A 54266-nucleotide genomic window follows, 5' to 3' on the forward strand; every position below is an offset into this window, starting at 1 on the left:
CGCCATCAGCGAGGCGGTGTCGGACCTGAACAATTACGTCAGCCGCGTCGACCTCGACCCGAAGCGGCTCGCCGACGTGGAAGCGCGGCTGGGACTGGTATTCGAAACCGCCCGCAAATTCCGCGTCGAACCCGACGCGCTATGCGAATTGCGCGAGTCCCTCCATGCCGAGCTGGCCGCCCTGCAAGCCGCGGGCGACATCGACGCGTTGCGCGCCCAGGCGGCGGCCGCGCAGGCGCAATACGACGCAACGGCTGCCAAGCTGACGGCCGCCCGCCGCAAGATCTCGAAAGACCTGGGCAAGCAGGTCACGCTGGCGATGCAGACGCTGGCCATGCAGGGCGGCAGGTTCGAGCCCACGCTGACGGCGTCCGCGCCGTCCGCGCACGGCAACGAACAGGTGGAATTCCTGGTGGCCGGCCACGCCGGCACCACGCCGCGCCCCCTGGCCAAGGTGGCCTCGGGCGGCGAGCTGTCGCGCATTTCGCTGGCGCTGTCCGTCATCGCCAGCCGGGCGGCGCGCGTACCGGCGCTGATCTTCGACGAGGTCGACAGCGGCGTGGGTGGCGCGGTCGCCGAAGCCGTCGGCAAGCTGCTGCGCGAACTGGGCGAACGCCATCAAGTGTTGTGCGTTACCCACCTGCCTCAGGTCGCCGCATGCGCGAACAACCAGTTCCTGGTCAGCAAGACGGAATCGCGCGGCACGACGCGCTCCAGCATCGAAGAACTGGATGCACCCGCCCGCGTCGAAGAAATCGCCCGGATGCTGGGCGGCATCAAGCTTACCGCCACCACGCGCGAACATGCGCGCGAGATGCTGGAAGGCTTCGGCCGCACCGCCGCATAAGCCGTTCCGGGCATGCGTTGCCGCCCCTGGCGGACACAAAAAACCCCTCCAACAGGAGGGGTTTTTGTTCTTACTGGCCCGCGGCGAGCGCGGCCTCGGACCGACGGTTGCGCGCTACGGCCTTAGCGGCCTTTCATGCAGCTGCCGCAGACGCCATACAGCACCATCGCGTGGCTTTCCAGCGCGAAGGCGTTGTCCTTGGCGATCTTCTGCTGCCGCTTTTCGATTTCCGGGTCCGAGAACTCGACGACCTTGCCGCAGTTGGTGCAGATCAGGTGATCGTGGTGATCGCCGTCATTGAGTTCAAACACGGCCTTGCCGCTGTCGAACTGGCTGCGCGCCAGAATGCCGGCCTGCTCGAACTGCGTCAGGACGCGATAGACGGTGGCCAGGCCGATTTCGACGTTCTCGCCGATCAGGGCGCGGTAGACGTCTTCGGCGCTCAGGTGGCGTTCACCCGATTTGCGGAAAATATCGAGAATCTTCAGGCGAGGAAAAGTCGCCTTCAAACCCATGTTCTTCAATTCGCTTTGGTCGCTCATGGTGTAATCGCTCTCCGTCCGCGTTGGCATGGGCAAGGATAGGGGTCACCGCGAGCCGGCTCACCGAATTCATGCCGCCACGCGGAACTATCCTTATGAAACCTTTATGATAACGGTTTTGTTTGCTTCCAAATAATAGGGGCGCGTAGTGTCCATGATTGCACGTATTCCCTCCCGCTCTCTGAAGACCGGTTTGGTCATTGCCGCCCTGGCCGTCGCCCTGGCGGGCTGCACCTCGAACAAGTGGGGCTTCCCGTACAAGGCGCCCGTCCAGCAAGGGAACTGGATCACGCAGGAACAGGTTGCCCTGCTCCAGCCCGGCATGACCCGCGAGCAGGTGCGCTTTGCCCTGGGCAGCCCCACGCTGACCAGCGTGCTGCACGCCAACCGCTGGGATTATCCGTACTACTTCAAGCCGGGTTACGGCGAAGCGCAGGAACGCAAGTTCACCGTCTGGTTCGAAAATGACCGCCTGACCCGCTGGGAAGGCGACAAGCAGCCCGACCTGCAGCCCTACCAGATCAACACGCCGGATGCCGTCTCCGATGAAAAGGCCGACCAGCGCCTGAACCAGGACGAAGCCCGCCTGAAGGAAGAACAGGGCGAGCAAAAGCGCGACGCCGACGCCCCTGTCAGCCCGCTCAACCAGTACCCGGGCCAGCCCGGCAACGCGCCCCAGCCGCTGCCTTAACACCAAGGATTTCTTATGCGTATTGCGATTGCCGGCGCCAACGGCCGCATGGGCCAGATGCTGATCGAGGCCGTCCTGAAGGCCGATGGCCTGCAACTGGCCGTGGCGCTGGGCAGCAAGGGCTCCAGCGCGCTGGGCCGCGATGCCGGCGCCCCGCTGGGCAAGCAGACCGGCGTGGCCATCACGGATGACCTGGACGCGCTGGCCGGCGCCGACTGCCTGATCGATTTCACCCGCCCCGAGGGCACGCTTGCGCACCTGCAGGCCTGCGTGAAGCATGGTGTGAAGGCCGTCATCGGCACCACCGGCTTCGACGACAATGGCCGCGCCGCGATCGAAGTGGCTGCTCAAAAAACCGCCATCGTATTCGCGCCGAACATGAGCGTGGGCGTCAATGCCACGCTCAAGCTGCTGGACATGGCCGCGCGCATCCTGAACGCCGGCTATGACGTCGAGGTCTTCGAGGCCCACCACCGCAACAAGGTGGATGCGCCGTCTGGCACCGCGCTGAAGATGGGCGAAACCATTGCGTCGGCCTGGGAAGTGGCCCTGCCCGACGTCGCCACCTGGAGCCGCCATGGCGACACGGGCGTGCGCAAGCCCGGCACCATCGGCTTCTCCGTGCTGCGCGGCGGCGATATCGTGGGCGACCATACCGTCTCGTTCTGCGGCATCGGAGAGCGCATCGAAATCTCGCACCGCTCATCCAGCCGCGCCACCTACGCGGAAGGCGCGCTGCGCGCGGCGCGCTTCCTCGAAGGCAAGACCAACGGGCTCTACGACATGCAGTCCGTGCTGGGTTTCTGATTCCCGGCCACATTAAAAAAGGACCCATCGGGGTCCTTTTTTAATGGCTTGCCGCGGCCTTCAGACCACCACGGGTTCCGGCTCCAGGCGCACGCCGTAGCGGTCGGCCACGGCCTGCTGCACCGCCCGCGCCAGGCGCATGATGTCCGCCGCCGTGGCGCCCCCGCGGTTGACCAGCACCAGCGCCTGGCGATCGTGCACAGCGGCCGCGCCCAGCGCCCTGCCCTTCCAGCCGCATTGATCGATCAGCCAACCCGCCGCGAGCTTGTAGCGGCCATCCGGCTGGGCATACGAAATCAGCCCGGGAAAGCGGCCCGCCAGGTCGTCGCGCAGCGCGGCCGGCACGATGGGATTCTTGAAAAAGCTGCCGGCATTGCCGGTGACCGCCGGATCGGGCAGCTTGGTCCGGCGGATGTCGCAGACGGCGTCGAAGACGTCACGCGCGCAAGGCGAACCGGCGGCCAGCCTGGCGTGGCGCTGCAGATCGGGGTAGGCGAGCACGGGCCGCCAGGGGCGGGGCAACAGGAAGCGCACGCTCACGATGACCCAGCGTCCTGGTTCGCCGTGCTTGAACGCGCTGTCGCGGTACGAGAAACGGCAATCCGCCGCCGTCATTTCCACGTAGCGCGCCTGCCGCACATCCCATGCCGTCAGGCTGTGGAACCTTTCTTCAAGCTCGACGCCGTAGGCGCCAATGTTCTGAACCGGCGCGGCGCCGACGGTGCCGGGAATCAGCGCCAGGTTCTCCAGCCCGTCCCAGCCCTGAGCCACGCAGGCCGATACGAAGCCATGCCAGCTTTCGCCACCCGCTGCCTCGACGAGCCACGCGCCGGGCCGGGCTTCGAGCAGGCGCACGCCCTTGAAGGCGACGCGCGCCACCAGCCCCGGCACGCGTTCGGGCAGCACCAGGTTGCTGCCTCCGCCCAGCACGAGCAGGGACGACGCCTGCCCTGCCAACACCGACAAGGCGGGCAATTGCGCGGGAGCGTCCAGCGTGACGAAAGCGTCGGCCTCGGATGCCAACCCCAGCGTATTCAGGGCGGTGAGATCCTGGATGACCGGAGACAAGGAATCGGACGCGAAATCAACGAGCGGATTTGACATGGGTGCTACGGGCTATGCTATAGTTTCTGTCTTCGCTCATTTTACTTGATTGAGTTTTGATTGAGTGTTTGACCCGTTTTTCGACCTTCCCGCGGTTTCCAGCAAATTGGCGGGCAAGCAAAAAATCCAGGCGCAAACAAACTCTTGAAAATCATGCTAGAATGCGCGCCTTCTGATCGATAACCAAGTTGATCCAGAGTGAATAAGAAAACGGGTTCCGGGTGGTTTACGGATCCAATGCGGGAGTAGCTCAGTTGGTAGAGCGCAACCTTGCCAAGGTTGAGGTCGCGAGTTCGAGACTCGTCTCCCGCTCCAAATTTTGAGCGCAGCGTTTTAAAAAATTCTGCGATCGTTGAAACAAGGGCCTCCGGGCCCTTTTTTCATGCCTGCGATTTATGTGGGCAGTCCCAACCGCACAAGCTGCATCGTAAATTTCACGGCAAACCGTGCAAGCCCGCTTCAGCTTGTAGGCAGAAAAAATTAATGTATACTCTCGCCTCGCTGATTGGACAGCCGCCTGGATCTTATCGATACGCGCAAACAAGCTGCCCGAATGGCACGCAGCAAATGGCACGCAGCAAGGCAGTGGAAGTAATGCAGCAGCAATGCGCAAATGCGGGAGTAGCTCAGTTGGTAGAGCGCAACCTTGCCAAGGTTGAGGTCGCGAGTTCGAGACTCGTCTCCCGCTCCAGATTCCGGTCTGCGAGCTTTTTTTAAAAGCCTCGCGCGATTAAAGAAGACGGGCCCGCAGGGGCCTTTTTCTTTGTCGGCCGTGATGAATGGCACGCAGGGCTTTACGGCCAAGCACGAGGCGCGCGCAGGCAACGCGGTCGCTGTGCAAAGCTCTAAAAACCATGTACAATCGCTGTCTTTGGTGAACAGCACCTGTGAACAAAATCACGGATGACTCCATCAAAAGCGAAGTGCAAGTAGTACGAAAGCAGGCAGTACGAAAGCAGGCAGTACGAAAGCAGGCAGTACCCCAAGCGGGAGTAGCTCAGTTGGTAGAGCGCAACCTTGCCAAGGTTGAGGTCGCGAGTTCGAGACTCGTCTCCCGCTCCAAATACAAAGAGGAAGCAACGGCCCACACCGCGCTTCCTTTTTTCTTGCAAGTGCTGGCGCAATGGCAGAGTGGTCATGCAGCGGATTGCAAATCCGTGTACGTCGGTTCGATTCCGGCTTGCGCCTCCAGCATCTTTCCCCTCGCGGTTTTCCTCCGCAGTCTCCCCCAGCATCTCGTTACCCATCCCTACGCCCGGTCAGCCGGATGATTGCTATGGTGACGCCGTTTTCATTGAACGACGACTCCATGCATAACATTTCGGATTCCCTGACTGGCGCAAGCCGCCGTTCCTGTTCTTTGCTGACGCTGTCGGCCGCCGCGCTGATTTCGCTGGCGCCGCTTGCCGCCGAAGCGGGCGACAAGCACCATCACCATCGCCACAAAGGTGGCGAATACAAAGAAAAGTATTGGGATGGCGCCTGCAAGGTCGAGCGCAAATGGAAGCGCAATGGCGACTATAGCGAAAAGCGCAAATGCCGCGACGGGTATGCTTATGGCTACGCGCCGCAACCCGTGGCGGTGCCCATGATGCCGGTGGCGCCCGCCATCGTTATCACCCCCCCTACGATCGTCATCCGCCCCTGAACAATGGATCAATCGGTGAAGGACGCCCTGGCCCGCTGGCCGAATGTGCCGGCGGTGCACGGCTGGCTGTCGCTGGACCCCCGCGGCCGCTGGCGCCTGCACCCGCAAGGCCAGGCGGCCGACGGCGGACCGGGCGAGCCCATCACCAACACGCAGATCCTGGAATTCATTAACCGCAACTACGCGCATGACAAGGCGGGCCGCTGGTTTTTTCAGAACGGCCCGCAACGGGTATTCGTACGCCTGGATGCCGCGCCCTACGTGCTGCGCCTGACGGACGACAGCCGCGCCTTGATCACGCACACGAATGCGGCGGTGGAATCGGTAAGCGGATGGCGGCTGGACGACGAGGGGCAGCTCTATGCCATGACGCCGCTGGGCGTCGGCATCGTGCTGGACCGCGACCTGCCGCCGCTCTTGGAAAAGCTGAAGGCGGAAGGCGGCGCTCCCTTGCTGGATGCGATGGCGGAAGGGACGCCGGGGCAATCCGCGGCGGCCGGGTGGCCCGGCGTCTATGCGGCCGCGCCGCTGCAATCCATCGCCCGGCGGGACGTGCCTCGACACCTGGGATTCGAGCCGAATCCGTCAGCCGATTCCGCCTGAACGCTTTGACGGTATGCGCCGGACAGGCCGCCAGCATCGGCGGGCAGTTCAGCCGCGCCCGCTCTTGACCAGTGCAAACTTGCCGTCGCCCAGCAGGGCCAGGACGGCGGCGGCCACGGTCAGGAAAATCGGATATTCCCAGCCGCCGCCCGCATTGCCGAAGCCCCAGCCGTTGCCGAAGTGCACGGTCGAGGCGACAAAGAGCTGCACCACCGCAATGGCGGCCACCCAGCGGGGCACGATGCCCAGGATCAGCAGCACGCCAGCGCCGACCTCGAAGAACGTGACCGGATAGGCCAGCCAGCCGGCAAACCCGATCTTGGCGAAGAACTGCGCCGTGCCCGGCAGCGTGAAGACGAGCAGCTTGGTCAGGCCGTGGGCCAGGAACATCACACCGAGCGCCACGCGCAGCAACAGCGCGGCATAAGGCGCGGTACGGGTATCAATCATTGCAATCATCCTTGTGCGAAACGCGAATAGCCCAAAACGGGTGGATTCGTCATGGACCGTATTCTTGCGATTCCAAAAACAAAGATAAACATGCAGAATTGCAAATTATTGTTCCCCGATAGGAAACAATCTTGGATACCCACAGCGCCATGCAGACTTACGCCCGGGTCGTGGAACTGGGCTCGTTCGCGGCCGCGGCCGACAAAATGGGGCAGGCCCGTTCCGTGGTCACCCGGCAGATCGCCTATCTGGAGCAGAAATATGGCGTGCGGCTGCTGAACCGCACGACACGCAAGCTCAGCATGACGGACGCCGGCCGCGCCTTCTACGAACGCGTGCGTCCGATCCTGGCCGAGGTCGCGGATCTGGAACTGTCGCTGCAGGCCGAAGGCCAGAAGCCCAGCGGCCGGCTACGCATCAGCGCGCCCGTTTCCTTCGGCATCCTGCACCTGGGGCCGGCCATCGCCGAGTACCTGCAGCGCTATCCGGACGTGGTGATAGACCTGGACCTGAACGATCGCGTGGTGGACCTGGTGGAGGACGGCTACGATGTCGCCGTGCGGATCGGGCCGCAGCTGGATTCCTCGCTGGTGGCCCGGCCGCTGGCGCCCCAGCAACTGCTGGTTTGCGCCGCGCCGTCCTACCTGAAGCGCCACGGCGCGCCGGCCGTGCCCGAAGACCTGAAGCAGCACCGCTGCCTGCACTATGCCTATGCCAGCACGGGCAACGAATGGCATTTCGAAAAAGACGGCGTGACGCACCTGGTGCGCGTGAACGCGGCGCTGCGCGCCAATAATGGCGACGTGCTGCGCACGGCGGCGCTGGCCGGCCACGGCATCATCCTGCAGCCGGAGTTCCTGGTGGGCGACGATATCCGCGCGGGGCGCCTCACGGCGCTGCTTACCGGCTATGCCCATACGCCCATTTCCATGGTTGCCGTCTATCCCCACCGGCGCTTCCTGTCGCCCAAGGTCCGGTCTTTCGTCGAACACCTGGAAGAGCGCTTCGGCAGCCCCTCCCCGGTGGCGCCGGGCCGGCGCGCCACGACCCGCCGCAGCCGTTAGAATCGTACCCATGACCGCCAAATCGCCCATCGAATACTTCCCCGCACCGCGCCGTTCCCATTTCTGCAGCCAATGCGGCTCGCCAGTAAACCGCCGGGTGCCCGAAGGCGACAACCGCGAGCGCGACATCTGCGATCACTGTGGCGCGATCCATTACCAGAATCCGCGGCTGGTGGTCGGCACCGTGCCCGTCTGGGAGAACCGCGTGCTGCTGTGCCGCCGGGCCATCGAGCCGCGCTACAACACCTGGACCCTGCCGGCCGGTTTCATGGAGTTGGGCGAAAGCACGGCACAGGGCGCGGGCCGCGAAACGCTGGAGGAATCCGGCGCCAAGATCCAGCTTGGCGACATCTACACGATCATCGACGTGCCGCAGATCGAACAGGTGCACGTGTTCTACCTGGCCCAGGCGCTGGGCCCCGAGCTGGACCCCGGCCCCGAGAGCCTCGAAGCCCGTTACTACGACGAGTCCGAGATCCCCTGGGACGACCTGGCTTTCCGCACGGTGGCGAGCACGTTGCGCCTGTATTTCGAGGACCGCAAGCGCGGCACGTTCGGCCCTCATCACTACACCCTAGAATCGCACCGTTGAAGCTGCCCTGGCTTGCCGCCGATACCCCATTCCCTCCCGCGGAATTTGCGCTGACGGACCCCGACGGCCTGTTGGCGGCGGGCGCGGACCTGTCTCCCGCGCGGCTCATCCAGGCCTATTCGAACGGCATCTTTCCCTGGTATTCGGAAGGCGAACCCGTCCTGTGGTGGAGCCCCGATCCGCGCATGGTGCTGGCGGTCAAGGACTTCGCGCCGTCGCACTCCCTGCGCAAGCTGCTCAGGCAGATCGCCAGCCACGAACGCGATGCAGCGCCGCGCGTGCTAGTGCGCGTGGACACCGCCTTTGCGCAGGTCATGGCCGCCTGTGCCGCGCCGCGCGACGGCCAGCCCGGGACCTGGATCACGGGCGCCATGCAGGAAGCCTATCGCGCCTGGCATGAGGCCGGTTACGTCCACAGCATCGAAACCTGGATCGACGGCGAACTCGCGGGTGGGCTGTATGGGATCAGCCTGGGGCGCATGTTCTTCGGCGAGTCCATGTTCACGCGCGCGCCCAACGCGTCCAAGATCGCGCTGGCGTATCTGGTGCGCTACCTTGCCGCGCAGGGCGTGGAGTGGATCGATTGCCAGCAGCAGACGCGCCACCTGGCCAGCATGGGCGCCCGCCCCCTGCCCCGGACACGGTTTTTGCAGCACGTGCGCCAGATCACCTTGCTGCCGGGCATTGCGTGGGCGCGCGGCATGCTGGACAGCACCGGCCGCCTGCATCCGGACGCGCCTGCGCGGCCATCGGATCCCGGGTTAAGCGTTAATATGTAGCCACCCCGTCATGGGCTTGCCGCCGTCGTGCGGGATCTCCAATGAGCCAGCTCAAAGAACTCCCCTTCTCCACGCTGCAGTTCTATGCAACCGCCCCTTACCCCTGCAGCTATCTGCCGGGTCGCCAGGCCCGGTCGCAAGTCGCCGCGCCCGGCCATCTGATCAACGCCGGCACGTATTCCCAGCTTGTGGAACAGGGCTTTCGCCGCAGCGGGCTCTTCACCTACCGTCCCCATTGCGACAACTGCCACGCCTGTGTCCCCGTGCGCGTGGATACGGCGGGCTTTGCCCCCAACCGCAGCCAGCGCCGCGCCTGGCGCGATCACCGGCACCTGCAATCCTTCGTGGCGGAACTGGCCTGGTCGCCGGAACACTACCGGCTCTACACCCGTTACCAGCAGGGCCGGCACCCGGGCGGCGGCATGGACGAAGACAGCCGTACCCAATATGCGCAATTCCTGCTCACCAGCCGTGTCAACACCCGGCTGGTGGAATTTCGCGATCCCGAGGGCGTGCTGATGATGGTGTCCATCATCGACGTGCTGGACGACGGGCTGTCTTCGGTCTACACGTTCTATGACCCCGATATCGCCGACGGGCTGGGCACCTACAGCATCGTCTGGCAGATCGAGCAGTGCCGCGCGCTGAACCTGCCCTGGCTGTACCTGGGCTACTGGATCGCCGACAGCCGCAAGATGTCCTATAAGTCGAGCTTCAGGCCGGCCCAGTTCCTGGTCGACGGCGCTTGGGGCGAGCAGCCGGAACCGTCCCCCACCTGATTTTCCCAATGAATGCCCGCCCCACCTCCGGTCCGCCGCGAGGGCGGCGGAATTCGCTCTACAATTCCGCCCCATGTCTATCCTCTTCCACGCCTATCCCCTGGCCCGCCCGGCACTGTTCGCCATGGATGCGGAAACCGCTCACGAAGTGACTTTGTCGAGCCTGCAGCGCGCCTACGAGTGCGGCGCCACGCGCAAGCTCCTGCATGCGCAGCCCAAGGCGCCCTGCACGCTGATGGGGATGCAGCTAGCCAACCCGATCGGGCTGGCGGCGGGGCTGGACAAGAACGGCGCGTACATCGATGCGCTCGGCAACCTGGGTTTCGGCTTCATCGAAGTGGGCACGGTCACGCCGCGCGCGCAGCCCGGCAATCCCAAGCCGCGCATGTTCCGCCTGCCGCGCGCCAATGCGCTGATCAACCGGCTGGGTTTCAACAACCAGGGCCTGGAAGCTTTCCTGGCCAATGTGCAGCGCAGCGAATGGCGCAAGCAGGGCGGCATCCTGGGGCTGAACATCGGCAAGAATGCGGATACGCCGATCGAGCGCGCGGCGGACGACTACCTGATCGGCCTGGAAGGCGTTTATCCCCATGCCGACTACGTGACGGTGAACATCTCGTCGCCCAACACCAAGAACCTGCGGGCGCTGCAAAGCGGCGACGAACTGTCCGCGCTGCTGGGTCAACTGGCGGACAAGCGCCGGGCGCTCGAAGACCAGCACCAGCGCCGGGTGCCGATGGCGGTGAAGATCGCCCCCGACCTGACCGAGGAGCAGATCGACGCCATTGCCGACATCCTGCCGCGCCATGGCATCGACGGCGTCATCGCCACCAACACGACGCTGTCGCGCGAAGCGGTGGCGGGCCAGGCCCACGCGGAAGAAGCCGGCGGACTGTCCGGCGCCCCCGTGCACGAGTTGTCGCTGGCGGTCATCCGCCGCCTGAAACAGAAGCTGGGCGGCAGCCTGGCCATCATCGGCGTGGGCGGTGTGCTGTCGGGCCAGCAGGCCCGCGAAAAGATGGAAGCCGGCGCCGACGCGGTGCAGCTCTATACGGGCCTGATCTATCGCGGCCCCGCCCTGGTGGGCGAGTGCGTGCGAGCCGTGGCGCGCCGCTGAAAGCACCCCGCCACCGGCCAACACGGCCCCGGCGAGCGGGCAAAAAAAAGGGGCCACCCTGTGGGTGGCCCTAATTCCAGCTCTGCTCTGTCACTCAACAGTACTACATTACTGCGACTTGCGCAGCATCGCGCGCCAAAACTTAGGCGGTGCGACGGCTGCGGTTGGCAACCTTGGTGGCTGCGTCGGCGGCATCCGTAGCAGCCTTGAAGGTCGCGTTGGCGGCGGCATTCAGGTTCGATTCGGCGACTTCAGCAGCCTGCTTGGCGGCCTTGGTCATCGAATCGTAAGCGCTGGTCGCGGTGGCCAGCGAAGACTTGATCAGGGCCACGGCGCTTTCGGAGCCGGTCGGGGCGTTCTTCGAGAACTGGTCGACGGCGTCGCTCAGCTGCTGCTGGCTTTCGGCGATCTGTTCTTCGGTCAGCTTGACCAGGCTGCCTTGCACGCCGGCAACGATGTCGTACACATGCTTGGTGTAGGCCATGGCCTTTTCGGCGCCCGGCTGCAGCAGGCCCGAGGCAAATGCCGCGGCTTCCTGCGGGTCTTTAACTTCGGCAGCCAATTGCGACTTCTGGGCGACTTCGTCCAGCGTGGCCTTGACGACCTTCAGATTCAGTTCGACCAGCTTTTCAAAGCCGGCGAAAACGGCCGATTGGGCGGCCACGAAAGTATTGATGCTGGCCTTTTGACGGTCCAGGACTTGTTGCGGAATTGCGCTCATAGAATGCTCCTTCAGGGGTAGCCGGACGCTGTCCGGCAAGTGAGGATGGTTGTCTGCGACGAACTATAGAAACGTGCGCGGAAACTGGTACTACAAGCTACCGCCGGCCCGTTTGATGCACTGCACAATTCACATTCTAGACCGGGCAAAAATCTTGTCAAGCCATTTTTGTGCGGTGCAACAAGTGTTTGCACTTTTCCGGTGCACGCGCCTGCCCGGATTTGATCCTGCTCAATGATTTCCCAGGATCCGGGAAAAACCGGACATGACGCGGTATCAATTCTTTTCTACACTGCTTGCAAGCTGATGACAGACAAATACAAACCAAATATCAGCGTTTGATAACTAAATCGCAGCAAGCAAAACCCTGCAATCGGAGACTTCATGACCCTAATCCCCCGCACGCTTTCGGCCCTGCTCGCGGCCAGCGCCATGCTCGCGGCCGGCGCCGCCCACGCGGAATTTCCGGAACGCCCCATCAACATGGTGGTGCCGTTCGCCGCTGGCGGCCCGACCGACAACGTCGCCCGCTCGCTGGCGGAGGCCATGCGGCCGAGTCTGGGCCAGACGGTCGTGGTTGAAAACAAAGGCGGCGCCGGCGGCACCATCGGGACCACCCAGGTGGCGCGTTCGCAGCCGGATGGCTATTCCATCCTGCTGATGCACGCCGGCTTCTCGACGGCGCCCTCGCTCTACAAGAATCCGGGGTACGACCCCTTCAAGAGCTTCGAGCCCATCGGCCTCGTGGTCGACGTGCCGATGACCATCATCGCGCGCTCCGACTTCCCGCCCAACACCATCCAGGAACTGGCCGAGTACGTCAAAAAGAACAAGGACAAGGTTTCGCTGGCCAACGCCGGCATCGGCGCCGCCAGCCACCTGTGCGGCACGATGCTGGTCGAAGCGCTGGGCGTCCAGCTCCTGACCATCCCCTACAAGGGCACGGCGCCGGCCATGAACGATCTGCTTGGCAAGCAGGTCGACATGATGTGCGACCAGACCACCAACACCACGCAGCAGATCGAGAGCGGCAAGGTGAAGGCCTATGCCGTCACCAGCCTACAGCGCGTCCCCACGCTGCCCAAGCTGCCCACCATGGACGAATCGGGCTACAAGGGCTTCGAAGTGGGCATCTGGCACGGGATGTGGGTGCCGAAGGGCACGCCCAAGCCCGTCGTCGACAAGCTGGTCAAGAGCCTGCAGGCCGGCTTGGCCGACCCCAAGTTCCAGGAACGCATGAAGCTGCTGGGCGCTACCGTGCTGACGTCCGAGGCCAACCCGCAAGCGCTGGAGGCCAAGGTCAAGCAGCAGGTGCCGCAATGGGCCGAGCTCTTCAAGAAAGCCGGCGTGGAACAGCAGTAAGCGCCACCGCCAAGGCCAAGCCCCCGAAAGGGGGCTTTTTTCATGGGCCCGGATCAGGGCCGCAAGGCTTCCGCCGCCATGCCCAGGCCATTGAACCCCGTCGACACCGACGGTTCATAGCCCAGCGCCTCGGAAATGCTGGCCGCGGTGTCAACCAGCGCCTTGATCCAATCGTCCTGCAGGCGTTCCGCCGGCGCCGAAATGGACAGGCCGGCCACCAGCTTGCCCGTGTCGTCGAATATGCCGGCCGCGATGCAGCGCACGCCGAGTTCGAGCTCTTCGTTGTCGCGCGCGTATCCGTGGCGGCGCACCAGCGCCAGCTCGCGTTCCAGGCGGTCCAGGTCGGTCAGGCTGTTGCGCGTATGGCCAGCCAGCCCCGTGCGCAGCGCATAGGCGCGAACCTGGCGCGTATCGCCGGTGGAAAGGAACAGCTTGCCCGTGGAGGTCAGGTGCAGAGGCGCCCGGCCGCCGATGGCCCGCACCACCTGCATGCCCGAACGCTCGCTCCAGGCGCGGTCGATGTAGACGATCTCATCGCCCTGCTGCACCGACAGATTGATGGTCTGCCCCGTGAGCTTGTGCAGCGAACGCATGGCGGGAATGGCCGCCTCGCGCACGTTCAGCCGCCCCTTCACCAGCGACCCCAGTTCCAGCAGCCGCATGCCCAGCTGGTACAGGCCGTTGTCGACGCGTTCGACATAGCGGCCCACGACCAGATCGTTAAGGATGCGGTGCGCGGTGGACGCGTGCAGGCCGGTCGTCGCGGACAATTCCTTCAGCGTCACGGGATCGGGTTGCGCGGCCAGGGCGTCCAGCAGCCGCATGGCGCGCTCGATGACCTGGATGGCGATGGGATGGGCGGGAGCGCCTTCGGTCTCGGCGTCCAGGGGATTGCGGGGGGTCGGAAGACGGGGCATAGGAAAAATAGGCTGGCGCCGCGCCGCAAAAAAGACTCTTGCGGCAATGCAGCAAACGATTCTTTCCCGTATTGTGAAATTTACCGGCGCGTTTGGCAACCGGTATTTGAATGCCGGGTGTCACCCCGCCGCCAGTTCCCGGCGAGAATGAATCAGGCCGCCGGCGGCACCAGCTTGCCGCCCAGCCGTAACACCTCTGCCCGCAAAAACTCCAGGGCCTCGGCCGTTACCTCGGGTTCACCCTTCACGCCCAGTTCGATGTGGGGGGTGCCGCCCGCCTCTCCGACGCTGGGCAGGCTGAAGGCGCGCACGCCGGGCCAGCGCGTTTCCACGCTGATCATCGCCGGGGTGATCCTCGATTCGGGCATGCTGAAAACCAGAAAGGAATGCTCGACGTGGGCGCGCACATGCTGCAACGCACGATAACGGGTGTCGAGGGTCCATTCCAGCATTGGCCACGCCATGACGGGAAAGCCGGGCACGAAGGTGTGGTCCTGGATGAAGAATCCCGGAATCCGGTTGTAGGGATTCGGGACGATCTCGCAGCCTTGCGGAAACATGCCCATCTGCAGGCGCTGCTGGTTCTCGGGCGCGCTCATGTCGGCCGTGCCCTGCCCCTTGGCGGCCATTTCCTGGGTGCGCAGCGCAATCGCCTGCTCGGCCTCGGGGTGCAGCGCCAGCGGCAGGCCCAGGGCGGCGGCCGCGGCTTGCCGGGTGTGGTCGTCCGGCGTCCCGCCAATGCCGCCGCAGGAAAACACGACGTCTCCGGTGGCGAAGCTGCGCTTGTAGGCCGCCACCAGCCTGTCGCGCTCGTCGGGCAGGAATTCGGCCCAGCTCAGGTGCATGCCCCGCGAACCCAGCAGTTCGACGATCTTGGAAAAATGCTTGTCCTGACGGCGGCCCGAGAGGATTTCATCCCCCACGATGATGAGGCCAATGCGGCGGGCGGCGGATTCTGCGGCCATGTCCGATTCCAAAGGGTAAGAAGGGAGGCGACGGTCAGACGTCGATGACGCGGTCCTGGCGCAAGCGTTTGAGCGCTTCCAGGCCGTAATGCGCGTAGACCAGCGCCGAGAACACCGGCAGGATAATCCACGCGGGCGGCAACAGGTTCAGTAGCGAACAGATCAGGCCGATGCTCCAGAAGCCGCCGTTGTTCCGTTCCAGGATGAGTTTGCGTTCCGAAGGGCTGGCGTGTTCCACGATTGCGTCCACCCGCATCATCCGCGAGAACGCGAACGCCCACCAGAATATCGACAGCACAATGGCCATGGGCGGCACCAGCCATAGCGGCAGCGTCAGCACCCAGCCGACGGCGAAGGCGAGGGACACCCACACGGCATTCCACACGCTGACCGCGGTCGAGAACTTGCCGCGGCGGCCCACCGTGGCGTATTCGCGCTGGCCCACATGGCGCAGCACCAGCGGCATGACGAAGACGGCGGCGATCGCCAGCCCAAGAATGCCGGACACCGGCAACAAGATGGCGGCGGCGATAACCGGGATGAAGTAGATCTTGAGCGAGAACAGTCCCACCGCGACCAGCCAGTCATCGACACGGTTCACGAAGTCCCAGTTCGAGGCCTCGGTGCGCAACCAATCGGTCAGCGGGGTCCAGAAGAGCCACAGCAGCAGGAAGGCGCCGATCAGCGCGATCAGAAAAGGCAACAGCACCGCGAACAGCATGGTCGGGTGGCATTGGGACACCAGCGCGCGCTTGAACGCCTGCCCCACGCTGACCGCGCCGGTGGCGGCGCCGGGCAGGCGGCCGTTCTCGGGCGGGGGGGAATCGGTGCGCAAGACGGTCATGGCGGGCAAAATAAGGGGTGGACAACCCGGGTATGATAGTCAAACACGCCCTGATCCGCTCACATGTCCCTACTTGTACCCGGCACCGACCTCGCCGCCCTGCGCGCGCGGCTGGACTCATCGCCCAACACCTGGCTGATCGCCTGTTTTTGCGCCGCATGGTGCGACACCTGCGAAGAATACAAGCCCAAGCTGCAGGTCCTGGCCGACGCGCTGCCGCAGCACGTCTTCGCCTGGATCGACATCGAAGACCACGCTGAATTGCTTGGCGACGTAGACGTCGAGAACTTCCCCACGCTGCTGGTGCAGATCGGCGGCCGCGTGGTGTTTTATGGCCCCATGCTGCCGCATATCGGCCACCTGGAACGCCTGCTCGAGAGCTTGGGCGAGGACAGCGCCGCGGTCGCCACCGCCCTGCCCGACCTGCCTAAAATGCTTGCTGCCTGACGCAGCCCCGGCACGAAGCCCGCATAAAAAAAACCCGCAAAGTCTTCCGGCCTTGCGGGTTTTTTGGTGAGCCGCCGCGGGTTCAGGGCTTGCGGCTGCCGCCCAGCAGGACGGCGACCTGGCGCTTGGGCGCCGAAGCCGAACCGCCGTTGTTCTTGGGCGCCTGGTCTTCGGCCTGCGACGACGAGGCCGAGGGCTCGTAGGGCTTCAGGAAGAAGTCATCCACGGGCTGGCGCGAGCCGCCCGAAGCGTAGCCGGAACGGCGGTCCGAAGAACGGCCGCGGTCGCCACGGCTTTCGCGGCCGCCATCGCGGCCTTCGCGGCCTTCCCGGCCCTCTCGGCTACCGTCGCGGCCCTCGCGCGGCGAGGATCCGCCGTCGCTGCGGCGATGGCTGCGCGCGATCAGATCGGCCGGCACGTCGAGCGTACCGCGCGGCACTTCGCGCTTGATCAGTTTTTCGATGTCGAGCAGAAAGCGCTCTTCGTCGGCGGTGAACAGGGCGATGGCTTCACCCGAGGCGCCCGCGCGGCCCGTCCGGCCGATGCGGTGAACGTAGTCTTCGGCGTTGTACGGCAGGTCGTAGTTGATGACGCAAGGCACGCCGGCCACGTCCAGGCCGCGCGCGGCCACGTCGGTGGCGACCAGGACTTCGAGATCGCCGGCCTTGAAGGCCTCGAGCGCCTTCATGCGGTCGGCCTGCGTCTTGTCGCCGTGGATCGATTCGGCTTTCACGCCGTCGCGTTCCAGTTCGCGCGCAAGGCGCGCCGTGCCGATCTTGGTGTTGGAGAACACGATGACCTGGTTCAGGCCGCGCGACTTCACCAGATGCACGACGGCAGCGCGCTTCGCGTCGCTGGGCATCTTGTAGGCAATCTGGGTGATCGTGGTGGCGGTGGCGTTGCGCGCCGCGACTTCGATTTCGACGGGATTGTTCAGGTACGAACGGCCGAGCTTGCGGATTTCGTTGCTGAAGGTGGCGGAGAACAGCAGACCCTGGCGCTGCGCGGGCAGGAGGCGAATGATGCGCTCCAGATCGGGCAGGAAACCCATGTCGAGCATGCGGTCCGCTTCGTCGAGCACCAGGATGCCGACCTGGCTGAGGTTCACGTTCTTTTGTTCGACGTGATCCAGCAGACGGCCCGGCGTCGCCACCAAGACCTCGCATCCGCGGCGCAGCGCCTCTTTCTGAGGACCGATATCCACGCCCCCGAACACCACGGCTGATCGCAGCGGGGTCTGCTTGCTGTAGCGCTTGACGCTTTCGTAGACCTGATCCGCCAGTTCACGCGTGGGCGTGAGGATCAGCGCGCGCACCGGGTGCCGGGCGGGCGATGCGCTGGTGTTGGCCAGCGGCATGAGGCGGTGCAGGATGGGTAGTGTGAAGGCGGCCGTCTTGCCGGTGCCGGTCTGCGCGGCGCCCATGACGTCGCGCCCATCCACCACGACGGGGATGGCTTGCGCCTGAATGGGCGTCGGAATGGTGTAGCCGGTTTCGGCGATGGACTGCAACAGCAGGGGATGCAGCCCGAAATCGGCGAACGTCGGCGCGGGCGCGTCAGCGGTGGGTGCTACGGATTGAATGGATTCAGTCATCAGGGTTTGGCAGATACCGGGACCAGTGAAAAAGAACAAAACGAGAGTGCTACATGCACTGCACTACATATGCATCGGGCAACCCAAATACGCGTGATCGCATCGCGACCGCACGCGGATCGCCGCGAACCGCCAGCGGCTTCGCGGACACTCCACGCCCTGCCTAGCAGGCCAGTCGGCGCATTCTGGATTAGATACTTATGAGGGCAGTACCGGGCCCGGATTGCTGTGGATAACTTGATTTTAGCGCAGGCGCCTTACCACACGGTCAAATCGCCGTCCGGGAGGCAGCTCAATGGCCCCGAATGGCGGCCCTGCGGGAGCCCCGCGCGCATTTGGGGTGTCCACTCCGTGGACAGACCCTGTTCAAAAATTGTTATATCAGCCTGCCAGCCAGCGCAAGCCCCATAGCACCAGCATGCCCACGACAATGACGAGCACCGCGCTGCGGGTGCGCAAAAACACCAGGATGGCGACCAGGCCGGCGACGAGCTTGTAGTCGAACACGGGGCCCAGCCCGGCCTTCCATGGCAGCAGGTCGGGCACGACGATGGCCGTGAGCGCGGCGGCGGGCGCATAACGCAAGGCCCGGCGCACGCCGTCCGGCAAGGGAATGTAGTCGCCGAACAGCATGAAGCCGGCGCGCGTCAGCACGCTGCACAAGGCCAGCAGCAGGATGGCGGAATAGACGTAGATCTCGGAAGGCCAGAGGGTCATGCGCGCGCCTTGAAAAAGCGTTCGGCCCAGATGCCGGCCACCACGCCCGCGATGACGGCGGCCGCGAGCCCCAGGCGCAAGGGCAATGCCTGCCCGACCCAGGCCACCATGCCCGCCGCCAGCATGGATACCAGCATGGGCCTGGAACTGGCCAGCGGCACCGTGATTGCCAGCAGCGCCAGCACGGCGGCAAAATCCAGCGACCAGTCTGCGGGCACCATGGCGCCCAGATAGATGCCGACAATCGAAGACGACTGCCAGACCAGCCAGCCTGGCACGATCGTGCCCAGGAAGAACCATAGCTGCTCGCGCGTGCCGCGTTCGACCGAATCGCCATAGCGCGGCATGAACAGCACGAACCCCATGTCGGTCGTGAAATAGCCGAGTCCGAGCCGCTTTGGCCAGGGCAGGTGACGGAAATAGGGTTGCAGCGCCGCGCCGAAAATAATGAAGCGCAGGTTCACGACGAAACCCGCCGCGAAGATCAGCCATAGCGGCGCGCCCGCGGCGATCAGCGGCAGCGACGTCAATTGCGCCGAGCCCGCGTACAGCAGCAGCGTCATCGCCAGCGCCATGGACTCCGTCAGGCCGGACTTGACCATCGCCACGCCGGTCACCAATCCCCAGGTCGCGGTGGCGATCAGGGCGGGCACGATGGCATGGACACCGGCGCGGAAGGCGGCGACGCGTTCCTGGCGTGCGATGCCAGGGTCTTCGGATTCAGGAAGCGCGGATTCAGAGGACAACGGCTGGCCCCTGGCGATGCAGACAGGACGACATGGAAACTCTATGGGGAGGAAAGCGCGCGAACAGGCCCGTATTGTAACCTCGCTGCTTGATACAATAGCGGGCTCAAGATTCATGACACCTTGGGGACCTGGCGCACTGCGGCAGGCCTGGTGCGCACTGTGTGGAGAAGACCATGTCGATGGCTGACCGCGACGGTTTCATCTGGTACGACGGCAAGCTGGTCCCGTGGCGGGACGCGACGACGCATGTCCTGACGCATTCGCTGCATTACGGGCTGTCCGTCTTCGAAGGCGTGCGCGCGTACCGTTCCGAGATCGGCACCGCCATCTTTCGCCTCGAAGACCACACCAACCGCCTGTTCAATTCGGCGCACATCTACCAGATCCCCATGCCGTTCGATCGCGATACGATCAACGAGGCCCAACGGACAGTCGTGCGCGAAAACCAGCTTGAGTCCGGCTACCTGCGGCCCCTTGTGTTCTACGGTCCCGAAAAAATGGGCGTTTCCCCCAAGGGCGCCAAGGTGCATGTCGCCATCGCCGCGTGGCCCTGGGGCGCCTACCTGGGCGAAGAAGCGCTGTCCCATGGCATCCGGGTCAAGGTGTCGTCGTTTGCCCGCCAGCATGTGAACGTGACGATGCCGCGCGCCAAGGTCGCCACCACCTACGCCAATTCCATCCTGGCCAATACCGAAGCGCTGCAGGACGGTTACGACGAAGCCCTGCTGCTCGACACCGACGGCTTCGTGGCCGAGGGTTCCGGCGAAAACCTGTTCATCGTCAAGGACGGCGTGCTCTGCGAGCCCGAGATCGCCTCGGCCCTGACCGGCATCACCCGGTCCACCATCCATGCGCTGGCGGCCGACTTCGGCCTGCGCGTGGTGACAAAGCGCCTGACGCGCGACGATGTCTACATCGCGGACGAGGCGTTCTTCACGGGCACCGCGGCCGAAGTGACCCCGATCCGCGAGGTCGACAACCGCCAGATCGGCTCCGGCCGGCGCGGCCCGGTCACCGAGATGTTGCAGAACGCATTTTTTGACATGGTGAATGGCCGCAACCCGAAGTACCATCACTGGCTAAGTAAAGTCTGATTCACGCGGCCTTGCCCGCCAAGGCCGCATCATTGTTTCAACCTGCCGTTTATCGGTTCTTTTTCAGGAATATCCATGACCGCTGCTGCTCCGGCCGCCGTCCCCCACGCTCACGAAGTCATCGAGGTCGGCGGTGAAGACCTGCCCGTGTTCTGTCCCGGCCCCAAGGCGCCGCTCTGGAGCATGCACCCCCGTGTCTTTCTGGATGTGGCCCGCACCGGCTCCGCCAGTTGCGCCTATTGCGGCGCCGAATACCGCCTGAAAGCCGGCACGGTGCTGCACGGCCACGGGCACTGAGTTTCCCGACCTATAACACGCTTATCCGTTCCAGCAGCCATGTTCGCCACGCCCGAAGAAGCAGAACACGCGTTCTACGAAGCCCTTGAGCAGGCGGACAGCATCCGCCTGATGCAAGTCTGGGCTGACGACGAAGAAGTCGTATGCATACACCCGGGAGGCTTGCGCATCGTTGGCCATTCCGCGGTGCACGAGTCCTGGCAACAGGTGCTGTCGAACGGCCCGCTGCATGTCCGCCCGCTGCGCCCGCTGGTCATGCTCAGCATGATGTGCGCGGTGCACGTCCTGGTGGAACAGGTGGCGGTGCGCACGCGGGAAGGCACGCAGTTCGCAAACTGCTACGCCACAAACATCTACCACAAGGGTCCGACCGGTTGGCGCATGGTCATGCACCATGCCTCGTCGGCGCCCACGGAAGCCGGGGTGCTCGACTTGCACGACGTACCCGACATGCTGCATTGAATCGGGTGGATTTTTAGTTGGCCGCTGCTCGTCTTGATACAACGCCCTGCCCTGTTCCCCCCTGGTTGCCAGGAGGCGACAGCCAGACGGTATACGCCGCCTTGTTCGCGCAGTATCACCGCATCGCCTTCGTGCGCGACCGCGTGGACACGCCCGATACCGATTTCGTCGATTTCGACTGGACCGGTCCCGGACTGTTCCCCCACAAGGCCGCCGACGGCGCGCCGGTCAGCGGGCAGCGCCCGGTCGCCAACGGCAAGACCGCCGCCGCAAGGTGGATGTCGGACGCGGACTGGCAATCCCTCCCGCAGACGCCCGATACTCCCGCACTGATCCTGTTCCATGGCCTGGAGGGCGGCAGCAACAGCCGCTATGCGCAATCCGTCGCGCATCATTTCCGCGCGCGTGGATGGATCGTCGTCATCGCGCATTTCCGCGGCTGCTCGGGGGTGCCCAACCGCCTGGCGCGCGCCTACTATTCGGGCGACTCGGCCGAGGTGGGATTTCTGCTCGACACCGTGCGCAAGCGCATTCCTCACGCCCGCTGGCATGCGGTGGGCGTTTCGCTGGGCGGCAACGCCCTGCTGAAATACCTGGGCGAACACCAGGAGGACACCTCCTGGCTGACCGCCTGCGCAGGCGTGTCCGTGCCTCTGGATCTTGTCGCCTGCGGCAAGACGCTGGCGACCGGCGTGTTCAACCGGCGCGTCTACACGGCGCACTTCCTGAAGACGCTCAAGCACAAGGTACTGGAAAAGGCGCATCGCTTTCCCGGTTCCATCGACGTCATGCGGATCGCCCACGCGCACGATCTGCGCGAATTCGACGACACCTACACCGCGCCCATGCATGGGTTCCGGAATGCGCTGGATTACTGGACGCGCGCGTCCAGCAAGCCGTGGCTGCCGAAGATCTCGGTGCCGACCCTGGTGCTCAATGCGCGCAACGACCCCTTCATTCCGGCCGCGTCCCTGCCCAAGCCCGATGAATGCGCGCCCGGCGTGCTGCTGCATCAACCGTCGGACGGCGGCCATGCGGGGTTTCCCACCGGCGGCTTTCCAGGGCATCTGAACTGGCTGCCGCAGCGCCTGGGACGCTTCTTCGAAACCGGCTTGTAGCCTGGCCGCGGCGGCGTTGGCCGCCCGACCGCGCGGAAAGCCTCAGCCGGACTTGAAGCGTTCCAGCAACTGGCGTTCTTCGGCCAGCTTGTCCTTGACTTCCTTGATCTGCACATCGATCTGCGACTGCTCGTAGAAGTCGGTGGACATGCCGCGCGCCTGCTGCAATTGGGATTCCGCGGCCGCGAAAGCGCCGGTCATGACGTAATAGCGCGCCAGGTCCCGGCGCGCCTGCACCGGCTTGCCGTTGCGCTCTTCGCTTTGCGCCAGCATCTGGTACAGGCCCGGTTCGTCGCTGCCCCACTGCTTGATCTTGGCGCGCAGATAATCCTGCGCCTCCGCGTGGCGGCCATTGCCCTGCAACGCCTGGGCGTAGGCGATGCCCAGCGCGCGCTGATCGGGCCAGCGCTTGGTGGCCGCCTGGGCCAGCGTCAACGCGCGCGGGTAGTCTTTGCGGGCCAGCGCGATATCGACGCTCAGCTTGGCCAATTGGGGCGAGGCGCGGCCATCGGCCGACGCGAGATTCCAGTAGCGCTCCGCCTCGGCCAGGTTGTTGCGCTGGTATGCCTGCAGGGCCAGGCCGTAATAGGCGGCGGACTGCCGCACGCCGGACAGCGCCTGGGCTTCGTCCTGCAACTGCTGGCTGGCCGACCGCAGGCTGACCGCATCGCGCCCCTGCACGACCCGCATCTTTGCCCGGACATACCAGAAGTCGTCGCTGTCCACATGGCGCGAGGGCGGCAGGGAGCGCACACGGTTCTGCACATCGGACATGCGCTCGATCGAGAGCGGGTGGGTGCTGGCCCAGGAACCGCCGCCCGCGCCTTCATTCAGGCGAGAGGCATTCATCAGCCGCGAGAACATCTGCGACATGCCGTCCGCGTCGTATCCCGCCTTGGTCAGCATCTGGAGCCCGGCGCGATCGGCCTCGCGTTCCGCGTCGCGGGAGAAGCCGAGTTGGCGATTGATGGCCGCGGCTTGGCCAAAGGCCGCCACCCCCACGGCAAGATTGCCGCCACCGCCCGCCAGCGCCGCCAGCAGCGCGCCCGCCAGGCTGGCAAGCATCATCATGCTGTTCTGGCTTTGCTGTGTCATGCCGCGTGCAATATGGCGCTGCACGACGTGGCCGATTTCGTGCGCCAGCACCGCGGCAAGTTCGGACTCGCTGCCCGAGGACACGATCAGCCCGGTGTTCACGCCGATGAAACCGCCGGGCATGGCAAACGCGTTGATTTCGGGGTCGCGCACGCCGAACATTTCCACCTCGGGCACGCCCCCGGGCGCAAACGCCGCCAGCTTACGGCCCATCGTGGTGAGGTATTGGCCAAGTTCGGGATCGTCCACGTAGGTGGGGTCTCGCCGGCCCTGCGACATGATGGCTTCGCCCAGGCTGCGTTCCAGCATGGGTGACAGATCGGCCGCCGACGCGGCGCCCATGGAGGGCAGGCCGACCGGCTGCGCCCAGGCGGCGACGGGGATCGTGGGGGCGACGAGCGCGGCACACAGGCTGGCTATCGCGCCGTGTTTCGCAATCGCGCAAATGGATGGCATTTTCCTGCGGTTCATAAGCCTATGATAGCGATGAGCTTAAAATGTTTCATCGAACCCCCATCGAGGTCTCAATGCGTCCCGTCCGTAAAGCCGTTTTCCCAGTCGCAGGCATGGGCACGCGCTTCCTGCCCGCCACCAAGGCGATGCCCAAGGAAATGCTGCCCGTGGTCGATAAGCCCCTCATTCAGTACGCCGTGGAAGAAGCCGTGGCGGCCGGAATCACTGACCTTATTTTTGTGACCGGGCGGAACAAGCGCGCCATCGAAGATCACTTCGATTCCGCGCCCGAACTTGAATCCGACCTGGAAAGCAAGGGCAAGCACGAACTTCTGGCGATGGTGCGAGGCATTCTACCTGCGCACGTGAATTGCCTCTATATCCGGCAATCGGCTCCGTTGGGGCTGGGCCACGCGGTGCTGTCGGCCGCTCCCGCGGTGGGCGACGAGCCCTTCGCCGTCCTGCTCGCGGACGATCTGATCGACGCCAGCACGCCCGCCATGAAGCAACTGGTGGACATCGCCGTGGCGCAGAACGCCAGTGTGCTGGGCGTCCAGGACGTGCCCCGCGCCGATACCCGAAAGTATGGCATCGTGGCCACCCGGCAGGGCGAAGCCCAGCTCGACGGGCGTACTGAACGCGTGACGCATATCGTTGAAAAGCCCGAACCCGATGCCGCGCCTTCCACTCTGGCGGTCGTGGGCCGTTACGTGCTGGAAGCCGCCATCTTCGATCACCTGCGCTCGACCAAGATGGGTGCGGGCAACGAAATCCAGCTGACGGACGGCATTGCCTCGCTGATGCGCGAGCGTGCCGTGTTTGCGCACCGCTTCGAGGGCGTGCGCTATGACTGCGGCAACAAGGCCGGAATGTTCCAGGCCACCGTGGCGCTGGGCAAGAAATACCACGGCCTGCTGCCTGAATGAACTGCACCCGGTAAACCGCAACCCAGATGCGCGCGGCGCCAGGCGCGCGCATCTCGGGGCGTATCTAGGCGGATAGCGCCGCCCGGGCCTTGGCGCGGGCGCGCGCGTCGCGGTCGGCCTTGCGCAGGCGTCCCTTGGCGGACAGGCGCATCAAGGTCCCCAGCGCCACCATCAACCCGATCACCTCCACCAGCGCGGCCGGAATCCACATGGTCAGGCCGCCGATCGTCTGATCCGTCTGGGCCGACATCGCGATGGCGCGGCCGCACAGCTCGAAGAGCGGATAGATGTCGCTTTCGGTGAACGCGATGACGGCGCCCGCCACCATCTGCGGGAGCATCGTCGCTACGGGGGAAATCACCCGGCCGCCCGGCGACATGGCCGCGGGGGGAGCGGGACGGCGGTCCAGGATCAGGTTCCAGTACATGAAGCCGCTGATCACCACGGACCAGTTCATCAGCCGGTACAGGCGCCAGTCGAGCATGGAATAGAACTGCACTGACGGTATCAGCCAGATCAGCACCAGGAACACGAACAGCGCCGGCACGAAGATCTTGTTGGTCAGCACCGCCACGGTCGCGCGGCCCGAGCCGGTGCGCAGGAAATCGCGCAGGCGGATGCGCCAGGCCATCGGCAGCCCCGCGCGCATGACCTGGCCCGGAAACGCCGCCATGACCAGCAGCGGCCCCAGATGATGCAGCACGAGGTGCTGGATGCGGTGGATGAAGAACATGCGCTCGGCGTAGTAGTCCAGCCGGGTGTGCAGCGACAGGTAAAGCAGCACCATCCCCGTCCAGAACAGGACCTGGCGCGCGCCCGTCACATGGTGGACCCGCCGGCCGCGCACGAACAGCACGATGGCGACCAGGAAGGAAGCCACCAGCGTGGGAGAAAACTCCCAGGGTACGAGCCATTCGAGACTATCCATGCGGGCCATCCGAAAAACGACGGGGAAAGACAAGGATCGGCGCGCAGCGCCGCTCCACGCCGATTGTAGTAGACCCCCGGATCCCGTGCTCCTGGGCGCCCGGCGCCGAGACAGCCCCCCCCTGGCTCAGAAGTGGTGCGAAACGCCCGTCCCGATACGGCTGGTGTGGGAGTTCGCGGGGTCGAACTGCCTGTCCAGCGTGTAATTCGACGCGTAGCCGGCAAAGGCATAAAGCGTCGTGCGCGGGGACAAGTCATAGGTATAGCCCAAGGTCACGACTTGCGCGTTGCGCGCCGTCATGCCGTTGGCCCAATGCCAGTCCGGCCTGGCCAGCGACCATTGCACCAGCACGGCGCCCGGCCCCACTGGCACGCTGGCGCCTGCCAGCCAGGCATTGACCGTGCCGCCCCGCACGAAAGCGGCCGGCCCCAGGCCCAGGTCCAGGCCGTCGGGGTCGCCCCCGTCCAGCCCCACGTAGCCATCGCGCTGCCGCGACCACGCCAGCGACAGCTTGAGCACCTCGAAATCATAGGAAGCGCCCAGCTGTACGGCCTGCGGATGCCCGCCGCGGCCGCCGGGCGGCTCGGCCAGGCGCAACTTGTCCCATGTGGCCACCGCGAGCAAGGGGCCGTCCTCGTATTTCAGGCCCAGACTCAACGCGCGGTTGTTCTGGCGGGTGCGAAACCGGTCCTGGGCGTCCGCGTCGAAGGAATATCCAGCCCCCGCCTGGAACCCGCGCCATTCGGGCGAATAGTAATTGACCAGGTTGCTGAACTGATAATTGTCCGAGGCCTTGAACGTGGCCCCCATGCCCATGTCCTTCCACGAGGCGATCTCCAGCGCGCTGCCGTAGGTCTTGCCGATGGTGTCCTGGCGGCCCAGCCGCAGTTCGCCGTAGCGTTCGTGGCCCAGCCCGACCCAGGCGCCATAGTTGAACAGGCTGTCGCCGTCCCCCGCCTTGCCGGTGGCCGGATCGAAGCCGCTTTCCATCTGAAAGCGGGCGCGCCAGCCCCCGCCCAGGTCTTCCGCGCCCTGCAGCCCCCACAGGGAGTCCGTCAGGCCGCCGGCGAGAAACCCGCTGCGGCTGCCCTGCCCCGACACGTTCGTTACCGCCAGGCCGGCATCCACCACCCCGTACCACTGCAGGCCGGGGACGGCGCTGGCGGCCGAGGCGCCCGGCGGCTGGATCAAGCCGGCCGCCATCAGAACGGCGCAAATTGCGATTCTCATGTTGCTCCCCTGCGAATGCGGCGGGCGGTGCCCGCCGCAAGGGATATCGGCCTACTGCCAGCCGTATCGGCGCACCCAGATGCTCTTGAGCAACTGAGTCAGGACGCAATAGCCGAGCAGGAGGCCCACCAGCCACGGGAAGTAGCTCCAGGGCAGCGCCTGAAGCTGAAAATACCCGGCCAGCGGCGTGAACGGCAGCAGCAGGCCCAGCGTCACCACCATCAGCGTCATCCCCATCAGCGGCCAGGAAGCGCGGCTTTGCAGGAAGGGGATACGGCGGGTGCGGATCATATGCACGATCAACGTCTGCGACAACAGGCCTTCGACAAACCAGCCCGACTGAAACAGCGTCTGGTGTTCCGGGGCGTTTGCCTGGAACACGTACCACATCAGGGCATAGGTGGCGATGTCGAAAACAGAACTGATCGGACCGAAGAAGAGCATGAAGCGTCCCAGACCGTCAGGATCCCATTGCTGGGGCTGTTTCAGCAATTCTTCATCGACATTGTCGAACGGGATTGCCGTCTGGGAAATGTCGTACATCAAGTTCTGCAACAGCAGATGAATGGGCAGCATGGGGAGGAACGGCAGGAAGGCGCTGGCCACCAGAACCGAAAACACATTGCCGAAATTGGAGCTGGCCGTCATTTTCAGGTACTTGAGCATGTTGCAGAAGGTCTTGCGGCCTTCGATCACGCCGTCCTCCAGCACCATCAGGCTCTTTTCCAGCAGAATGATGTCCGCGGCCTCCTTCGAGATATCGACCGCCGAGTCCACCGATATGCCCACATCCGCGGCGCGCAGGGCTGGCGCATCGTTGATGCCGTCTCCCATGAATCCCACGGTGTCGCCCTGGGCCCGCAGGCTGCGCACGATGCGCTCCTTGTGAGCGGGGGTCAGGCGCGCGAACACGTTGGCCACGCGCACGGCGGCGGCCAGTTGCGCGTCGTCCATCGCGTCGATATCGGCGCCCAGGAAGACCTTGCGGACCTCGAACCCCACTTCACGGCAGACCTTCTGGGCCACGAGTTCCACATCGCCCGTCAGCACCTTGACCTCGATGCCAGAGGCCTTCAGCGCCGCCAATGCGGGGCCGGTGGACGCCTTGGGCGGATCCAGGAACGCGATGTACCCGACCATGACCAGGCCGCATTCATCCGCGACGCCGTACGCCTGCTGCGTGGGCGGCATTTCCCTGACGCCCACCGCGATGACGCGCAGCCCGTCGCGGTTCAGGCCCGCCGTCACGCGGCGGATATCCGCGCGACGCGCGTCGGTCAGCGGATGCACCTCGCTGCCCACGCGCAGGTGCGTGCAGGCCGACAGCATTTCCTCCAGCGCGCCCTTGCAGATCAGTTCATGATGGTCGCGGCCGTTCTCGGTTTCGTTCACCACGACCGACATGCGCCGCCGCGAGAAGTCGAAGGGGATCTCGTCGACCTTGCGGTAGCGGGCGGCCAGATCCAGCCGGCGCTCGACCTCGGCGTGCCGCAGGACCGCCACGTCCAACAGGTTCTTGAGTCCGGTCTGGTAGTAGCTGTTCAGATAGGCATAGGCCAGCACGTCGTCGCTGCTGGCGCCATAGACATCGGTATGGCGTTCCAGCACGATCCGGTCCTGCGTGAGCGTGCCGGTCTTGTCCGTGCACAGCACGTTCATCGCCCCCAGGTTCTGGATGGCGTCGAGGCGCTTGACGACGACCTTGCGCCGCGACATGCGCAAGGCGCCCTTGGCCAGCGTGGCCGTGACGATCATGGGCAGCATCTCGGGCGTCAGCCCCACCGCGATGGCCAGCGCGAACAGCAGCGCTTCCATCCAGTCGCCCTTGGTGTAGCCGTTGATCAGCATGACCACCGGCGCCATGACCAGCATGAAGCGGATCAGGATCCAGCTCACCCGGTTGATGCCCTGCTGGAACTGCGTCGGGGCGCGGGAGGCCTGCGTGACGCGGCCCGCCAACTGGCCGAAGTACGTATTCGAGCCGGTGGCGACGACCAGCGCGCTGCCGGAGCCGCTGACCACATTGGTCCCCATGAAGGCCATGTTTTCCAGTTCCAGCGAATTACCGGTTTCCACGTGCTGGGCCATGTGCTTTTCGACGGGCAGGGATTCGCCGGTCAGCGCGGCCTGCGCGACAAACAGGTCCTTTGCGTTCAGGATGCGGCAGTCGGCGGGAACCATGTCGCCGGCGGAAAGCAGTATGACGTCGCCGGGCACCAGCTCCGCCAGCGGCACCTCCAACTGATGCGAGCCGGTCGCGTGCAGCGTGGCGCCGTAACGGCGCGGCCCATCGCCCCAGGCGGTGGCGACGGCGTCCTTGCGCAGCGCCGTGGCCGTGTTCTGCACCATCGCCTTGAGCGCTTCGGCAGCGCGGTTGGAACGCTGTTCCTGCACGAAGCGCAGCACCGTGGAAATCACGACCATCGAACCGATGATCGCGACGGCGGTCCAGGACTGCTCCTCGCTGGCGGCCATCCGCACATCGGTCACCCATGACAGCACCGCCAGCGCGGTCAGCAGCAGGTTGAACGGATTGCGGTAGGACAGCCACAGGTGAACGGGCCAGGACAGCGGCTTTTCGTGCTCGACCTCATTGGCGCCATGGCGTTCGCGCGCGGCGCGCGCCTGCGCTTCGGACAATCCGCCCCAGCCGCTGGCGAACCGCGCAAACAGGGAATCAAAGCCCAGCCGCGAGGTTTCCAGCATGTGCTGGTTGGCGCGGCGCGAAGCGTCGGACGAGACCGCCGCGGTCTCGCCGGCCTGCTCAAGGATGGGGGCGCGGCGGAAGTGGCGGCCGGACCGCCGCAGGCCCGCGGCGGACGAAAAAAAAGATTTCAGGAACGTAAACACGGGAGTGCTCCGGTTATTGGTGTTGTTGTTGGAGACACGGACGACCCCGCCCGCGGCGGCTGCGCGCGGGCAGCAGCGGGCCGCGGCTTTCGGAGCGAAAGCCGTCGATCCGCCGCGTACAGGCGTGCGCAGGCGCCGGGGCAAATGTTGCCGGTGTCCGGATCGCGTCGATGGCGCGCCGGGGTGCGGAAAACGGAAGGGGAGCTAGCGGAGGAATCGGAACCGGGGCAGGCGTCGCACAGGGTGCGGGCAAGGCCGGGGATTCGTGGCTGCGGAGTCCGTCAGGACCGGGATGGCTATCCGGCCGGTCGGCTCGCAGTGAGAAGACAGGTCAGACAGGCATGCCGGCGCCGCGCACGGGGCGCAATCGAGGTTCGGGGTCTAAGGCACTAGGCATGATCTCTCCTGGGGTGGTTGCGGCGGGCTTCAGGCCAGCGCGGCTTGCGCGCCGAAATGCACATGGCGCACGGCGGGGTTGGCGCTCAGGCGGCGCGCCTGCGACATCAATTCCGCCCGCAATTCGGGGGGGCAATTGACGGTGATGCAAGCCGACGCCAGATCGGGGTCTTTACCCTGATCGATCTGCACTTGCGAGACGTCCAGGCCGGCGGCCCCGAAGTCCAGGCAGATCTGCTTGCGCAAGGCTCCCAGCTCGCCGCGCGGACAGATGACCGTCAAGCGCGACGTGCCGCGGCGGCGGCCCAAAGCGGTGGCGCGGTCCACGCCGGCGCGGCGTAGGAACAAGTCGAAGAAACGCATAACGACCTCCATTGCAAGAATGGGGAGCGTGATCGCGAACACGTGCGAGCCGGACGGCGCCCGGGCAACGGACACGACAAACGTGCACGAGCGCTGGCGCTGCGACTAGCGGCGGTTCTGGCGGTTTACGTTGGGGAGAGTCCCGGCAGGCTGAAGGCCTGCGCTACTGACCGGGCGCGAGCCTGGTGCCTGGGATACGCCGCAACCTGCGTGACAGGATGCGGCAGATGGAGTTCTGCGTGGTTCCTGTCAGACAGCGATGTCGATGCAAGATCGACTACTTTCGCCGGAATCGGTATTCACGAAGACTGCTCCTGGGATGGATAACAGAAAGATTTTACGCGGGTTTCTACTGATGGACAAGGTTTATGCGCTTTTAAGGCGCGGCAGGCCGGCAGCGGCGGCGCCAGCCCGTGAAGGCTCGCGCCGCCATCGCGGTCAGGCGTAGAAGTGCCAGCCCAGATAACCCGCGAATACGGCATACAGGCCACCCACCGCCGACAGCGCCGGCACGCTCATGGCCGAGCGCCGGAAACGCAGCCACAGGAGCCCGATGGAGAGCATCGTGAACAGGCCCGCCGCCAGCAGGGGCGCATCCAGCAGCCACGGCGTCATGAAGATGCCCAGCGCGCTGGGGATGGTGGCCTGGATCATCATGGCGCCAGAAATATTGGCCAGCGCCAGCCGTTCCTTGCCCTGACGCACCCATATCAGCGCATTCATGATTTCGGGCAGCTCGGTCGCCACGGGGGCCAGAAGCAAGGCCGCCACGTGCGGCGATGCGCCCATGGCCACGCCCAGCAGTTCGATCTGGTTCACGAACACATGCGAGGCCCCGGCGATCACCACCAGCGCCATGATCGTCTGGGTGGCCGCCCAGAACATGGTGGGGTTCTCATCGCGGGGACGCAGCTTGAGCGGCTCCAGGTCCTCGCAATCGGCCCTCTCCTCGTCTCGGCTGAGTTCGCGCTTGATGTACAGGCCATACGTGGCCAGGAACAGGATGCCCAGCCAGGGCTTCCAGGCAAAAGCCAGCAGCCCCAGCCCCACCTTGAAAATGAATATGCCCATGAACCAGGCCTGGTCGCGGGCCAGCCGGCGCTGGTCCGCGTTGATACAGCCGGCTTGCGTCGGCTGCCCGCGGCGCGCGCGCCACAGCGCCAGGCCGACCACGGCGTAGGCCAGGGTCGCCAGCACCAGCGGGCCGCCCATGGCCGCGCCGACCCCGATGTCCTTCTGCTCGGGAGTGTCGCCGAAGACGACCGCCATGAAGGTGACCGCGCTTTCCGGCAAGGCAGTGCCGAACGCGGCCAGCACGGTGCCTGTGGCGGTGGCGCCCAGGTGGAACCGGTGTCCGACCCATTCAACGCCATTGACGAAGAATTCGCACGCGACGTAGATCACTGCCGCGGACAGGAAAAACAGGAACAGGGTGAGCAACATATGAACGCAGCCGGACGAGCAGAAACCAATTGGCGCGACGCAACGGCTCGCCCGGCTAGGGTGAACGTTACGCGGCCAAAGGTCTCGCCTGGCTGATCCATGCGGCGGGCGGGCCGCGTGCATGGAAACCGTTAGCGCCATGGAGTTCTGGTAACCGCTACGCGGCCCGAACCACCAAGTCTGTTGACGCTAACTCCTTTGGGGACAAAGGATGGCTACTCCCCAATGACAGAGCGGCGATTGTAGCAGCGGATACGTGTCGGTCCAGCGAATCCCAGGCCGGTGCCATGGAAACGTCCGCGGGGTGTTGCATTTGCGGGATGGCGGGTAAAGTAAGCGCCATCTACTGCCCTTGCGGGGCTTGCGCCCCGGCCCGCCATGAGCCTGCCTCCCGACGACATCGCCCCTTTCGCCGCGCGGCGCCAGCGCCTGATGGAGCGCATGCGCGCCGACGGCGGCGGCATCGCCATCCTGGCGACCGCGCCCGAGGCCGTCCGCAATCGCGACGCGGAGTACCCCTACCGGCACGACAGCGATTTCTTCTACCTGACCGGCTTTACCGAGCCGGGTGCGTGGCTGGTACTGATCGCCGGCGCCTCGGACCGCGCGGTGCTGTTCTGCAGGCCGCGCCATGTGGAACATGAAATGTGGGAAGGCCGGCGGTTCGGCCCCGAGGCGGCCGCCGCGTATTTCGGCTTCGATGACGCCCATCCCATCGACGCGCTGGATGAACTGATACCCGCGCTCATGCTGGACCACCCCACCCTGTATGCGCCGCTGGCCGGCGACAAGCGCACGGATGGACGCCTGCACCGCTGGCTGGCCGCGGCGCGCGAGGCCAGCCGCGGCGGCCATGCCCCGCCCGCCCGGCAGCAGGACATCCGTCCGCTGCTCGCCGGCATGCGGCTGATCAAGGACGCCACCGAAATAGCGGCGATGCGGCGCGCGGCGAAGATCTCCGCCGGCGCGCATGTCCGCGCCATGCGGGTGGCCCGGGCCGGCATGCGCGAGTACGAGATCGAGGCCGAACTGCTCTATGAATTCCGCCGCCACGGCGCGCAATCGGTGGCCTACAACAGCATCGTCGCCGCCGGCGCGAACGCCTGCGTGCTGCATTACCCGGCCGGCGAAGCCACGCTGCGGGACGGCGACCTGGTCCTGGTCGACGCGGGCTGCGAAGTGGACAGTTATGCCAGCGACATCACGCGGACCTTCCCGGTCAACGGCCGCTACAGCGGCCCCCAGCGCGCGCTGTACGACCTGACCGTGGCGGCGCAAGAGGCGGCGGCCCATGCCACCGCGCCGGGCCGGGGCTTCAACGACGGCCACGAGGCGGCACTGCGCGTCCTGGCGCAGGGGATGCTGGATCTGAAGCTGTTGAAGGGCTCGCTGGACGGCGTGCTGGAATCCGGCGATTACAGCCGTTTCTACATGCACCGGACCGGCCACTGGCTGGGGCTGGACGTCCATGATGTGGGCGACTACCGGCAAACCGGCCCCGCCCAGGGAGCGGAACGCCCCTGGCGCAAGCTGGAAACGGGAATGATGCTGACCATCGAACCCGGCATCTATGTGCGCCCGGCCGACGACGTGCCCGAGGCCTACTGGAATATCGGCATCCGCACCGAGGACGATGCGCTGGTCACCGACGAAGGTTGCGAACTCATCACGCGCGGCGTGCCGGTGCAGGCCAGCGAGATCGAAGCGCTGATGCGCGAATAGCCCGCGCCCCGCCTATAGGACGTAGCCGTCCAGCCAGCCCATCGCCACCCATACGTAGACCACCACCATGGCGATGGCGAACATGGTCACAATGGCGCCGACGAGGCAGGCCAGGATGGCCACGAGCACCGGGCCCCACCCGGTGGACGACGGCCGCCCCAGGCCGGGGTTGTAGATCCGGTCGAATTTCTCGTCCGGCATCAGCGAGAACACCGCGCTTTCGATGAACCCGTCGATCATGGGAATGAAGAGCAGGAAAAACGCGGGATTGTCGTACCAGACCGGGTAGAAGCGGAACGCGCAGAACAGGCTGACCAGGGCCAGCGCGCTGACCAGCCAGGCATGGCGGCGGCCCAGATACCACCAGTGCGCGCCAACCGCGCCGAACAGGCAGGCCAGGAGCCCCACCGCGACCTTGCCGCGCGGGCGGCGGGCGGATACGGCGGACAGCGAAGAGGAAACCTGAGCCTGCGTCATGTCGATCAACCGGGAAAGGGGCCGAGGCGCCAAGCCGCGCCGGCTGCCCGGGATTGTAGTGGACGGTTAAAATCCCGCCATGACCTCCTCCGCCTTCGACATTGCGATTCTTGGCGCCGGCCCGGTGGGCCGCGTGTTGGCCCTGATGCTGGCGCGCGTGGCGCCGGACCCGGCGCGCATCGCCCTGCTCGCGGGCAGCGCGCCCGCCCCGGCCACGCCGGCCGCGGCCGTGCCCGCCGCGGATCCCCGCGTGCTCGCCATGAACCACGGCAGCCGCGTACTGCTGGAGTCGCTGCATGCCTGGCCCGAGCGCTCGGCCGACATCCGCAATATCCACGTGTCGCAGCGCGGCCGGCTGGGCCGCACGCTGATCCAGCACACCGATTTCGGCGTGCCTCAGCTGGGCAGCGTGGTCGCGTATTCGGGGCTGTACGCCAAACTGGACGAATGCGTGGCCGCCTGCGGCGTCACCGTGCTGGCCGGCCCGCCCGCCCAGATCGGCCGCCAGGACGCGGAAGGCGTGCGCGTGCAGCAGGGCGACGCCGAACTTCTGTGCCAGGTCGCCGTGCAGTCCGACGGCGCGGGCGCCACCGACGTGCGCCGCGACTACGACCAGCACGCCGTGCTGACCACGGCGCACGCCACCCTGCCCCGCCGCGGCTGGGCCTGGGAACGTTTCACTTCCGAAGGGCCGCTGGCGCTCCTGCCGCATCCGCAGACACCGGACGCCTACTCCGTCGTCTGGTGCAGCGCGCCCGACCGGGCGGCCGAGCTGGCCGCGCTGGACAACGCCGCGTTTTCGCGCGCCCTGTCGCAGGCTTTCGGGGACCGCCTGGGCCGGCTGTCCAGCCAAGCCCCCCGCCACGTTTTTCCGCTGGCGCTCGCCGCCCGCCGGGCGCAGGTGCATGGCCGCGTGGCGGCCATCGGCAATGCCGCGCAGACCCTGCACCCCGTGGCGGGCCAGGGCCTGAACCTGGGCTTGCGCGACGCGGCCCGCCTGGCCCAGACGCTGGCCAACTGGCTCGCCCACCCCGCCTCCAGTCCGGGCGGAGCGCTGGCGGAATTCGCCCAGGCGCGCCATGTGGACCGCTTCATCACCGCCGGCCTCACCGACCTGATGCCGCGGGTGTTCTCGACCGGCCTGGCTCCGGTGGAGCATGCCTGTGGCCTGGCCTTATTGGGGATGGATCTCGCGTCCCCTTTGCGCGCGCCGCTTGCCCAGCACCTTCTGCAAGGCTTTCGCGCCTGATTTCCGGCCGGTTCCGGCCCTTGAAAAAGGGATGGAATCGCCGGATTCCGCCCCCCGTTGTTACCAAGCTGTCGCGAGCTGAAAACGGGGGTTCGATCGAGCCGGTTAAAATGTGACCATGCGCATAGGCCAGTGGACCCTTCCCAACAATGTTCTTGTCGCGCCCATGGCGGGCGTGACGGACCGTCCTTTCCGACAGCTCTGCAAGAAGCTGGGGGCCGGCTATGCCGTGTCGGAAATGGCCGCCAGCAACCCCAGGCTGTGGGATAGCGTGAAGACCTCGCGCCGCCTGAACCACGACGGCGAAATCGCCCCCATTTCCGTCCAGATCGCCGGGGCGGACCCCGCGATGATGGCCGAGGCCGCCATTTTCAACGCGGACAAGGGCGCACGGATCATCGACATCAATATGGGGTGCCCGGTCAAGAAGGTGTGCAACGTGGCCTCGGGGTCGGCGCTGTTGCGCCATGAAGACCTGATCGTGCGCATCCTGGATGCCGTGGTGGCCGCCTGCGCGCCCCGGGGCGTGCCGGTCACCCTGAAGACCCGCACCGGCTGGGACCGGGACAGCCGCAATGCCCTGCGGGTGGCGAAACTGGCCGAAAATGCCGGCATTTCCGCCCTGACCCTGCATGGCCGCACACGGGCCGACCTCTATACGGGCGAGGCGGAATATGACACTATCCGCGCCGTCAAGGCCGAGCTGAAGATCCCCGTGATTGCCAACGGAGATATCGACTCGCCTGCAAAAGCCAAGCGCGTCCTGCATTACACTGGCGCCGACGCGGTCATGATTGGCCGGGCGGCTCAAGGCCGTCCCTGGATTTTCCGCGAAATCGACCACTACCTGCGCACGGGCGAAACACTGGCCCCTCCCTCCTATGGGGAAATGCGCGAGCTGCTGCTCGAACATCTCGACGACCATTACCGGTTCTATGGCGAACACACCGGCGTACGCACGGCGCGCAAGCACATAGGCTGGTACCTGGACGGCCTGCCGGGCGCGGATTCGTTCTGCGCCCGCATGAACCAGATCGACAATACCCGCGACCAGTGGCGGGCGGTGTCGGATTGGTTCGACATCATCTCGCGCGACGGCAGTTCCAACCCGGCGCCGGTCGCAGAAGCCCTGCTGGCGGCATAACCGCCTCAACACCAACATAAAAATATCTGTACTCAAATGAGCAAGAAAGATGTCCTGGAAGAATGCGTGCGCGCCAGCCTGGAGCGCTATTTCGAAGACTTGGGTGAATCCGAGCCCCACGATATGTGGGACATGGTGATGCGCTGCGTGGAGCGCCCGGTGCTTGAAGTGGCGCTGGAGCGGTCGGGCGGCAACCAGTCCCGGGCGTCCGAAATGCTGGGCATCACCCGCAACACCCTGCGCAAGAAGTTGCTGGCGCACAATATCCAGGTATAGCTTTCCCCCGCGCGGGCGACGGATGCATCGCGCCGCCCGCCTCTCCAGATTTCCCATCCGACCAGAACGAGAAAGGCGTCCCCGCCCCACTCCCGTCCCTCATCATGAAAATCGAAACCGCCCTGCTTTCGGTGTCCGACAAGACCGGCATCGTTGAATTTGCCCGCGCCCTGGCTGCGCGCGGCGTGCGCCTGCTGTCCACCGGCGGCACCGCCAAGCTGCTGGCCGACGCCGGCCTGACCGTGACCGAAGTGGCCGCCCACACGGGTTCGCCCGAGATCCTGGATGGCCGCGTCAAGACGCTGCACCCGAAGATCCACGGCGGCCTGCTGGCCCGCCGCGACAGCGCCGAGCACATGGACACCATCAAGGCAGCCGGAATCGATCGTATCGACATGCTGGTGGTCAATCTGTATCCGTTCCGTGAAACCGTCGCCAAGCCGGACTGCACGTTCGCCGACGCGGTCGAGAACATCGACATCGGCGGCCCGGCCATGCTGCGCGCCGCGGCCAAGAACCACGGCACCGAGGCCGGCGGCGTCACGGTGGTGATCGATCCGGTCGACTACTCGCGCGTCCTGGCTGAAATGGACAAGGGCGGCAGCACCTCGTACGGCCTGCGCCTGGCGCTGGCCTCGAAGGTCTATGCGCACACGGCCGCGTACGACGGCGCCATCGCCGCCTACCTGACCAGCCTGACCGAAGCCGAACCCAAGCAGGAAGCGGTGCCGGCCCGCAACGAATGGCCCGGCACGCTGACGCTGCAGGTCAAGCAGGAGCAGGCGCTGCGCTACGGCGAGAACCCCCACCAGAGCGCCGCCTTCTACGTGGACGCGCAACGCCAGGCCGGCCTGCTGGGCAACTACCGCCAGCTGCAGGGCAAGGAACTGTCCTACAACAACATCGCTGACGCGGATGCCGCCTGGGAATGCGCGCGCAGCTTCGAGGCGCCCGCCTGCGTCATCGTCAAGCATGCCAACCCCTGCGGCGTGGCCGTGGCGGCCGACACGCTGGGCGCCTATCAGCAAGCCTTCAAGACCGACCCCACGTCGGCCTTCGGCGGCATCATCGCCTTCAACCGTCCGGTGGACGCCGCCACGGCCGAAGCCGTGAGCGCGCAATTCCTGGAAGTGCTGCTGGCGCCCGCCTACGACGGCGCCGCGCTGGCCATCCTGGCCGCCAAGAAGAACGTGCGCGTGCTGGAAGTGCCGATGGGCACGGGCCAGAACGCCTTCGATATCAAGCGCGTGGGCGGCGGCTGGCTGGTGCAGACCCCGGATGCCTACAACGTGCCGCGCGATGCCCTGAAGGTGGTCAGCAAGCGCCAGCCCACCGAACAGGAAATGAACGACCTGTCGTTCGCCTGGAAGGTCGCCAAGTACGTCAAGTCGAACGCCATCGTGTTCGTGGGCGGCGGCATGACCCTGGGCGTGGGCGCCGGCCAGATGAGCCGCATCGACTCGGCCCGCATCGCCTCGATCAAGGCGGAAAACGCCGGCCTGACGCTGAAGGGCTCGGCCGTGGCGTCGGACGCGTTCTTCCCGTTCCGCGACGGCCTGGACGTGGTGGTGGCGGCGGGCGCGACCTGCGTCATCCAGCCCGGCGGCAGCATGCGCGACGATGAAGTCATCGCCGCGGCCGACGAGCACGGCATCGCCATGGTGCTGACCGGCACCCGCCACTTCCGTCATTGATGCGCGTCCTCGGCATCGATCCCGGCCTGCGCCGCACCGGCTTCGGTGTGATCGATGCCGACGGTTCGCGGCTGCGCTACGTGGCCAGCGGGACCATCGTGGTCCCGCCGGCGCTGACGCTGTCGGAACGCCTGAAAGTCATCCTGGACAATCTGCGCCAGGTGGCGCGCGACACGCAACCCGACGTGGCCGCGCTGGAAATCGTCTTCCTGAACGCCAATCCCGCGTCCACCCTGCTGCTGGGCCAGGCGCGCGGCGCCGCGCTGTGCGCGCTGGCCGACAGTTCGCTGGCGGTGCACGAATACACCGCGCTGCAGATCAAGAAAGCCGTGGTCGGCACCGGCCGCGCCGCCAAGGAACAGGTGCAGATGATGGTGCAGCACCTGCTGGCGCTGGACGGCGTGCCCGCGCCCGACTCGGCCGACGCGCTGGCCTGCGCGATCTGCCATGCGCACGTCGGGCCCCTGCAGGACAAGCTGGAACGCCTGGGCGGCGCGTTGCGCATGGGCGGCAAGACCCGCATCCGCAACGGCCGTCTGATCGGCTGACGCTTCCACGCGCTTTTGCGCGGCGCGCCCGCCCGTTCGGCCCGCCACCGCCCCTGCGCGTATAGAATCCCCGCATTCGCCGCGCGTTTAGCGGCCCCACCATTGCCAGGCCCTCATCACCATGATCGGACGCATCACCGGAACCCTGATCGAAAAACTGCCGCCCACGATCTGCGTGGACATCGGCGGACTGGGTTATGACATCGACGTGCCCATGAGCACGCTGTACTCGCTGCCCGACACCGGCGCCCGCGTCACGCTCTACACGCACCTGACCGTGCGCGAAGACGCCCACATCCTGTATGGCTTCGCCTCGGCCGCCGAACGCAGCGCGTTTCGCGAGCTGATCAAGGTCAGCGGCATCGGCGCGCGCACCGCGCTGTCGGTGCTCTCCGGCCTGTCGGTGGCGGACCTGGCCCAGGCCATCACCCTGCAGGAATCGGGCCGCCTGACGCGGGTGCCCGGCATCGGCAAGAAAACCGCCGAGCGCCTGCTTCTGGAAATGCGCGGCAAACTGGGCGCGGACATCGGCGCGGCGTCGCACATCACGCACGACAACCAGTCCGACATCCTGAACGCCCTGCTGGCGCTGGGCTACTCCGAAAAAGAATCGCTGTCGGCGCTGAAGACGCTGCCCGAGGGCGTGGGCGTATCCGACGGCATCAAGCAGGCGCTCAAGGCGCTGGTGCGCTAAGGCCCCAGGCCTAGGGCCCGCCCTGCAGATAGCGCGGCGCCACGGCCTCCAGGCCTGTGGGCACCACATGCAGTTCCGGCGCCATCGGGCCACTGCAGATGTTGTCGCGGCGCAGGGAATCCAGGTTGTCGCGCGACATCAGGGGCGTGCCGGGCATGCATTCGAACAGCCTGGCCTGCATGCGGCCCACGCCCATGGGCACGCTGACCACGGGCCGGGGATGGCCGCTCCAGGCGGCGCAAAGCCGCGCGATCTCGCCCAGGGTATACACCTGAGGCCCGCCCAGTTCGTAAGTCTTGCCGCAGGTATGGGTATCGGCCAGCGCCGACGCCATGGCGGTCACCACGTCGCCGACGTAGACCGGCTGCATCCGCACATGGGCGCCGGCCAGCGGCAGCACGGGCAGCCAGCGCGCCAGCGTCGCGAACATATTGGTGAAATTGTCGTCCGGCCCGAAAAGGACCGAGGGACGGAAGATCGTCCAGCCGCCCTCATGGCGCTCCAGGAAGGCCTGCTTGATGGCTGCCTCGCCATCCCCCTTTGAACGTTGATACATGCTTTCGCCGCTGGAATCGGCGCCCAGCGCGCTGACGTGCAGCAGGCGGTGCACGCCGTGGCGCAGGCAAGCCTGCGCGATGCGCTGCGGCAGGTGCACGTGGGCCCGGGCGAATTCCGAGCCATAGGGACGGCCCATGTTGCCGTGCAGGATGCCCACGAGATTGACGACCGCGTCGCATCCCTGCACCAGGCTGTCCAGCGCGGCATCGTCGTGGATGTCGGTTTGGATCAGGGTGACGGTAGGCAGGATTTGCAGGTCGCGCCCGCGCGCAAAGAGGCGCGTGGGCACGATGAGCTGATGCTGGTCCGTGCAAAGCCGCGCAACCAGATGACGGCCAATGAAACCCGTGCCGCCAATGACAAGGATACGCATGGCGCAGCCTCCTGTTCGTCGGGATCGAATTCCGATTCTGCCCTGCAAGGTCGACAACCGCAAGCACGCGGGCGGACCGCCGCCGCGGCGTCAGGCCGCCAGCAACCGGGCGTAGGCCGGAAGATCGACGTTGCCGCCGCTGATGATGATGCCGACCCGGGCCCCGCGCACCGGCACCACGTTCTGCATGACGGCGGCCGCGCCCAGGCAGCCCGTGGGCTCCACGACCATCTTCATGCGTTCGGCGAAGAACTTCATGGTGGTGACAAGCTGCTCATCCGTCACCGTGACGATGTCGCGGACATATTTTTGAATGAGCGGAAAGGTCAGGTTGCCCAGATGGGTCGTGGCCGCGCCATCGGCCAGGGTCTTGGGAGCCGGGATTCGGACGATTTCGCCCTTGCGCAGGGACTGCTGGCCGTCGTTGCCGGCTTCGGGCTCCACGCCGTACACCAGGCAGCGCGGGCTCAGCGCGAACGCGGACAGGGCCGACCCCGACAGCAGGCCGCCGCCGCCCAGGCACACGAACAGGTAATCCAGTTCGCCCACTTCCTCGAACAGTTCCTTGGCCGCGGTGCCCTGCCCGGTAATCACGTCTTCGTGGTCATAGGGCGGGATCAGCGTGGCGCCGGTCTCGGCATGGATGCGGCGGGCGATCTCTTCGCGGTCTTCGGTGTAGCGGTCATAGGTGACGATCTTGCCGCCATAGCCTTCCGTGGCCGCGCGCTTGGCCGCGGGCGCGTCCAGCGGCATGATGATGGTCGCCTGCACGCCCTGCAGCCGGGAAGCCAGCGCGATGGCCTGCGCATGATTGCCCGACGAGAACGTCACCACGCCGGCCGCCCGCTGTTCGGGCGTGAGGCGCGCGATGGCGTTGTACCCGCCCCGGAACTTGAAGGCCCCCATGCGCTGGAAGTTTTCGCACTTGAAGAACAGCGACGCGCCGGCGATGGCGTCGGCGGTGGCCGAAGTCAGGACGGGCGTGCGGTGTGCGTTGCCGGCCAGGCGCTCGCTGGCGCGCACGACATCATCATAGGTGGGCAATTCGGGCAGCATGGAATTCGGTCCTTTGATCGCGAGGGGGAAATCAAAACCCTGGGATCATAAACCCGTCAGCGGCATTTGCGCGCCGCCCAGATGCACGACGGGCGCAAGGCGGCCCGGCCTATTTGCCGAAGAGGTCGGCGCTGCCGCCAGTAGCGCCGGCGGGCGGGGTCAGGCCAAGGTGGCGCCAGGTGGTCAGGGTGGCGGTGCGGCCCCGCGGGGTGCGCTGCAGGTAGCCGTGCTGGATCAGGTAGGGCTCGATGACGTCTTCGATGGTGTCGCGTTCTTCGCCGATGGCCGCGGCCAGGCTGTCCACGCCGACCGGGCCGCCATCGAACTTATGGATGATGGCTTCCAGCAGCTTGCGGTCCATCAGGTCCAGGCCTTGGGGGTCGACCTCGAGCATGGCCAGCGCGCGGCCGGCGACGTCGGCGTCGATGATGCCGCTGGCCTTGACCTCGGCATAGTCGCGCACGCGGCGCAACAGCCGGTTGGCGATGCGGGGCGTGCCGCGCGCGCGGCGCGCCACTTCGGCCGCGCCGTCCGGCGTGATGCCGGCGTGCAGCAGGCCGGCGCTGCGCGTCACGATGTGCCCGAGGTCGGTGGCGTTGTAGAACTCAAGCCGCGACACGATGCCGAAGCGGTCGCGCAGCGGATTGGTCAGCATGCCTGCGCGCGTGGTGGCGCCCACCAGGGTGAACGGCTGCAGATCCAGCTTCACGCTGCGCGCGGCCGGCCCTTCGCCGATGAGGATGTCGATCTGGAAGTCCTCGAGCGCGGGGTAGAGGATTTCCTCGACCACGGGCGACAGGCGGTGGATCTCGTCGATGAAGAGGACGTCGTTCTTTTCCAGATTGGTCAGAAGCGCGGCCAGGTCACCCGGACGTTCCAGAACGGGCCCCGACGTCTGGCGCAACTGCACGCCCATTTCATGCGCGATGATGTGGGCCAGCGTGGTCTTGCCCAGGCCCGGCGGGCCGAACAGCAGGACGTGGTCGAGGGACTCGCCGCGCTTTTTGGCCGCGGCGATGAAGATCTCGAGCTGTTCGCGGGCGCGTTGCTGTCCGACGTATTCCCCCAGCGCCTTGGGCCGCAGCGCGCGTTCGATCGATTCCTCGTTGGGCGACACCGGCTGCGGCGCCACGATACGGGGAGCGTCGGGACGGGAGGAAAGGGAATCGGACTGGATGGCCATGGTGCGGAAACGACAAAGGACGAAGCAGGATGCATCGTACCGTAGGGCGGGCCGCCCCGGGGCGGCCCCGCTTTACTGGGCCGCGGACAGGGGCAACCTGACCCGCACGCACAGGCCGCCGGATTCCGCCTGGCGCAGTTCCAGCGAGCCGCCATGCGCGCGCGCGATGGCCTCGGCCAGCGCCAGCCCCAACCCCACGCTGCCGGTGCGCGTGCGCGCATCATCCAGCCGGCTGAACGGGCGCAGGGCCTCCTGGCGGCGTTCCGGCACGATGCCGGGGCCGTGGTCGGCCACATCGAGCACCGCCTGGCCGTCCTCGTGGCGCAGCGCGATATCCACCGGCGGCGCGCCGTGATTCAGCGCATTGCCGATCAGGTTGTCCAGCAGGCGGCCCAGCGCAACGGCATCCGCCTGCACCACCAGGGCGGAGGCGTCGGCATCGGCGGCCAGGCCGATCTCGGTGCCCGCGCCCTGCCAGGCGCCCACGCGTTCGGTCAGCCAGTCGGCCAGGACGATGGGGGCGTATCGATAGGCCGCCGGGTCGGTGCCGCGCACGAAGCCGATGAACTGGTCCACCATGTGCTGCATGTCCTGCAGGTCCGCGCGCAGGCCTTCCTTCAGCTTGGAGTCGTCCGCCATCTCGATGCGCAGCCACATGCGCGACAGGGGGCCCTTCAGATCATGGGGCAGGCCGGACAAGAGCGTGCGGCGCACCGAATCGGACTCGGCCAGCGCGTCCAGCATGGCGTTGAAGCGTTCCCCCAGCGCCCGGGTCTCGTGCGGGCCCGAGGGCTCGACGCGTTGCGGCTGACCGGCGGCAAGCTGATCCGCGGCATCGGCCAGCCGGGTGATCGGGCGTGTGATGTGCCAGGAGAAACCCACCGCCAGCAACAGCAGCAGGCCCAGGCCTCCCAGCCAGGCGGCGATGAATGGCGTGGCCACGGGTGGATCCAGGCGGTCCAGCGGAATGACGAGCCATTCGCGCAGGCGCGGCGCGTCTTCGGTGGCGGGATTGGGCGCCAGCGAGATGAAGATCTCGGGTGTGGGGCCGCGCGACAGCGCCACCCGCGTGCCGTCGTTCAGGCGTTCATTGAGCTGCTGCACCAGCACCCGCAGGTCGCGGCGGATATCGTCCGGTTCGGGCTGGCCGCGGCGGTCGCGCTCCGCGTGCTCGCGGGTACGGTCGCCATCGCGCTGCGCGTTCGGACGGTCGCCCTGCGCGCCATCGCCATCGCGGTCGTCGCCCCGCACCTCGGGGGGCGGGGGCGGCGGCGGACCGTGGATCTGCGAATCCGAAGCGGCGGGCGGCGGGGGCGGCGGGCGCGGAGCGCTACGCGGCGCGGGCGGTGGACGCTTCCCGTTGAAGCGCTGCAGCTTGGCTTCTGCCGGCAACACGCGTGACCACAGCCGCCACTGGTTCTGGGAGGCGGTTCGCACGAAATCGGCACGGTCTTCGGCCGGGACCTGGGACACGGCGGCGCGCAAGGTACGGATGGTGGTGACGATGTAGCCGATGGCCACGTCTTCCATGAACTTGTGCCGGAAGTACGACACCGTCACCAGCGTGGCCGCCTGCGTCAGCAGGACCGAACCCAGAATCAACAGGATCAGGCGCGCCCGCAGCGAACGCGGCATCAGAAAGCCGGGGGAAAAGCGCATCAGGGGGAAAACCGGTAGCCGATACCCCAGACGGTCTGGATCCAGCGCGGCTGCTTGGGATCGTCTTCGATCACGCGGCGCAGGCGCAGGATCGCGATGTCGATGGCGCGGTCATTGCGTTCGCCGGCGTCGTCGTCCCGGGCCAGCGCCAGCAGGCGCTCGCGCGACAGCGGCTTGCCCGCGTTGCGAACCAGGGCTTCCAGCAGATTGATCTCGCCGCCGGTCAGCTTGACCACGGCGCCATCGCGGGAGAGCTGACGCGTGGACGGGTCGAACACGAAGGGTCCGAAGGACACCGGCGCGTCCTTGGTGAGCGCCGACGGGCCGCGCTTGCGGCGCAGCACGGCCTCGATGCGAGCCAGCAGTTCACGGGGATCGAAAGGCTTGCCGACGTAGTCGTCGGCACCGGCCTCCAGGCCGATGATGCGGTCCACGGCTTCATCGCGCGCGGTCAGCAGGATGACGGGAATGTCCTCGCCCTGCTCCCGCAGGCGGCGGCAGGCGTCGGCGCCGTCGCCGCCGGGCAGCATGCGGTCGAGCACCAGCAGATCGGGGGCGTAGCGGGTGATGCGCGACGACAGGTCGGTCGCGTCCGGCGCCAGCAGGGTGTCGTAGCCGTGCCGGTTCAGGTAGTCGGCCAGCAACTGGCGCAAGGCCGGGTCGTCGTCGACGACCAGCAGCTTGGTGTGGGAATTGTCCATGGACGTCATAGTGCGGCGGGCCGCCTCCGCCTGCAAGAGGCAAGAAATCATCTGAAATATACCCGTTGCGCGATGTTCGCGGCCTGTTCCCGCGTTTTCGCCCGCGGACACCCGCCGGAAATGGACTGACCATAAAATGGCGGTTCGACTGCTGCCGCTCGTCCGGTTTACTAAAGAACGTTTACAGTTGCGGCGGCCGCCCCTCTTTACACTGTCCCCATGATCGCCCCTGCAATCATCTGGCGCAGACGGCTGTTGCACGCGGCGCTGACGGCAGGCATGGTCTGCCCGCTGGCTCCGGCGTTCGGCGACGAGTCCGATGCGTCCCCTCATGCCTCCCCGCCCCCGGCGGCGGCCGCCACACGCGTGGCGCGCGGCATCGGTGTTCTGTCCCCGGTTCAACCCATTCCGGTGCGGCCCGCCCCGTCGCTGGATGCGCGCGCCATGCCGCTGGATCCCCTGCCCTGCGGCCTGCAAGCCGCGGAGCCCGCGATGGACACGAGCGTGCAGGGCACGGACGACAGCCCCGAAGAAGGGTTCATCCCCGGCACCGGACCGGCGCTTTCCGGGGATGCCCAGCCCGCTCCGCTGGCCTGCGATCCGATCGCGGAGGACGCCGTCCCCGAAGACAGCGCACCGGACTATTCCTTCGCCCTGGAAGACGGCGATATCCCCGTGGTGGTGATTTCCGGCGTGTCCCGCCCCAGCCGCCCCTGGTTCGCGTCCGCCAGCGGCCAGGATGGCTTGCGCTACGGCGGCAACCGCAACTGGGTCTACCGCAACACCTCGGGCCCGTCCGTCACCGTCGGCAATGTCAGTGCCTACGCGCCCACCTGGGGCAGCGGCGCGCCCCTGGGCGGATTTCAGATATCCAATTCGGCCGGCACCAGCGCCACCCTGCCCGAAGGCAGCTTTGGCTATTCCTCGTCGCTGGGCAAGCTCAACCTGATGGATCCCGCCGCCCGGTCGGGCGCCGTGGATTACGGGGCGTCCGTCGGCAGCGGCAGCGTGCGCTACGGACTCACGCCCGTCCTGACGCTGGAGGGCCAGGTGCAGAGCGCGCCCTCGCTCACCACGCGCGGCATGGGCACCACCTACACCGCCGGCGAGTACGGCACGTTCCAGGCCGGCGCCACGCAAAGCACGTTCGACGCGGCCAGCGGTTACCGCTACCGCTTCGGCTACAACGTGGACGTGGCCGACATGGTGAACCTGGGCTATACCAACGAGCAGATCGGGGCGGGCTATGGCGACCTGTCGACCTACTCCGGCGGCGTGGCTTCGGCCCCCCAGACCCGCAACACCCTGTCGGCGGGCGTCCCCATGTCAGGCTGGGGCACGCTCAGCGGCACCTATTCCGGCCTGCGCGAAGGTTCCGTCCTGGCCGAGCAGCGCGTGGGACTGTCCCACAGCATGTTCGTGGCTCCCAAGGTCAAGCTGGCCGTGGGCGCCGACCGCGACATCGTGTCGGGGAACTACGAGTGGCGCGCCAACCTGAGCATGCCCGTCGATACCTTCATGCGCGGCACCTGGCTCAGCTGGTAGGCGAACCCGGCGCGGACGGAAATATCTCTCCGGAACGGGCGCGCCGGAATTGGGGCTTAAAATCCCTGCCATGATGCTTCCGGCCTACCCCCATGTCTGACGCGCGCGCCCTGGGCGTGTTGCAGCGCGTTTTCGGTTACGAATCCTTCCGCGGCGACCAGCAAGCCATTGTCGAACAGGTGATCGACGGCGGCGACGCGCTGGTCCTCATGCCCACCGGCGGCGGCAAATCGCTCTGCTACCAGATTCCCTCGCTGGTCCGGGAAGGCACCGGCATTGTCGTGTCGCCGCTGATCGCCTTGATGCAAGATCAGGTGGACGCCCTGACCGAACTCGGCGTGCGCGCGGCCTTCCTGAACTCCACGCAGGAATGGCGGGTGGCCCGCGACGTCGAACAGGCCTTCCTGGCCGGCGAACTGGACCTGCTTTACGTGGCGCCTGAACGCCTGCTGACAGACCGCTGCCTGCAGTTGCTTGAGCGGGGCCGCATCGCGCTGTTCGCCATCGACGAAGCCCACTGCGTATCCCAGTGGGGCCACGACTTCCGGCCCGAATACCTGGGCCTGTCCATGCTGCACGAGCGCTGGCCGGATGTGCCGCGCATCGCGCTCACGGCCACCGCCACCGCCGACACCCGCGCCGAAATCGCCCAGCGCCTGTCGCTGGACGAAGCGCGCCATTTCGTGTCGAGCTTCGACCGCCCGAACATCCGTTACCGCATCATCGAAAAGAACGAGGTCCGCAAGCAGTTGCTGGACATGATCCGCACCGAACACGAAGGCGAATCCGGCGTGGTCTACGGACTGTCGCGCGCCCGCGTCGAGGAAACCGCCGAGTTCCTGTGCAACCAGGGCATCGACGCCATGCCCTACCACGCCGGGCTCAGCCCGCAGGTGCGCGCGGCCAATCAATCCCGCTTCCTGCGCGAAGACGGCGTGGTCATGGTGGCCACCATCGCCTTCGGCATGGGTATCGACAAACCCGACGTGCGCTTCGTGGCGCACATCGATCTGCCCAAGTCCGTGGAAGGCTACTACCAGGAAACCGGCCGCGCCGGGCGCGATGGGCTGCCCGCCACCGCCTGGCTCGCTTACGGATTGCAGGACGTGGTGCAGCAGCGCCGCATGATCGACGAGTCGCCTGGCGACGAGTCCTATCGCAGGCGCCTGGGCCAGCAACTGGACGCCATGTTGGGCCTGTGCGAAACCGTGGAATGCCGGCGCGTGCGCCTTCTGGCCTACTTCGGCCAGCAGATCACCGCCTGCGGCAACTGCGACGTCTGCCTGGAGCCGCCGCAGGCCTGGGACGGCACCGTCGCCGCCCAGAAAGTGCTGTCGGCCGTCTATCGCCTCTGGAAGGAACGCGGCCAGCGCTACGGCGCGGGCCACATCATCGACATTCTGCGGGGCAAGGTCACCGACCGCACCAGGCAGCATGGCCATGAAACGCTCAGCGTGTTCGGGGTGGGCGAAGACCTCAGCGACACCGCCTGGCGCGGCGTCCTGCGCCAGCTATTGGCGCAGGGCCTGCTGACGGTCGACAACGAGGGCTTCGGCACGCTGGCGCTGACCGAAGGCAGCCGCGCCGTGCTCAAGGGCGAACGGCAGCTCATGCTGCGCCGGGAATCCGAAAAGAAAACACGCTCCAGCAAGACCGGCAGCGGCCGGCCCAAGGCCGCCGCCATCGACCTGCCGTCCGAACTGCAGCCCGTGTTCGAGGCGCTGCGCGCCTGGCGCGGCGAAGTCGCCAAGAGCCACGGCGTGCCCGCCTATGTGATCTTCCATGACGCCACGCTGCGCGAAATCGCCCTGGCCCAGCCCGAATCGATGGACGCCCTGAGCCACATCAGCGGCGTGGGCGCGCGCAAGCTGGAAGCCTACGGCGAAGAAATCCTGCAACGGGTCGCCAGGCCGGTCCTGTAGGCCGGCACCGCGCCGGGCGGCGGCAAACCCGCCCGGACGGCCGCTGGACGATTCAGCCGCCAGCCGTCAGCGTTGGCGCGGCAGCGCCTTCGCACGATGGCAACGGCAGCGACTAATACGAAGGCGGCGGCAGCAGCGGCATGGGCGGACGCTCCTTGCCGAACACCGACCGGTAGGCCAGGATGTTGAACACCAGCACCACTGGAATCCCCACGACCGCGCCCGCCATGACCAGGCGCATCGAGCCCAGCGCGCCCGCGCCGTCCCATAAGGTCATGTCGTCCAGGATCAGGTAGGGGAAGAGGCTGTAGGCCAGCCCGCCCAGCATCAGCAGGAACAGGGCCACGGTCAGTACGAAAGGCAGCCAACTGAAGCGGTCCGCCCGGCCGGGCAGACGCGCCAGCAGCATTTCGGCGGCCACGAAGCCCGCCAGCATCAGCACCCATACCGATGCGGCCAGGCTCAGGTGCGCGATGTTGCTCCACTTGTAGAAGATGCCCGCGTTGGCCAGGCCCAGCGTGACGGCGATCGCCACCATCCCCACGGCGGTCCAGCGGATGGCGTGCCGCGCCCAGTTGGCGGCGCGGCGCTGCAGGTCGCCGTCGACGCGCATGACCAGCCACGACGCGCCCAGCAGCACATAAGCGGCCACCGCGCACAGGCCCACGAACAGGGAGAACCAGCCGTAGCCGGCATCGGACTGGTAGCCGGTGGCGATGCGCCCCAGCAGCATGCCCTGGCCGAACGCCGTGACGATGGACCCCGCCCAGAACGCGAAGATCCAGCGGGGCTTCATGTCGTTGCGGGCGCGGATGCGGAATTCGAATGAAACGCTGCGCAGCACCACGCCCAGCACCATGAAGGTGAGTGGGCCATAGAGCTTGCCGAGCACCGCCCCCCAGGCGAACGGGAACGCCGCCGCGAACAGGCCCATGCCGAGCAGCAGCCAGAATTCATTGGCATCGCGCCACGGACTGAGCAGGCTCATCATGCGGCCGCGCTCGTGTTCGGGGGCGAGCTGCAGCAGGATGCCCACGCCCAGGTCGAAGCCGTCCAGGACCATGCCCGCGGCGATCACCACGAACAGCAGGCCCATGAAGGCCAGCGGCATCCAGAAGGAAGGATCGTCGGGGCTCAAGCCCTGCGAGGCGGCCAGCATGGCGATCATGGCGTACCCCCGCCCAATTTGCGCACAGGCACGACGCCATAGCGCGCCGCGTGGAAAAGCATGGCGGCGAAAGCGGCCAGCAGCAGCGCGTACAGCAGGCCGTAGCCGATCAGGCCGTAAAAAAGCGTGCTGGAGGCGACGCTGCCCAGGACCTCGGACTGCGTGATGGTGCCGTTCACGACGAAGGGCTGCAGGCCGATGACGGACACCCACCAGCCTGCCACGACGGCGATGCCGCCGGAGAACATCATGCCGCACAGCACGCGCTGCCACCACTGCGGCAGGGTCGACGGGTCCATGCCGCGCCGGAACGTCCACAGGAAGGTCACGCACGCCACCAGCAGCATCAGCAGGCCCAGGCCCGCCGCCACGCGCAGGGACCAGAAGGTCAGCGCCACGGGGGGCAGCATGCCCGAATACTTGTCCAGGCCCTGATAGGTGCCGTCGGGATTGCGATGCAGCCACATGCCGCCGGCATTGCGCAGGGTCAGGTCGGCCGTGTTGACGTGGGCGCGCGCATCCGGCCAGCCGAACAGCACCAGTTGCGGCACGGCCCCGCTTTCCCAGAAGCCGGCCGCCGCCGCGGCCTTGGCGGGCTGCAGCTTGGCGACCATCTGCCCGGCGCCGGTCGCGACCGGCAACTGCAGGAAGGCCGCCACCACGGCGACCACCAGCGCGGTCTTGAACGCGTTGCGCTCGCCATCGCCCAGCGGGCGCCGCAGCGCCTGCAGCGCCGTCACGCCCATCATCAGGAACGAGGCGGCCAGGGCGGATCCGACGATCACCGTGGCCATGCGCCAGCCCACCGAGGGATTCAGCACGACCGCGACCCAGTCGTAGACCTGGTAGCGGCCATCGACCAGCACCGCGCCATCCGGCGTCTGCATCCAGGATTGCAGGGCCAGGACCCAGAAAACCGCCACCAATTGCCCCAGCGCCACCATCAGCACCGCCAGCGTGTGCGCGCCATCGGATACGCGGCGCTGGCCGAACAGCATGACGCCCAGGAAACACGATTTCAGGATGAAGACGGAAAGAATGCCGTAGCCCAGCAAGGGGCCCGCCACGTTGCCGATCTTGTCCATCAGACCGGCCCACAGGCTGCCGATCTGGATGAGGACCGGCACGCTGGCCGCCAGGGTCAGCACGAAGGCCAGGGCAAAGATGCGCACCCAGAAGCGGTACGCCGCCGTCCAGCCGCCGCGTCCCGACCAGCGGGCGCGTATCTTGAAGAACAGCAGCACCCAGACAAGTGCCAGGGAAACGGCGAGAAAAAGCGCCAGGAAGCTCAGGCTGGCCACAAACTGCGCCCGGGCCAGGGATAGGGTGGAGATATCCATAATGGCCCGTAGTGTAGAGCCAGTTACAAGACAATGGGGGCAGTTTGAAACCAGTTGCGGACGACGTGAAATGGGCTTGCCTGCGGAACGTGGCAAAATTGACGCTTTGTCGCTGCTTTTTCCTATTCTTTCAAGAATGACCTCCGCCACGACGCCGACCCCCGCCGCATCAAATTTCCTGCTCAACATCGTCCAAGACGACCTCGAAGCGAACCGCTTCCAGGGCAAACGCTGGGCGGGCAAGCCTGGCCCGGCGGCCGTGCAGCAGCAGGGGGAAGCGGACCCGGCCCGCATCCGCACGCGCTTTCCGCCGGAGCCCAACGGCTATCTGCACATCGGCCACGCCAAGAGCATCTGCGTGAACTTCGGCCTGGCGCGCGACTTCGGCGGCGTCTGCCACCTGCGCTTCGACGACACCAATCCCGAAAAAGAAGACCAGGAATATGTTGACGCCATCATCGAGGCCGTCCACTGGCTGGGCTTTGACTGGAAGGCCGGCAACGGCCAGGAAAACCTTTACTTCGCCAGCGACTACTTCGGCTATATGTACGAGTTCGCCGAGGCGCTGGTGGAAGCCGGCCACGCCTACGTGGACGAACAGAGCCCCGAAGAGATCCGCGCCAACCGAGGCACGCTGACCGAACCCGGCACGGACTCGCCCTGGCGCAACCGCCCGGCCGCGGAATCCATCGCGCTGCTGCGCGAGATGCGCGACGGCAAGCATCCCGACGGCAGCCTGGTGCTGCGCGCGAAGATCAACATGGCTTCGCCCAACATCAACCTGCGCGACCCGGTCATGTACCGCGTGCGCCATGCGACGCACCACCGCACCGGCAACCAGTGGTGCATCTACCCGATGTATAGCTGGGCGCACCCGGTGGAAGACGCGCTGGAAGGCATCACGCACAGTGTCTGCACCCTGGAATTCGAAGACCAGCGCCCGTTCTACGACTGGATCCTCACGCGCCTGGCCGAGCTGGGCAAGCTGGCCGCGCCGCTGCCGCATCAGTACGAATTCGCCCGCCTGAACCTGAGCTATGTGGTCACCAGCAAGCGCAAGCTGCTGCAACTGGTGCGCGAAGGCCATGTGGACGGCTGGGACGATCCCCGCATGCCGACCATCTTCGGCCTGCGCCGCCGCGGCTATACGCCGGCCTCGATCCGCCTGTTCTGCGACCGCACCGCCGTGTCCAAATCCGACTCGCGCATCGACTACAGCCTGCTGGAGCAGGCCGTGCGCGACGACCTGGACCCGATCGCCGCCCGCTCGGTGGCCGTGCTGGACCCGATCAAGCTGATCATCACCAACTACCCCGAAGGCCAGACCGAAGCCTGCACCGCGCCGCGCAACCCGCACGACCCCGAGGCGGGCGTGCGCGAGTTCCCGCTGTCGCGCGAGCTGTGGATCGAGCGCGACGACTTCCGCGAAGAAGCGCCCAAGAAGTACTTCCGCCTGTTCCCCGGCAACACCGTGCGCCTGAAGTATGGCTACGTTGTGCGCTGCACCGGTTTCACCAAGAACGAAGCCGGCGAAGTCGTCGAAGTCCAGGCCGAGTACCTGCCGGAAACCAAAAGCGGCACGCCAGGGTCCGATAGCGTCAAGGTCAAGGGCAACATCACCTGGGTCAGCGCGGCCCACGCGGTGCCCGCGCAGATCCACCTGTACGACCGCCTGTTCGCCGACGCGCGGCCCGATGGCGGCGACAAGGACTTCGTGGCCTGCCTGAACCCCAACTCAAAGCAGACGGTCACCGCCTGGCTGGAGCCGGGCACCGTGGCAACGCCTGGCGCCACCTGGCAGTTCGAGCGCCTGGGCTACTTCACGGCCGACCTGAAGGATTCCACCGAGCAGGCGCCCGTGCTTAACCGCATCGTGACCCTGCGCGATTCCTGGGTCCAGGGCTGACGCGCCGCGCGCGTAACACGGGAAATAGGCGCTGGAAGGCGCCTTTTTCTTTCGGTGTCCCAGCGGCTCAGGCCGTCCTGGGCGGGTTATCATCCCCGACATCCCGCAGCCGGTTGAGCGCGCCGTTTCCTGGCGCCCTGACCGCCAGCCACAATCAAGATGAACACTGAATCCCTAGCCCTGGACTTCAAGAGCGCCACCCTGTATGCCATCCGGGTGGTTCTGCATAGCGCCGACCCCGAACGCCTGAACGCCGCGCTGGCCAAGCGCATGGCCGATGCAGGCAGCTTCTTCGAAAACGAGCCCGTCGTCATCGACGCCAGCCGCGTCGAGGAAAAAATCGATTGGGCCAATCTGGTCGCGGCCCTGCGCGGCCACAACCTGCCCCCCATCGGGGTGGTGGCCGAGGGCGCCAACCTGCAGGCCGCCCGCGAGGCCGGCCTGACGCCGGTGGAACTGTCCACGCCCGCCGCCCGGCCTGCCCCCGTGGTGGACACCGCGCCGCCGAACGACGTCGCGACGCCCGTGCCCTCGGTGCCTGCCGCGGCCGTGGAAATCGCGCCCGCGCCCACCGACACGTCGGCGGTAAATGGCGCGGCGGCCGATGCTGCGGCGGTCGATACCGCGGCGGTCGATACCGCGGCGGTCGATACCGCGGCGGTCGATACCTCTGCAGCCGCCGCCGCAGCGCCCGGTAAATCCACCGGGAGGCCCGCGGCCGGCGACTCCGCGACGGAACCGATGCCGGCGCGCGCCGCAAGCAGCACCACGTCGGCCTCCAGCCCCACGCCCGCCGCGCCGCACTCGGCTTCGGCGCTGGTCATCACCAAACCGCTGCGTTCCGGCCAGCGCGTCTACGCGCGCCACACCGACCTGGTCGTGATCGGCATGGTGAGCCAGGGCGCGGAAGTCATCGCCGACGGCAACGTGCATGTATATGGCCCGCTGCGCGGCAAGGCGATGGCCGGCGCGCGCGGCGACACCTCGGCCCGCATCTTCACGACGCATCTGGACGCGGAGCTGCTGGCCGTGGCCGGCGTCTACCGTGTGGTCGAGG

52 protein-coding genes, 4 tRNA genes and 1 riboswitch (2 of these 57 cut by a window edge) are annotated in these 54266 nt (G+C 66.4%); of the genes, 32 read left to right on the forward strand and 24 right to left on the reverse strand.

From position 1 onward, the window contains the following. Window positions 1-847: the 3' portion of a DNA repair protein RecN gene (gene recN, locus ASE30_RS26890; RefSeq protein WP_057287337.1), read on the forward strand. The gene continues 815 nt to the left of window position 1, outside the view; only the last 847 of its 1662 coding nucleotides appear in the window; its start codon lies beyond the left edge, outside the window; it ends in the stop codon at window positions 845-847. A gap of 122 nt (window positions 848-969) precedes the next feature. Here the strand turns inward: recN and fur are convergent, their stop codons facing one another. Then, window positions 970-1389, reverse strand: a complete 420-nt coding sequence (fur, locus tag ASE30_RS26895; protein WP_057287338.1) for a ferric iron uptake transcriptional regulator — start codon at window positions 1387-1389, stop codon at window positions 970-972. A 154-nt stretch (window positions 1390-1543) separates the two neighbouring features. Between fur and ASE30_RS26900 the strand changes: the two genes are divergently transcribed. Continuing rightward, window positions 1544-2080, forward strand: coding sequence for an outer membrane protein assembly factor BamE (locus tag ASE30_RS26900; protein WP_057287339.1), 537 nt, complete (start codon window positions 1544-1546; stop codon window positions 2078-2080). A 15-nt stretch (window positions 2081-2095) separates the two neighbouring features. Further along, complete coding sequence (gene dapB / locus ASE30_RS26905; RefSeq protein ID WP_057287340.1) at window positions 2096-2887, forward strand: 4-hydroxy-tetrahydrodipicolinate reductase; 792 nt, start codon at window positions 2096-2098, stop codon at window positions 2885-2887. A 60-nt stretch (window positions 2888-2947) separates the two neighbouring features. Here dapB and murB read toward each other — a convergent pair whose 3' ends face one another. Further along, the gene (gene murB, locus ASE30_RS26910) at window positions 2948-3991 is read right to left on the reverse strand and encodes a UDP-N-acetylmuramate dehydrogenase (RefSeq protein WP_057287341.1); all 1044 of its coding nucleotides are present in this window, start codon (window positions 3989-3991) and stop codon (window positions 2948-2950) included. 239 nt (window positions 3992-4230) lie between these two features. Here murB and ASE30_RS26915 point away from each other — a divergent pair. From ASE30_RS26915 to ASE30_RS26940, 6 genes are all read left to right on the forward strand, one after another. Further along, window positions 4231-4306, forward strand: a tRNA-Gly gene (locus tag ASE30_RS26915). 300 nt (window positions 4307-4606) lie between these two features. Next, window positions 4607-4682: transfer RNA gene (locus ASE30_RS26920), tRNA-Gly, on the forward strand. Window positions 4683-4977: 295 nt separating this feature from the next. Continuing rightward, window positions 4978-5053 (forward strand) — tRNA-Gly (locus ASE30_RS26925). Between the two features lie 55 nt (window positions 5054-5108). Further along, a tRNA-Cys gene (locus ASE30_RS26930) sits at window positions 5109-5182 on the forward strand. Window positions 5183-5300: 118 nt separating this feature from the next. Continuing rightward, entirely contained in the window at window positions 5301-5639 is a 339-nt protein-coding gene (locus ASE30_RS26935; RefSeq protein ID WP_082601762.1) for a hypothetical protein, read from the forward strand. A 3-nt stretch (window positions 5640-5642) separates the two neighbouring features. Then, a complete protein-coding gene (locus ASE30_RS26940; RefSeq protein WP_057287343.1) occupies window positions 5643-6242 on the forward strand; it encodes a DUF2946 family protein in 600 nt (199 codons plus the stop codon). Between the two features lie 48 nt (window positions 6243-6290). Here the strand turns inward: ASE30_RS26940 and ASE30_RS26945 are convergent, their stop codons facing one another. Beyond that, complete coding sequence (locus ASE30_RS26945) at window positions 6291-6692, reverse strand: DoxX family protein (protein ID WP_057287344.1); 402 nt, start codon at window positions 6690-6692, stop codon at window positions 6291-6293. A 131-nt stretch (window positions 6693-6823) separates the two neighbouring features. On the opposite strand from ASE30_RS26945, the gene ASE30_RS26950 reads away from it, so the two are divergent. From ASE30_RS26950 to ASE30_RS26970, 5 genes are all read left to right on the forward strand, one after another. Further along, window positions 6824-7756 (forward strand): LysR family transcriptional regulator, encoded by a 933-nt coding sequence (locus ASE30_RS26950; protein WP_057287345.1) that lies wholly within the window; start codon window positions 6824-6826, stop codon window positions 7754-7756. Window positions 7757-7766: 10 nt separating this feature from the next. Further along, window positions 7767-8348, forward strand: a complete 582-nt coding sequence (locus ASE30_RS26955) for an NUDIX hydrolase (protein WP_057287346.1) — start codon at window positions 7767-7769, stop codon at window positions 8346-8348. Next, the gene (gene aat, locus ASE30_RS26960) at window positions 8345-9127 is read left to right on the forward strand and encodes a leucyl/phenylalanyl-tRNA--protein transferase (RefSeq protein WP_057287347.1); all 783 of its coding nucleotides are present in this window, start codon (window positions 8345-8347) and stop codon (window positions 9125-9127) included. The genes ASE30_RS26955 and aat overlap by 4 nt, the downstream gene beginning before the upstream one ends. Before the next feature lie 41 nt (window positions 9128-9168). Continuing rightward, on the forward strand, window positions 9169-9906 hold the full coding sequence (locus ASE30_RS26965; protein WP_057287348.1) for an arginyltransferase: 738 nt from the start codon (window positions 9169-9171) through the stop codon (window positions 9904-9906). Window positions 9907-9979: 73 nt separating this feature from the next. Continuing rightward, window positions 9980-11023: a quinone-dependent dihydroorotate dehydrogenase gene (locus ASE30_RS26970; protein WP_057287349.1), complete on the forward strand. Its 1044-nt coding sequence runs from the start codon at window positions 9980-9982 to the stop codon at window positions 11021-11023. 142 nt (window positions 11024-11165) lie between these two features. Here ASE30_RS26970 and phaP read toward each other — a convergent pair whose 3' ends face one another. Next, window positions 11166-11744: a TIGR01841 family phasin gene (phaP, locus tag ASE30_RS26975; RefSeq protein ID WP_057287350.1), complete on the reverse strand. Its 579-nt coding sequence runs from the start codon at window positions 11742-11744 to the stop codon at window positions 11166-11168. Window positions 11745-12128: 384 nt separating this feature from the next. Here phaP and ASE30_RS26980 point away from each other — a divergent pair, with 384 nt between their 5' ends. Then, entirely contained in the window at window positions 12129-13106 is a 978-nt protein-coding gene (locus tag ASE30_RS26980) for a tripartite tricarboxylate transporter substrate binding protein BugD (protein WP_057287351.1), read from the forward strand. 53 nt (window positions 13107-13159) lie between these two features. On the opposite strand, the gene ASE30_RS26985 is transcribed toward ASE30_RS26980, so the two are convergent. The 3 genes from ASE30_RS26985 to ASE30_RS26995 all read right to left on the reverse strand — a co-directional run bounded on the left by ASE30_RS26985 (window position 13160) and on the right by ASE30_RS26995 (window position 15832). Further along, on the reverse strand, window positions 13160-14023 hold the full coding sequence (locus tag ASE30_RS26985; protein ID WP_057287352.1) for an IclR family transcriptional regulator: 864 nt from the start codon (window positions 14021-14023) through the stop codon (window positions 13160-13162). A 152-nt stretch (window positions 14024-14175) separates the two neighbouring features. Then, window positions 14176-14988: a molybdopterin-binding protein gene (locus ASE30_RS26990; protein ID WP_057287353.1), complete on the reverse strand. Its 813-nt coding sequence runs from the start codon at window positions 14986-14988 to the stop codon at window positions 14176-14178. Window positions 14989-15022: 34 nt separating this feature from the next. Next, window positions 15023-15832, reverse strand: coding sequence for an EI24 domain-containing protein (locus ASE30_RS26995; protein WP_057287354.1), 810 nt, complete (start codon window positions 15830-15832; stop codon window positions 15023-15025). A 63-nt stretch (window positions 15833-15895) separates the two neighbouring features. Between ASE30_RS26995 and ASE30_RS27000 the strand changes: the two genes are divergently transcribed. Then, entirely contained in the window at window positions 15896-16279 is a 384-nt protein-coding gene (locus tag ASE30_RS27000) for a thioredoxin family protein (RefSeq protein WP_057287355.1), read from the forward strand. A gap of 82 nt (window positions 16280-16361) precedes the next feature. Here the strand turns inward: ASE30_RS27000 and ASE30_RS27005 are convergent, their stop codons facing one another. From ASE30_RS27005 to ASE30_RS27015, 3 genes are all read right to left on the reverse strand, one after another. Continuing rightward, complete coding sequence (locus ASE30_RS27005; RefSeq protein ID WP_156407795.1) at window positions 16362-17873, reverse strand: DEAD/DEAH box helicase; 1512 nt, start codon at window positions 17871-17873, stop codon at window positions 16362-16364. Between the two features lie 381 nt (window positions 17874-18254). Then, window positions 18255-18590: an AzlD domain-containing protein gene (locus ASE30_RS27010; protein WP_046803475.1), complete on the reverse strand. Its 336-nt coding sequence runs from the start codon at window positions 18588-18590 to the stop codon at window positions 18255-18257. Then, window positions 18587-19336, reverse strand: a complete 750-nt coding sequence (locus tag ASE30_RS27015; protein ID WP_057287356.1) for an AzlC family ABC transporter permease — start codon at window positions 19334-19336, stop codon at window positions 18587-18589. Before ASE30_RS27015 ends, ASE30_RS27010 begins: the two co-directional genes overlap by 4 nt. 176 nt (window positions 19337-19512) lie before the next feature. On the opposite strand from ASE30_RS27015, the gene ASE30_RS27020 reads away from it, so the two are divergent. From ASE30_RS27020 to ASE30_RS27035, 4 genes are all read left to right on the forward strand, one after another. Then, window positions 19513-20433, forward strand: a complete 921-nt coding sequence (locus tag ASE30_RS27020; RefSeq protein WP_057287357.1) for a branched-chain amino acid transaminase — start codon at window positions 19513-19515, stop codon at window positions 20431-20433. Between the two features lie 75 nt (window positions 20434-20508). After that, window positions 20509-20730, forward strand: a complete 222-nt coding sequence (locus ASE30_RS27025; RefSeq protein WP_057287358.1) for a zinc-finger domain-containing protein — start codon at window positions 20509-20511, stop codon at window positions 20728-20730. Between the two features lie 39 nt (window positions 20731-20769). Beyond that, entirely contained in the window at window positions 20770-21192 is a 423-nt protein-coding gene (locus tag ASE30_RS27030) for a nuclear transport factor 2 family protein (RefSeq protein ID WP_057287359.1), read from the forward strand. A gap of 17 nt (window positions 21193-21209) precedes the next feature. After that, complete coding sequence (locus ASE30_RS27035) at window positions 21210-22310, forward strand: YheT family hydrolase (protein WP_057287360.1); 1101 nt, start codon at window positions 21210-21212, stop codon at window positions 22308-22310. A 42-nt stretch (window positions 22311-22352) separates the two neighbouring features. On the opposite strand, the gene ASE30_RS27040 is transcribed toward ASE30_RS27035, so the two are convergent. After that, on the reverse strand, window positions 22353-23876 hold the full coding sequence (locus ASE30_RS27040) for a M48 family metalloprotease (protein ID WP_057287361.1): 1524 nt from the start codon (window positions 23874-23876) through the stop codon (window positions 22353-22355). Window positions 23877-23932: 56 nt separating this feature from the next. Here ASE30_RS27040 and galU point away from each other — a divergent pair, with 56 nt between their 5' ends. Then, window positions 23933-24784: a UTP--glucose-1-phosphate uridylyltransferase GalU gene (gene galU, locus ASE30_RS27045; RefSeq protein ID WP_057287362.1), complete on the forward strand. Its 852-nt coding sequence runs from the start codon at window positions 23933-23935 to the stop codon at window positions 24782-24784. A gap of 64 nt (window positions 24785-24848) precedes the next feature. Here galU and ASE30_RS27050 read toward each other — a convergent pair whose 3' ends face one another. The 5 genes from ASE30_RS27050 to ASE30_RS27070 form a co-directional block, all read right to left on the reverse strand. Continuing rightward, on the reverse strand, window positions 24849-25721 hold the full coding sequence (locus ASE30_RS27050) for a cytochrome c oxidase assembly protein (RefSeq protein ID WP_156407796.1): 873 nt from the start codon (window positions 25719-25721) through the stop codon (window positions 24849-24851). Between the two features lie 117 nt (window positions 25722-25838). After that, entirely contained in the window at window positions 25839-26942 is a 1104-nt protein-coding gene (locus ASE30_RS27055; RefSeq protein WP_057287364.1) for a porin, read from the reverse strand. Window positions 26943-26993: 51 nt separating this feature from the next. Then, a complete protein-coding gene (gene mgtA, locus ASE30_RS27060) occupies window positions 26994-29792 on the reverse strand; it encodes a magnesium-translocating P-type ATPase (protein ID WP_057287365.1) in 2799 nt (932 codons plus the stop codon). 426 nt (window positions 29793-30218) lie between these two features. Continuing rightward, on the reverse strand, window positions 30219-30551 hold the full coding sequence (locus ASE30_RS27065) for a hypothetical protein (RefSeq protein ID WP_057287366.1): 333 nt from the start codon (window positions 30549-30551) through the stop codon (window positions 30219-30221). Between the two features lie 438 nt (window positions 30552-30989). Beyond that, window positions 30990-31994: a sodium:calcium antiporter gene (locus ASE30_RS27070; RefSeq protein WP_057287367.1), complete on the reverse strand. Its 1005-nt coding sequence runs from the start codon at window positions 31992-31994 to the stop codon at window positions 30990-30992. 80 nt (window positions 31995-32074) lie between these two features. Then, window positions 32075-32230, reverse strand: a riboswitch (yybP-ykoY riboswitch). Between the two features lie 142 nt (window positions 32231-32372). On the opposite strand from ASE30_RS27070, the gene ASE30_RS27075 reads away from it, so the two are divergent. After that, window positions 32373-33716, forward strand: a complete 1344-nt coding sequence (locus ASE30_RS27075; RefSeq protein ID WP_057287368.1) for an aminopeptidase P N-terminal domain-containing protein — start codon at window positions 32373-32375, stop codon at window positions 33714-33716. Between the two features lie 12 nt (window positions 33717-33728). Here the strand turns inward: ASE30_RS27075 and ASE30_RS27080 are convergent, their stop codons facing one another. Continuing rightward, entirely contained in the window at window positions 33729-34193 is a 465-nt protein-coding gene (locus ASE30_RS27080; RefSeq protein WP_057287428.1) for a hypothetical protein, read from the reverse strand. Window positions 34194-34272: 79 nt separating this feature from the next. Between ASE30_RS27080 and ASE30_RS27085 the strand changes: the two genes are divergently transcribed. From ASE30_RS27085 to ruvA, 6 genes are all read left to right on the forward strand, one after another. Continuing rightward, window positions 34273-35442 carry a UbiH/UbiF/VisC/COQ6 family ubiquinone biosynthesis hydroxylase gene (locus ASE30_RS27085; protein WP_057287369.1) on the forward strand — a complete coding sequence of 390 codons (1170 nt, stop codon included), beginning with the start codon at window positions 34273-34275 and terminating at the stop codon, window positions 35440-35442. A 118-nt stretch (window positions 35443-35560) separates the two neighbouring features. Further along, window positions 35561-36586 (forward strand): tRNA dihydrouridine synthase DusB, encoded by a 1026-nt coding sequence (gene dusB, locus ASE30_RS27090; RefSeq protein ID WP_057287370.1) that lies wholly within the window; start codon window positions 35561-35563, stop codon window positions 36584-36586. A 36-nt stretch (window positions 36587-36622) separates the two neighbouring features. Then, a complete protein-coding gene (locus tag ASE30_RS27095) occupies window positions 36623-36862 on the forward strand; it encodes a helix-turn-helix domain-containing protein (protein WP_006217670.1) in 240 nt (79 codons plus the stop codon). 104 nt (window positions 36863-36966) lie between these two features. Then, a complete protein-coding gene (gene purH, locus ASE30_RS27100) occupies window positions 36967-38556 on the forward strand; it encodes a bifunctional phosphoribosylaminoimidazolecarboxamide formyltransferase/IMP cyclohydrolase (RefSeq protein WP_057287371.1) in 1590 nt (529 codons plus the stop codon). Continuing rightward, on the forward strand, window positions 38556-39104 hold the full coding sequence (ruvC, locus tag ASE30_RS27105) for a crossover junction endodeoxyribonuclease RuvC (protein WP_057287372.1): 549 nt from the start codon (window positions 38556-38558) through the stop codon (window positions 39102-39104). The genes purH and ruvC overlap by 1 nt, the downstream gene beginning before the upstream one ends. 121 nt (window positions 39105-39225) lie before the next feature. After that, window positions 39226-39798 (forward strand): Holliday junction branch migration protein RuvA, encoded by a 573-nt coding sequence (gene ruvA, locus ASE30_RS27110; RefSeq protein ID WP_057287373.1) that lies wholly within the window; start codon window positions 39226-39228, stop codon window positions 39796-39798. 10 nt (window positions 39799-39808) lie between these two features. On the opposite strand, the gene ASE30_RS27115 is transcribed toward ruvA, so the two are convergent. From ASE30_RS27115 to ASE30_RS27135, 5 genes are all read right to left on the reverse strand, one after another. Further along, a complete protein-coding gene (locus ASE30_RS27115; RefSeq protein ID WP_057287374.1) occupies window positions 39809-40729 on the reverse strand; it encodes a complex I NDUFA9 subunit family protein in 921 nt (306 codons plus the stop codon). Window positions 40730-40819: 90 nt separating this feature from the next. Beyond that, on the reverse strand, window positions 40820-41785 hold the full coding sequence (locus ASE30_RS27120; protein WP_057287375.1) for a threo-3-hydroxy-L-aspartate ammonia-lyase: 966 nt from the start codon (window positions 41783-41785) through the stop codon (window positions 40820-40822). A gap of 109 nt (window positions 41786-41894) precedes the next feature. Beyond that, window positions 41895-42968 carry a Holliday junction branch migration DNA helicase RuvB gene (gene ruvB / locus ASE30_RS27125; RefSeq protein ID WP_057287376.1) on the reverse strand — a complete coding sequence of 358 codons (1074 nt, stop codon included), beginning with the start codon at window positions 42966-42968 and terminating at the stop codon, window positions 41895-41897. Window positions 42969-43040: 72 nt separating this feature from the next. Next, entirely contained in the window at window positions 43041-44627 is a 1587-nt protein-coding gene (locus ASE30_RS27130; protein ID WP_057287377.1) for a sensor histidine kinase KdpD, read from the reverse strand. After that, window positions 44627-45328, reverse strand: a complete 702-nt coding sequence (locus tag ASE30_RS27135; protein WP_057287429.1) for a response regulator — start codon at window positions 45326-45328, stop codon at window positions 44627-44629. Before ASE30_RS27135 ends, ASE30_RS27130 begins: the two co-directional genes overlap by 1 nt. Before the next feature lie 219 nt (window positions 45329-45547). On the opposite strand from ASE30_RS27135, the gene ASE30_RS27140 reads away from it, so the two are divergent. Further along, complete coding sequence (locus tag ASE30_RS27140) at window positions 45548-46873, forward strand: fimbrial protein (RefSeq protein WP_235515361.1); 1326 nt, start codon at window positions 45548-45550, stop codon at window positions 46871-46873. A gap of 92 nt (window positions 46874-46965) precedes the next feature. Then, window positions 46966-48795: a DNA helicase RecQ gene (gene recQ / locus ASE30_RS27145; RefSeq protein WP_057287378.1), complete on the forward strand. Its 1830-nt coding sequence runs from the start codon at window positions 46966-46968 to the stop codon at window positions 48793-48795. Between the two features lie 112 nt (window positions 48796-48907). Here recQ and ASE30_RS27150 read toward each other — a convergent pair whose 3' ends face one another. Together ASE30_RS27150 and ASE30_RS27155 are read right to left on the reverse strand one after the other, a co-directional pair. Beyond that, window positions 48908-49963, reverse strand: coding sequence for a cytochrome d ubiquinol oxidase subunit II (locus tag ASE30_RS27150; protein WP_057287379.1), 1056 nt, complete (start codon window positions 49961-49963; stop codon window positions 48908-48910). Then, window positions 49960-51303, reverse strand: coding sequence for a cytochrome ubiquinol oxidase subunit I (locus ASE30_RS27155; RefSeq protein WP_057287380.1), 1344 nt, complete (start codon window positions 51301-51303; stop codon window positions 49960-49962). The genes ASE30_RS27150 and ASE30_RS27155 overlap by 4 nt, the downstream gene beginning before the upstream one ends. Window positions 51304-51439: 136 nt before the next feature. On the opposite strand from ASE30_RS27155, the gene ASE30_RS27160 reads away from it, so the two are divergent. Continuing rightward, window positions 51440-53209: a glutamine--tRNA ligase/YqeY domain fusion protein gene (locus ASE30_RS27160; RefSeq protein ID WP_057287381.1), complete on the forward strand. Its 1770-nt coding sequence runs from the start codon at window positions 51440-51442 to the stop codon at window positions 53207-53209. A gap of 159 nt (window positions 53210-53368) precedes the next feature. Next, window positions 53369-54266: the 5' portion of a septum site-determining protein MinC gene (gene minC, locus ASE30_RS27165; RefSeq protein WP_057287382.1), read on the forward strand. 86 nt of this gene lie beyond the right edge of the window; only the first 898 of its 984 coding nucleotides appear in the window; the start codon lies at window positions 53369-53371; the stop codon falls past the right edge of the window.

This window comes from Achromobacter sp. Root83 (assembly GCF_001428845.1).
In the GTDB taxonomy this organism is placed as follows: Bacteria; Pseudomonadota; Gammaproteobacteria; order Burkholderiales; family Burkholderiaceae_B; genus Achromobacter.

What these genes read in the sequence shown, in the direction of transcription:
- ASE30_RS27025 (WP_057287358.1), top strand. Translation starts at nt 20,509, where the DNA reads ATGACCGCTGCTGCTCCGGCCGCCGTCCCCCACGCTCACGAAGTCATC.
- ruvB (WP_057287376.1), bottom strand. Translation starts at nt 42,968, where the DNA reads ATGGCCATCCAGTCCGATTCCCTTTCCTCCCGTCCCGACGCTCCCCGT.
- phaP (WP_057287350.1), bottom strand. Translation starts at nt 11,744, where the DNA reads ATGAGCGCAATTCCGCAACAAGTCCTGGACCGTCAAAAGGCCAGCATC.
- dapB (WP_057287340.1), top strand. Translation starts at nt 2,096, where the DNA reads ATGCGTATTGCGATTGCCGGCGCCAACGGCCGCATGGGCCAGATGCTG.
- ASE30_RS26965 (WP_057287348.1), top strand. Translation starts at nt 9,169, where the DNA reads ATGAGCCAGCTCAAAGAACTCCCCTTCTCCACGCTGCAGTTCTATGCA.
- ASE30_RS27140 (WP_235515361.1), top strand. Translation starts at nt 45,548, where the DNA reads ATGATCGCCCCTGCAATCATCTGGCGCAGACGGCTGTTGCACGCGGCG.
- ruvC (WP_057287372.1), top strand. Translation starts at nt 38,556, where the DNA reads ATGCGCGTCCTCGGCATCGATCCCGGCCTGCGCCGCACCGGCTTCGGT.
- ASE30_RS26945 (WP_057287344.1), bottom strand. Translation starts at nt 6,692, where the DNA reads ATGATTGATACCCGTACCGCGCCTTATGCCGCGCTGTTGCTGCGCGTG.
- ASE30_RS26990 (WP_057287353.1), bottom strand. Translation starts at nt 14,988, where the DNA reads ATGGCCGCAGAATCCGCCGCCCGCCGCATTGGCCTCATCATCGTGGGG.
- galU (WP_057287362.1), top strand. Translation starts at nt 23,933, where the DNA reads ATGCGTCCCGTCCGTAAAGCCGTTTTCCCAGTCGCAGGCATGGGCACG.
- ASE30_RS27020 (WP_057287357.1), top strand. Translation starts at nt 19,513, where the DNA reads ATGTCGATGGCTGACCGCGACGGTTTCATCTGGTACGACGGCAAGCTG.
- ASE30_RS27005 (WP_156407795.1), bottom strand. Translation starts at nt 17,873, where the DNA reads ATGACTGAATCCATTCAATCCGTAGCACCCACCGCTGACGCGCCCGCG.
- ASE30_RS27155 (WP_057287380.1), bottom strand. Translation starts at nt 51,303, where the DNA reads ATGGATATCTCCACCCTATCCCTGGCCCGGGCGCAGTTTGTGGCCAGC.
- ASE30_RS26935 (WP_082601762.1), top strand. Translation starts at nt 5,301, where the DNA reads ATGCATAACATTTCGGATTCCCTGACTGGCGCAAGCCGCCGTTCCTGT.
- ASE30_RS27075 (WP_057287368.1), top strand. Translation starts at nt 32,373, where the DNA reads ATGAGCCTGCCTCCCGACGACATCGCCCCTTTCGCCGCGCGGCGCCAG.
- ASE30_RS27070 (WP_057287367.1), bottom strand. Translation starts at nt 31,994, where the DNA reads ATGTTGCTCACCCTGTTCCTGTTTTTCCTGTCCGCGGCAGTGATCTAC.
- ASE30_RS27065 (WP_057287366.1), bottom strand. Translation starts at nt 30,551, where the DNA reads ATGCGTTTCTTCGACTTGTTCCTACGCCGCGCCGGCGTGGACCGCGCC.
- murB (WP_057287341.1), bottom strand. Translation starts at nt 3,991, where the DNA reads ATGTCAAATCCGCTCGTTGATTTCGCGTCCGATTCCTTGTCTCCGGTC.
- ASE30_RS26995 (WP_057287354.1), bottom strand. Translation starts at nt 15,832, where the DNA reads ATGACCGTCTTGCGCACCGATTCCCCCCCGCCCGAGAACGGCCGCCTG.
- ASE30_RS27085 (WP_057287369.1), top strand. Translation starts at nt 34,273, where the DNA reads ATGACCTCCTCCGCCTTCGACATTGCGATTCTTGGCGCCGGCCCGGTG.
- ASE30_RS27010 (WP_046803475.1), bottom strand. Translation starts at nt 18,590, where the DNA reads ATGACCCTCTGGCCTTCCGAGATCTACGTCTATTCCGCCATCCTGCTG.
- recQ (WP_057287378.1), top strand. Translation starts at nt 46,966, where the DNA reads ATGTCTGACGCGCGCGCCCTGGGCGTGTTGCAGCGCGTTTTCGGTTAC.
- ASE30_RS27135 (WP_057287429.1), bottom strand. Translation starts at nt 45,328, where the DNA reads ATGGACAATTCCCACACCAAGCTGCTGGTCGTCGACGACGACCCGGCC.
- ASE30_RS27115 (WP_057287374.1), bottom strand. Translation starts at nt 40,729, where the DNA reads ATGCGTATCCTTGTCATTGGCGGCACGGGTTTCATTGGCCGTCATCTG.
- ASE30_RS26970 (WP_057287349.1), top strand. Translation starts at nt 9,980, where the DNA reads ATGTCTATCCTCTTCCACGCCTATCCCCTGGCCCGCCCGGCACTGTTC.
- ASE30_RS26900 (WP_057287339.1), top strand. Translation starts at nt 1,544, where the DNA reads ATGATTGCACGTATTCCCTCCCGCTCTCTGAAGACCGGTTTGGTCATT.
- ruvA (WP_057287373.1), top strand. Translation starts at nt 39,226, where the DNA reads ATGATCGGACGCATCACCGGAACCCTGATCGAAAAACTGCCGCCCACG.
- ASE30_RS27150 (WP_057287379.1), bottom strand. Translation starts at nt 49,963, where the DNA reads ATGATCGCCATGCTGGCCGCCTCGCAGGGCTTGAGCCCCGACGATCCT.
- ASE30_RS27030 (WP_057287359.1), top strand. Translation starts at nt 20,770, where the DNA reads ATGTTCGCCACGCCCGAAGAAGCAGAACACGCGTTCTACGAAGCCCTT.
- ASE30_RS26955 (WP_057287346.1), top strand. Translation starts at nt 7,767, where the DNA reads ATGACCGCCAAATCGCCCATCGAATACTTCCCCGCACCGCGCCGTTCC.
- ASE30_RS27160 (WP_057287381.1), top strand. Translation starts at nt 51,440, where the DNA reads ATGACCTCCGCCACGACGCCGACCCCCGCCGCATCAAATTTCCTGCTC.
- ASE30_RS27000 (WP_057287355.1), top strand. Translation starts at nt 15,896, where the DNA reads ATGTCCCTACTTGTACCCGGCACCGACCTCGCCGCCCTGCGCGCGCGG.
- ASE30_RS27120 (WP_057287375.1), bottom strand. Translation starts at nt 41,785, where the DNA reads ATGCTGCCCGAATTGCCCACCTATGATGATGTCGTGCGCGCCAGCGAG.
- ASE30_RS27130 (WP_057287377.1), bottom strand. Translation starts at nt 44,627, where the DNA reads ATGCGCTTTTCCCCCGGCTTTCTGATGCCGCGTTCGCTGCGGGCGCGC.
- ASE30_RS26940 (WP_057287343.1), top strand. Translation starts at nt 5,643, where the DNA reads ATGGATCAATCGGTGAAGGACGCCCTGGCCCGCTGGCCGAATGTGCCG.
- ASE30_RS26980 (WP_057287351.1), top strand. Translation starts at nt 12,129, where the DNA reads ATGACCCTAATCCCCCGCACGCTTTCGGCCCTGCTCGCGGCCAGCGCC.
- ASE30_RS27080 (WP_057287428.1), bottom strand. Translation starts at nt 34,193, where the DNA reads ATGACGCAGGCTCAGGTTTCCTCTTCGCTGTCCGCCGTATCCGCCCGC.
- ASE30_RS26985 (WP_057287352.1), bottom strand. Translation starts at nt 14,023, where the DNA reads ATGCCCCGTCTTCCGACCCCCCGCAATCCCCTGGACGCCGAGACCGAA.
- purH (WP_057287371.1), top strand. Translation starts at nt 36,967, where the DNA reads ATGAAAATCGAAACCGCCCTGCTTTCGGTGTCCGACAAGACCGGCATC.
- ASE30_RS27095 (WP_006217670.1), top strand. Translation starts at nt 36,623, where the DNA reads ATGAGCAAGAAAGATGTCCTGGAAGAATGCGTGCGCGCCAGCCTGGAG.
- ASE30_RS27055 (WP_057287364.1), bottom strand. Translation starts at nt 26,942, where the DNA reads ATGAGAATCGCAATTTGCGCCGTTCTGATGGCGGCCGGCTTGATCCAG.
- fur (WP_057287338.1), bottom strand. Translation starts at nt 1,389, where the DNA reads ATGAGCGACCAAAGCGAATTGAAGAACATGGGTTTGAAGGCGACTTTT.
- dusB (WP_057287370.1), top strand. Translation starts at nt 35,561, where the DNA reads ATGCGCATAGGCCAGTGGACCCTTCCCAACAATGTTCTTGTCGCGCCC.
- ASE30_RS27050 (WP_156407796.1), bottom strand. Translation starts at nt 25,721, where the DNA reads ATGGCCCGCATGGATAGTCTCGAATGGCTCGTACCCTGGGAGTTTTCT.
- ASE30_RS27040 (WP_057287361.1), bottom strand. Translation starts at nt 23,876, where the DNA reads ATGAACCGCAGGAAAATGCCATCCATTTGCGCGATTGCGAAACACGGC.